Origin of the sequence: Tibeticola sediminis, from assembly GCF_003843835.1 — a bacterium.
GTDB lineage: Bacteria > Pseudomonadota > Gammaproteobacteria > Burkholderiales > Burkholderiaceae_C > Tibeticola > Tibeticola sediminis.
Genome location: NZ_RKQL01000006.1, coordinates 1 through 56,292, shown reverse-complemented (window position 1 = coordinate 56,292; position 56,292 = coordinate 1). Strand labels below are relative to the sequence as shown.

At 64.9% G+C, this 56,292-nt stretch carries 53 protein-coding genes, 2 tRNA genes and 1 other annotated feature (1 of these 56 only partly in view); of the genes, 24 read left to right on the top strand and 31 right to left on the bottom strand.

The features are described 5' to 3' along the window. The 4 genes from yaaA to EDC62_RS11475 all read right to left on the bottom strand — a co-directional run. On the bottom strand, positions 1-700 hold the 5' portion of the coding sequence (gene yaaA / locus EDC62_RS11490; protein ID WP_124223903.1) for a peroxide stress protein YaaA. 77 nt of this gene lie to the left of the window's left edge; 700 of the gene's 777 nt are visible here — the first part of the coding sequence; its start codon is at positions 698-700; its stop codon lies beyond the left edge, outside the window. A gap of 99 nt (positions 701-799) precedes the next feature. Further along, entirely contained in the window at positions 800-1,399 is a 600-nt protein-coding gene (locus tag EDC62_RS11485) for a DUF3501 family protein (protein WP_124223901.1), read from the bottom strand. A 35-nt stretch (positions 1,400-1,434) separates the two neighbouring features. Next, complete coding sequence (locus EDC62_RS11480; protein WP_124223899.1) at positions 1,435-2,784, bottom strand: heterodisulfide reductase-related iron-sulfur binding cluster; 1,350 nt, start codon at positions 2,782-2,784, stop codon at positions 1,435-1,437. Between the two features lie 113 nt (positions 2,785-2,897). Then, positions 2,898-3,320 carry a rubrerythrin family protein gene (locus EDC62_RS11475; RefSeq protein ID WP_124223897.1) on the bottom strand — a complete coding sequence of 141 codons (423 nt, stop codon included), beginning with the start codon at positions 3,318-3,320 and terminating at the stop codon, positions 2,898-2,900. A 368-nt stretch (positions 3,321-3,688) separates the two neighbouring features. Between EDC62_RS11475 and EDC62_RS11470 the strand changes: the two genes are divergently transcribed. Beyond that, the gene (locus EDC62_RS11470) at positions 3,689-6,592 is read left to right on the top strand and encodes a valine--tRNA ligase (protein WP_124223895.1); all 2,904 of its coding nucleotides are present in this window, start codon (positions 3,689-3,691) and stop codon (positions 6,590-6,592) included. Positions 6,593-6,673: 81 nt separating this feature from the next. Here EDC62_RS11470 and aspS read toward each other — a convergent pair whose 3' ends face one another. The 10 genes from aspS to EDC62_RS11420 form a co-directional block, all read right to left on the bottom strand. Further along, entirely contained in the window at positions 6,674-8,470 is a 1,797-nt protein-coding gene (gene aspS, locus EDC62_RS11465; RefSeq protein WP_124223893.1) for an aspartate--tRNA ligase, read from the bottom strand. Positions 8,471-8,528: 58 nt separating this feature from the next. Beyond that, the gene (locus tag EDC62_RS11460; protein WP_124223891.1) at positions 8,529-9,176 is read right to left on the bottom strand and encodes a DUF502 domain-containing protein; all 648 of its coding nucleotides are present in this window, start codon (positions 9,174-9,176) and stop codon (positions 8,529-8,531) included. A gap of 35 nt (positions 9,177-9,211) precedes the next feature. Next, complete coding sequence (locus EDC62_RS11455; protein ID WP_124223889.1) at positions 9,212-9,520, bottom strand: FmdB family zinc ribbon protein; 309 nt, start codon at positions 9,518-9,520, stop codon at positions 9,212-9,214. Between the two features lie 58 nt (positions 9,521-9,578). Continuing rightward, on the bottom strand, positions 9,579-11,045 hold the full coding sequence (locus EDC62_RS11450) for a high affinity choline transporter 1 (RefSeq protein WP_124223887.1): 1,467 nt from the start codon (positions 11,043-11,045) through the stop codon (positions 9,579-9,581). 87 nt (positions 11,046-11,132) lie between these two features. Beyond that, positions 11,133-12,707: a ubiquinone biosynthesis regulatory protein kinase UbiB gene (gene ubiB / locus EDC62_RS11445; protein WP_124223885.1), complete on the bottom strand. Its 1,575-nt coding sequence runs from the start codon at positions 12,705-12,707 to the stop codon at positions 11,133-11,135. A 31-nt stretch (positions 12,708-12,738) separates the two neighbouring features. Continuing rightward, a complete protein-coding gene (locus EDC62_RS11440; RefSeq protein ID WP_124223883.1) occupies positions 12,739-13,284 on the bottom strand; it encodes a hypothetical protein in 546 nt (181 codons plus the stop codon). 94 nt (positions 13,285-13,378) lie between these two features. Then, positions 13,379-14,350 carry a Tim44 domain-containing protein gene (locus tag EDC62_RS11435; RefSeq protein WP_124223881.1) on the bottom strand — a complete coding sequence of 324 codons (972 nt, stop codon included), beginning with the start codon at positions 14,348-14,350 and terminating at the stop codon, positions 13,379-13,381. A gap of 231 nt (positions 14,351-14,581) precedes the next feature. Beyond that, complete coding sequence (gene ubiE / locus EDC62_RS11430) at positions 14,582-15,313, bottom strand: bifunctional demethylmenaquinone methyltransferase/2-methoxy-6-polyprenyl-1,4-benzoquinol methylase UbiE (protein ID WP_124223879.1); 732 nt, start codon at positions 15,311-15,313, stop codon at positions 14,582-14,584. An 85-nt stretch (positions 15,314-15,398) separates the two neighbouring features. Further along, positions 15,399-15,812 (bottom strand): gamma-butyrobetaine hydroxylase family protein, encoded by a 414-nt coding sequence (locus EDC62_RS11425; protein WP_124223876.1) that lies wholly within the window; start codon positions 15,810-15,812, stop codon positions 15,399-15,401. Between the two features lie 32 nt (positions 15,813-15,844). After that, entirely contained in the window at positions 15,845-19,732 is a 3,888-nt protein-coding gene (locus EDC62_RS11420; RefSeq protein ID WP_124223873.1) for a DUF3683 domain-containing protein, read from the bottom strand. 225 nt (positions 19,733-19,957) lie between these two features. Here EDC62_RS11420 and ugpB point away from each other — a divergent pair, with 225 nt between their 5' ends. The 5 genes from ugpB to ugpQ all read left to right on the top strand — a co-directional run bounded on the left by ugpB (position 19,958) and on the right by ugpQ (position 24,969). Beyond that, complete coding sequence (gene ugpB / locus EDC62_RS11415; protein WP_124223871.1) at positions 19,958-21,262, top strand: sn-glycerol-3-phosphate ABC transporter substrate-binding protein UgpB; 1,305 nt, start codon at positions 19,958-19,960, stop codon at positions 21,260-21,262. A 63-nt stretch (positions 21,263-21,325) separates the two neighbouring features. Next, positions 21,326-22,213: a sn-glycerol-3-phosphate ABC transporter permease UgpA gene (ugpA, locus tag EDC62_RS11410; protein WP_124223869.1), complete on the top strand. Its 888-nt coding sequence runs from the start codon at positions 21,326-21,328 to the stop codon at positions 22,211-22,213. 18 nt (positions 22,214-22,231) lie between these two features. Then, positions 22,232-23,083, top strand: a complete 852-nt coding sequence (ugpE, locus tag EDC62_RS11405; RefSeq protein WP_124223867.1) for a sn-glycerol-3-phosphate ABC transporter permease UgpE — start codon at positions 22,232-22,234, stop codon at positions 23,081-23,083. 32 nt (positions 23,084-23,115) lie between these two features. Then, positions 23,116-24,141: a sn-glycerol-3-phosphate ABC transporter ATP-binding protein UgpC gene (gene ugpC / locus EDC62_RS11400; RefSeq protein ID WP_124223865.1), complete on the top strand. Its 1,026-nt coding sequence runs from the start codon at positions 23,116-23,118 to the stop codon at positions 24,139-24,141. Between the two features lie 48 nt (positions 24,142-24,189). Continuing rightward, positions 24,190-24,969, top strand: a complete 780-nt coding sequence (ugpQ, locus tag EDC62_RS11395; RefSeq protein WP_124223863.1) for a glycerophosphodiester phosphodiesterase — start codon at positions 24,190-24,192, stop codon at positions 24,967-24,969. A 5-nt stretch (positions 24,970-24,974) separates the two neighbouring features. On the opposite strand, the gene EDC62_RS11390 is transcribed toward ugpQ, so the two are convergent. Beyond that, a complete protein-coding gene (locus EDC62_RS11390) occupies positions 24,975-25,244 on the bottom strand; it encodes a hypothetical protein (RefSeq protein WP_124223861.1) in 270 nt (89 codons plus the stop codon). A gap of 104 nt (positions 25,245-25,348) precedes the next feature. On the opposite strand from EDC62_RS11390, the gene hemA reads away from it, so the two are divergent. The 4 genes from hemA (at position 25,349) to grxD (ending at position 29,158) form a co-directional block, all read left to right on the top strand. Continuing rightward, positions 25,349-26,629 carry a glutamyl-tRNA reductase gene (hemA, locus tag EDC62_RS11385; RefSeq protein WP_124223859.1) on the top strand — a complete coding sequence of 427 codons (1,281 nt, stop codon included), beginning with the start codon at positions 25,349-25,351 and terminating at the stop codon, positions 26,627-26,629. A 97-nt stretch (positions 26,630-26,726) separates the two neighbouring features. Next, on the top strand, positions 26,727-27,824 hold the full coding sequence (gene prfA, locus EDC62_RS11380; RefSeq protein ID WP_124223857.1) for a peptide chain release factor 1: 1,098 nt from the start codon (positions 26,727-26,729) through the stop codon (positions 27,822-27,824). Between the two features lie 88 nt (positions 27,825-27,912). Continuing rightward, on the top strand, positions 27,913-28,836 hold the full coding sequence (gene prmC / locus EDC62_RS11375) for a peptide chain release factor N(5)-glutamine methyltransferase (RefSeq protein WP_124223855.1): 924 nt from the start codon (positions 27,913-27,915) through the stop codon (positions 28,834-28,836). Continuing rightward, positions 28,829-29,158: a Grx4 family monothiol glutaredoxin gene (gene grxD / locus EDC62_RS11370; protein ID WP_124223853.1), complete on the top strand. Its 330-nt coding sequence runs from the start codon at positions 28,829-28,831 to the stop codon at positions 29,156-29,158. Before prmC ends, grxD begins: the two co-directional genes overlap by 8 nt. 94 nt (positions 29,159-29,252) lie before the next feature. Here the strand turns inward: grxD and EDC62_RS11365 are convergent, their stop codons facing one another. Continuing rightward, on the bottom strand, positions 29,253-29,873 hold the full coding sequence (locus EDC62_RS11365; protein WP_124223851.1) for a lytic transglycosylase domain-containing protein: 621 nt from the start codon (positions 29,871-29,873) through the stop codon (positions 29,253-29,255). A gap of 55 nt (positions 29,874-29,928) precedes the next feature. Then, positions 29,929-31,695, bottom strand: a complete 1,767-nt coding sequence (locus tag EDC62_RS11360; RefSeq protein ID WP_124223849.1) for a proline--tRNA ligase — start codon at positions 31,693-31,695, stop codon at positions 29,929-29,931. 155 nt (positions 31,696-31,850) lie between these two features. On the opposite strand from EDC62_RS11360, the gene EDC62_RS11355 reads away from it, so the two are divergent. Both EDC62_RS11355 and EDC62_RS11350 read left to right on the top strand, forming a co-directional pair. After that, positions 31,851-32,534, top strand: coding sequence for an RNA pyrophosphohydrolase (locus EDC62_RS11355; RefSeq protein WP_124223847.1), 684 nt, complete (start codon positions 31,851-31,853; stop codon positions 32,532-32,534). Then, entirely contained in the window at positions 32,521-33,081 is a 561-nt protein-coding gene (locus EDC62_RS11350) for a CNP1-like family protein (RefSeq protein WP_170159066.1), read from the top strand. Before EDC62_RS11355 ends, EDC62_RS11350 begins: the two co-directional genes overlap by 14 nt. A 61-nt stretch (positions 33,082-33,142) precedes the next feature. Here the strand turns inward: EDC62_RS11350 and proB are convergent, their stop codons facing one another. From proB to rplU, 4 genes are all read right to left on the bottom strand, one after another. Next, entirely contained in the window at positions 33,143-34,285 is a 1,143-nt protein-coding gene (gene proB, locus EDC62_RS11345; RefSeq protein ID WP_124223843.1) for a glutamate 5-kinase, read from the bottom strand. Positions 34,286-34,315: 30 nt separating this feature from the next. Further along, a complete protein-coding gene (cgtA, locus tag EDC62_RS11340; RefSeq protein WP_124223841.1) occupies positions 34,316-35,434 on the bottom strand; it encodes an Obg family GTPase CgtA in 1,119 nt (372 codons plus the stop codon). 230 nt (positions 35,435-35,664) lie between these two features. Continuing rightward, the gene (rpmA, locus tag EDC62_RS11335) at positions 35,665-35,922 is read right to left on the bottom strand and encodes a 50S ribosomal protein L27 (protein ID WP_124223839.1); all 258 of its coding nucleotides are present in this window, start codon (positions 35,920-35,922) and stop codon (positions 35,665-35,667) included. 12 nt (positions 35,923-35,934) lie between these two features. Then, on the bottom strand, positions 35,935-36,246 hold the full coding sequence (gene rplU / locus EDC62_RS11330; RefSeq protein ID WP_124223836.1) for a 50S ribosomal protein L21: 312 nt from the start codon (positions 36,244-36,246) through the stop codon (positions 35,935-35,937). A gap of 153 nt (positions 36,247-36,399) precedes the next feature. Here rplU and EDC62_RS11325 point away from each other — a divergent pair, with 153 nt between their 5' ends. The 3 genes from EDC62_RS11325 (at position 36,400) to EDC62_RS11315 (ending at position 39,092) form a co-directional block, all read left to right on the top strand. Further along, the gene (locus EDC62_RS11325; protein WP_245968856.1) at positions 36,400-37,377 is read left to right on the top strand and encodes a polyprenyl synthetase family protein; all 978 of its coding nucleotides are present in this window, start codon (positions 36,400-36,402) and stop codon (positions 37,375-37,377) included. A gap of 53 nt (positions 37,378-37,430) precedes the next feature. Beyond that, positions 37,431-37,507 (top strand) — tRNA-Pro (locus EDC62_RS11320). Positions 37,508-37,824: 317 nt separating this feature from the next. Further along, positions 37,825-39,092 (top strand): IS3 family transposase gene (locus tag EDC62_RS11315; protein ID WP_124223834.1). Its coding sequence is split into 2 segments (ribosomal slippage): positions 37,825-38,107 and positions 38,107-39,092, totalling 1,269 coding nucleotides; the frame shifts between segments, so codons are not numbered across the junction. Continuing rightward, positions 38,103-38,219 (top strand) — a sequence feature (AL1L pseudoknot). It overlaps the preceding gene by 117 nt. Positions 39,093-39,286: 194 nt before the next feature. Here EDC62_RS11315 and EDC62_RS11310 read toward each other — a convergent pair. Beyond that, positions 39,287-39,661 (bottom strand): helix-turn-helix domain-containing protein, encoded by a 375-nt coding sequence (locus tag EDC62_RS11310; RefSeq protein WP_211331002.1) that lies wholly within the window; start codon positions 39,659-39,661, stop codon positions 39,287-39,289. 160 nt (positions 39,662-39,821) lie between these two features. Continuing rightward, positions 39,822-40,670: an OST-HTH/LOTUS domain-containing protein gene (locus EDC62_RS11305; RefSeq protein WP_124223831.1), complete on the bottom strand. Its 849-nt coding sequence runs from the start codon at positions 40,668-40,670 to the stop codon at positions 39,822-39,824. Between the two features lie 226 nt (positions 40,671-40,896). Here EDC62_RS11305 and EDC62_RS11300 point away from each other — a divergent pair, with 226 nt between their 5' ends. The 8 genes from EDC62_RS11300 to EDC62_RS11265 all read left to right on the top strand — a co-directional run bounded on the left by EDC62_RS11300 (position 40,897) and on the right by EDC62_RS11265 (position 48,636). Further along, entirely contained in the window at positions 40,897-41,220 is a 324-nt protein-coding gene (locus tag EDC62_RS11300; protein WP_124223829.1) for a helix-turn-helix domain-containing protein, read from the top strand. A 10-nt stretch (positions 41,221-41,230) separates the two neighbouring features. Beyond that, positions 41,231-42,592 (top strand): HipA domain-containing protein, encoded by a 1,362-nt coding sequence (locus tag EDC62_RS11295; RefSeq protein WP_124223826.1) that lies wholly within the window; start codon positions 41,231-41,233, stop codon positions 42,590-42,592. A 529-nt stretch (positions 42,593-43,121) separates the two neighbouring features. Then, entirely contained in the window at positions 43,122-44,855 is a 1,734-nt protein-coding gene (gene pilB, locus EDC62_RS11290; RefSeq protein ID WP_124223823.1) for a type IV-A pilus assembly ATPase PilB, read from the top strand. A 38-nt stretch (positions 44,856-44,893) separates the two neighbouring features. Then, entirely contained in the window at positions 44,894-46,108 is a 1,215-nt protein-coding gene (locus EDC62_RS11285; protein WP_124223820.1) for a type II secretion system F family protein, read from the top strand. Beyond that, complete coding sequence (locus EDC62_RS11280; protein WP_124223818.1) at positions 46,108-46,950, top strand: prepilin peptidase; 843 nt, start codon at positions 46,108-46,110, stop codon at positions 46,948-46,950. The genes EDC62_RS11285 and EDC62_RS11280 overlap by 1 nt, the downstream gene beginning before the upstream one ends. 9 nt (positions 46,951-46,959) lie before the next feature. Continuing rightward, complete coding sequence (gene coaE / locus EDC62_RS11275; RefSeq protein ID WP_124223815.1) at positions 46,960-47,574, top strand: dephospho-CoA kinase; 615 nt, start codon at positions 46,960-46,962, stop codon at positions 47,572-47,574. 55 nt (positions 47,575-47,629) lie between these two features. Continuing rightward, complete coding sequence (gene zapD / locus EDC62_RS11270; protein ID WP_124223813.1) at positions 47,630-48,385, top strand: cell division protein ZapD; 756 nt, start codon at positions 47,630-47,632, stop codon at positions 48,383-48,385. 17 nt (positions 48,386-48,402) lie between these two features. Beyond that, complete coding sequence (locus EDC62_RS11265) at positions 48,403-48,636, top strand: DNA gyrase inhibitor YacG (protein ID WP_124223811.1); 234 nt, start codon at positions 48,403-48,405, stop codon at positions 48,634-48,636. Positions 48,637-48,671: 35 nt separating this feature from the next. Here EDC62_RS11265 and EDC62_RS11260 read toward each other — a convergent pair whose 3' ends face one another. The 4 genes from EDC62_RS11260 to secA all read right to left on the bottom strand — a co-directional run bounded on the left by EDC62_RS11260 (position 48,672) and on the right by secA (position 54,276). After that, the gene (locus EDC62_RS11260; RefSeq protein ID WP_124223808.1) at positions 48,672-49,145 is read right to left on the bottom strand and encodes an NUDIX domain-containing protein; all 474 of its coding nucleotides are present in this window, start codon (positions 49,143-49,145) and stop codon (positions 48,672-48,674) included. Further along, positions 49,142-50,020 (bottom strand): ATP-binding protein, encoded by an 879-nt coding sequence (locus tag EDC62_RS11255; protein WP_124223805.1) that lies wholly within the window; start codon positions 50,018-50,020, stop codon positions 49,142-49,144. The genes EDC62_RS11260 and EDC62_RS11255 overlap by 4 nt, the downstream gene beginning before the upstream one ends. A 31-nt stretch (positions 50,021-50,051) precedes the next feature. Further along, the gene (argJ, locus tag EDC62_RS11250; RefSeq protein ID WP_124223803.1) at positions 50,052-51,281 is read right to left on the bottom strand and encodes a bifunctional glutamate N-acetyltransferase/amino-acid acetyltransferase ArgJ; all 1,230 of its coding nucleotides are present in this window, start codon (positions 51,279-51,281) and stop codon (positions 50,052-50,054) included. Positions 51,282-51,504: 223 nt separating this feature from the next. After that, positions 51,505-54,276 carry a preprotein translocase subunit SecA gene (gene secA, locus EDC62_RS11245; protein ID WP_124223801.1) on the bottom strand — a complete coding sequence of 924 codons (2,772 nt, stop codon included), beginning with the start codon at positions 54,274-54,276 and terminating at the stop codon, positions 51,505-51,507. Between the two features lie 233 nt (positions 54,277-54,509). On the opposite strand from secA, the gene EDC62_RS11240 reads away from it, so the two are divergent. Then, a complete protein-coding gene (locus tag EDC62_RS11240) occupies positions 54,510-54,824 on the top strand; it encodes a DciA family protein (protein ID WP_124223798.1) in 315 nt (104 codons plus the stop codon). A 65-nt stretch (positions 54,825-54,889) separates the two neighbouring features. On the opposite strand, the gene EDC62_RS11235 is transcribed toward EDC62_RS11240, so the two are convergent. The 4 genes from EDC62_RS11235 to EDC62_RS13100 form a co-directional block, all read right to left on the bottom strand. Continuing rightward, positions 54,890-54,965: transfer RNA gene (locus EDC62_RS11235), tRNA-Thr, on the bottom strand. A 37-nt stretch (positions 54,966-55,002) separates the two neighbouring features. After that, complete coding sequence (locus EDC62_RS11230) at positions 55,003-55,494, bottom strand: ClpXP protease specificity-enhancing factor (RefSeq protein WP_425469996.1); 492 nt, start codon at positions 55,492-55,494, stop codon at positions 55,003-55,005. A gap of 25 nt (positions 55,495-55,519) precedes the next feature. Beyond that, positions 55,520-56,131 carry a glutathione S-transferase N-terminal domain-containing protein gene (locus EDC62_RS11225; RefSeq protein WP_124223792.1) on the bottom strand — a complete coding sequence of 204 codons (612 nt, stop codon included), beginning with the start codon at positions 56,129-56,131 and terminating at the stop codon, positions 55,520-55,522. Further along, positions 56,049-56,292, bottom strand: a 244-nt coding sequence (locus EDC62_RS13100; protein ID WP_211331009.1) for a hypothetical protein, incomplete at its 5' end; no start/stop codon positions are given. The genes EDC62_RS11225 and EDC62_RS13100, both read right to left, overlap by 83 nt.

The following is a 56,292-nucleotide window of genomic DNA, read 5'->3' as shown; positions in this document are numbered from 1 at the left end:
CGAAGCCCTCGAGCTGCCGCGGCAGCGTGACGCGGTGCGTGATGGCCCAGCGGCACATCAGGCCGCGCGCGCGCTTGGCGAAGAAGCTGATGATCTTGTACTGACCCGACTTCCAGTCCTCGAACACGCACTCGACCACCCGCGCCTTGAGCGCCTTGGCGTCCACCGCCTTGAAGTATTCCTGCGAAGCGAGGTTGACCACCACGGGCGTGGTGTCTGCCGCAAGCCGCTCGTTGAGGTAAGCCGCGATGCGATCGCGCCAAAAATCGTAGAGATCCTTGCCGCGCGGGTTGGGCAGCTTCGTGCCCATCTCCAGCCGGTAGGGCTGCATCAGGTCCAGTGGGCGCAGCACGCCGTAAAGCCCGCTCAAGATGCACACATGCTCCTGCGCCCATTGCAAGTCTTCGAGCGCAAGCGTGCGCGCCGCCAGTCCCTCGTAAACATCACCGTTGAACGCAAGCACCGCCGGCCGCGCGTTCTCCGGCGTGGCCTCGGGCGACCAGGCCTCATAGCGCGCGACATTGAGCGCGGCGAGTTTGTCGGAGAGATCCATCAATTCGGCCACCTCCTGCGGTGAACGCTGGCGCAGCAGGGCAATGAGCTCGGCCGCGTCCTCGGTGAACCGTGGCAGCGTGGCCGCAACGGGCGGGAGCGGAGACTCGAAGTCGAGCGATTTGGCCGGAGAGAGCAAAAACAACATGGCAGGAAGCAAAAAACCGGACGTCGGCGACGCCGCGCGGTGAATTCTGCCTCAGGGCGGGTCGGGCGAGCTCTGCGCTCAGCCTCTCAGGTCTCGATCTCAAGCCTCGACCGTCAAATCGCCGGCCAGCGACGCCAGAGTTTCCGGCGCGATCTGCGCATGGGCCGGATAGTTCGTGTGGTCGCAGCCCACACGCACCGCGGCACCCGCCTTGACCGCCGCGCGCAGGGCAGGGGGCAGCTCGAAACGCAGGAAGTGCACCGCGCTGGTCTTGTCGGGCGTTTCGCGGTCGAGATCCTCGTCGGCAATGGCATACACGCGCGGGTAACCCTCGACCTCGACGAACACCCGATCCTCGATGCCGATGAGCCGCGCGAGTTCACGCCGCCGCTCGTGGATGTCGGGATACTCGAGCATCATCGTCGCCTTCCAGTTGGTGCCATCAGGCACCAGCGGCGCGTAGGCCTCGATTTCCTGCGCAATGCCCTCTTCCTCGAAGATTTTTTCGATGCGCAGCATTTCCTGAATTTGGTAGCGCATCGAAAGCTCACTCTCGAACTGCAGCGTCAGATGCTCGCCCAGATGCACGGTGCGCAGCTTGCGGTGGGCCATGATCTCGGGCTTGTGCGTCTTGCGCCACTTGCTGTAGGCCTCGAGCGTCATGAGGCTCTCGGGGGTGATTTTTCCGGTCGTTTGCATGGGGTTGCCTCCGAAGGCGCTGGCGTACGGCGCGCTCAGTCCAGCCCGTAGGCCTGGCGCACGAGCGTCAGCGGGTGCTTGAGCTCGGGCGTGCCGAGCTGGTTGACTTCGAATCCTTGCGCGATGTGGTGCCCGCCCAGCGGGCAGTCGGAGCTGATGTAGTCCGGCGGGCTGCCATCCTTCATCTGCGCCATGGCCTTGAAGACGGGCTTGCCGATTTTCATGGCTGTCTGGTGCGTGGCCTTCTTGACGCCATAGGTGCCCGCGTGCCCCGAGCAGCGCTCGACCGTGTGGATGTCGGTGCCCGGAATCATCTTGAGCATCTCTTCGGTCTTGCGGCCGATGTTCTGCACCCGGCCGTGGCAGGGAATCTGGTAGCTCACCTTGCCCAGCGGGCGCGGAAATTCGGTCTTGAGCAGCCCGTCGCGTTTACGCGCCATCAAATACTCGAACGGATCCCACATGTGTTGCTTGACCAGCTGCACCTCGGCGTCTTCGGGGTACATCAAGGGAATCTCCTGCTTGAACATCAAGGCACAGCTCGGCACGGCAGCGAGGATCGCATAGCCCTCGCGCGCATACCGTGCCAGCACCGGGATGTTCGCGCGCTTGGCGGCATCGACCGATTCGAGGTCGCCCAGTTCGAGTTTGGGCATGCCGCAGCAGCGCTCTTTCTCGACGATCACATAGGGCACTTCGTTGTGGTCGAGGATCTTGAGCAGGTCCAGACCGATGCCGGGCTCGTTGTAGTTGATGTAGCAGGTGGAGAAGATCGCCACCTTGCCCGGCGTCTTCTCACCATCGACCACACGGCCCGCCTTGGCTTTGGGCGCCGCCCAGCGAAAACGTTGCGTGGCGAGGTCCGGCAGCCAGGCGTCCCGGTCGACGCCCGCGACCGACTCCAACACCGAGCGCGCCGCTTTCGTATGCGTGACCGCATTGGCTACCTGCACCACGATCGGGATGCCCGCGAACTGCCCGTGCACGTCGGTCGAAGCCAGGAATCGCTCCGCAGCATGCACCTCGCCCTTCTTGAACTTGATCGCCTTGGCGCGCAGCATGGTGTGCGGAAAGTCCAGGTTCCACGGGTGCGGCGGCGTGTACGGACACTTGGTCATGTAGCACAGGTCGCACATGTAACACTGGTTCACGACCTTCCAATAGTCCTTCTTGTCGACCCCGTCGACCTCGCCCGTCGGCCCCTCGTCGACGAGGTCGAACAGGGTCGGGAACGCCGCGCACAGACTCACGCACCGACGGCAGCCGTGGCAGATGTCGAAGATGCGCTCGAGTTCCTTGAAGCACGAAGCCTCGTCGTAGAACTCGGGGCTCTTCCAGTCCAGCGGATGCCGGGTCGGTGCTTGCAGATTGCCTTCGGTGGCCATGCGTTCCTCCGGTATGTCGAGACGGCAGCCGCTGCACGCAGGCGGCTTTGCCGGGCTTGTAGCGCTTCGTGCATTGGGCGCCGGCCTGCACCGGTGCCCAACACACGAAACACTCAGTCGACGAGTTCGTTCAGCGCCTTGGTGTAACGGTTGGCGTGCGAGCGTTCGGCCTTGGCCAGCGTCTCGAACCAGTCGGCGATCTCGTCGAATCCTTCCTCACGCGCCGTCTTGGCCATGCCCGGGTACATGTCGGTGTACTCGTGCGTTTCACCCGCCACGGCCGAGGCGAGGTTCTGCCGCGTGGTGCCGATCGGCATCCCCGTGGCGGGGTCGCCCGACTGCTCGAGGAACTCGAGGTGACCGTGCGCATGGCCGGTTTCCCCTTCCGCGGTCGAGCGGAAGAGCGCAGCGACGTCGTTTTGACCTTCGACGTCGGCCTTGTTGGCGAAATAGAGATAGCGGCGGTTGGCCATCGACTCGCCGGCAAAGGCGTCCTTGAGGCATTGCTCGGTTCGCGAACCTTTCAATGTAGGCATGGTGTGCTCCTGAGGGTGAAATGGGTATTGGCAGGTCCGTCTCGCCCAGCCCACCCTGCGGGCGCGCCACGCACCGCAGAGTGGCCGAACGCGGACGTCTTCACGTTAGCCCCATCATCGGCGCAAATCCAGTTGAGTTTTTCTATCGAGTCGATTACCACAACCTAACGCGGCACCGTCGCGGCCCCTGGCGAACACGAGCATGCCGCAGGCCGCCCGCAGTCGGTACAGGATCCCGGCGTCGGCACTCAGCAAGCTGCTGCGCGCGCGAGGGGCTTGTTGAGCGTTGCCTAGAATCAGGGGTTTGCGCGCCGCGGCTTGCGCAGCCGCTTGCGCCCGTCTTTCAGCCCCCGTACCCCAACGCCTCCATGACCGATCAGCCCATCCAGAGCGGCCTTGCCAGCCTTGCCAAGTCTTTCGAACCCGCCCCCATCGAGCAACGCTGGGGGCCCGAGTGGGAGCGCCGCGGTTATGGCCGCGCGGGCTATCGGGGCACGGGCGCCCCGAAGGCCGGGGCACCTGCGTTCGCGATCCAGTTGCCGCCGCCCAACGTGACCGGCACGCTGCACATGGGCCATGCGTTCAACCAGACCATCATGGACAGCCTGACGCGCTACCACCGCATGCGCGGCTTCAACACGGTCTGGATCCCAGGCACCGACCATGCCGGCATCGCCACCCAGATCGTCGTGGAGCGGCAGTTGCAGGCTCAAGGCGTCAGCCGCTACGACATGGGCCCTACCCCGGAAGAAGCACGCAAGAATTTCGTCGCCAAGGTCTGGGAGTGGAAGGAGCAGTCGGGCAACACCATCACGCGCCAGATGCGACGCCTGGGCGACTCGGTCGACTGGAGCCGCGAATACTTCACGATGGACGAGAAGCTCTCGCGCGTGGTCACCGAAACCTTCGTTCGGCTCTACGAGCAGGGCTTGATCTACCGCGGCAAGCGCTTGGTGCACTGGGACCCCGTGCTCAAAACCGCCGTCTCCGATCTCGAGGTGGAGAGCGAGGAAGAAGACGGCTTCCTCTGGCACATTGCCTATCCCTTGGTCAACGGCTCGGGCCACCTGACCGTCGCCACCACCCGCCCCGAAACGCTGCTGGGCGACGTGGCCGTGATGGTCCACCCGGAAGACGAGCGCTATCGGCACCTGGTCGGCCAGTTCGTGAAGCTGCCGCTGTGCGACCGGGAAATCCCCGTCATCGCCGACGCATACGTCGACCGGGAATTCGGCACCGGCGTGGTCAAAGTCACGCCGGCGCACGACGCCAACGACTACGCGGTTGGGCAGCGGCACGGCCTACCCATCATCGGTGTGCTCAACCCTGACGCCACCATCAACGAGCACGCCCCCAGCGCCTACCGGGGCCTCGACCGCTTCGAGGCGCGCAAACGCATCGTCGCCGACCTCGAAGCCGCGGGACTGCTGGTCGAGGTGAAGAAGCACCGGCTCATGGTGCCGCGCTGCACCCGCACCGGACAGGTGATCGAGCCCATGCTGACCGACCAGTGGTTCGTCGCCATGACCAGCAAGGGCAACGAGAAGAACACCAGCGGCACCTCGATCGCTGAGAAAGCCATCCACGCCGTGGCCTCGGGCCAGGTGCGTTTCGTGCCCGAGAACTGGGTCAACACCTACAACCAGTGGATGAATAACATCCAGGACTGGTGCATCAGCCGTCAGCTCTGGTGGGGTCACCAGATTCCCGCCTGGTACGACGAAGACGGCCAGGTCTATGTCGCCCGGACCGAGGCCGAAGCGCAGGCTCAAGCCGGCGCCGGCAAGCGGCTCACGCGCGACCCCGACGTGCTCGACACCTGGTATTCGAGCGCGCTCGTGCCGTTTTCGACCATGGGCTGGCCCGAAAGCGTCGACGACCCCAATCCGCTCAAGGACTACGACCTCTATCTGCCCAGTTCGGTGCTGGTCACTGGCTACGACATCATTTTCTTCTGGGTCGCCCGGATGATCATGATGACCACGCACTTCACCGGCCGCGTGCCCTTCCGCGACGTCTACATCCACGGCCTGATCCGCGACGCCCAGGGTAAGAAGATGAGCAAGTCCGAGGGCAACGTGCTCGACCCGGTCGACCTGATCGACGGCATCGACCTGCCGACCCTGCTGGAGAAGCGCACCACCGGCCTGCGCCGACCCGAAACCGCGCCCCAGGTCCGCAAGGCGACCGAGCGTGAGTTTCCGAGCGGCATCCCGGCCTACGGCGCCGACGCGCTGCGCTTGACCTTCGCGGCGCTCGCCTCTTTGGGCCGCAGCATCAACTTCGACACCAAGCGCTGCGAGGGCTACCGCAACTTCTGCAACAAGCTCTGGAACGCCACGCGCTTCGTGCTGATGAACTGCGAGGGTCAGGACTGCGGGCTCGCAGACCATGGCGCCGAAGCCTGCACGCCCGGCGGCTATCTCGACTTCAGCCAGGCCGATCGCTGGATCGTCTCGGCGCTGCAGCGCGTCGAGGCCGAAGTCGCGCAAGGCTTCGCGGACTACCGGCTCGACAACGTCGCCAACGCGATTTATGACTTCGTCTGGAACGAGTTCTGCGACTGGTACCTCGAAATCGCCAAAGTGCAGATCCAAACCGGCCGGCTCGAGCAGCAGCGTGCGACCCGCCGCACCCTGATCCGCACGCTCGAGACCGTGTTGCGCCTCGCCCACCCAATCATTCCCTTCATCACCGAAGAACTCTGGCAAAAGGTCGCGCCGGTGGCCGGCCGCCCCGGCGAGTCGGTCAGCATCGCGCCCTACCCCGAGGCTCAACCCGAGCGCATCGACCCCGCCGCCGAGGCCGAGGTCGCGCACCTCAAAAGCATCGTCGAGGCCTGCCGCACGCTGCGCGGCGAACTCGGCGTCTCGCCCGCCACGCGGCTGCCGCTCTACGCGGTCGGCGATGCAGCCTTCCTGCGTGCCCACGCGGCCGTGCTGCAGTCGCTCGCCAAGCTCAGTGAAGTCCGCGTGTTCGACGACGAAGCCTCATGGGCCGCGGCGGCACAGACCGCGCCGGTCGCCGTGGTGGGCGACGCGCGGCTCTGCCTTTTCATGGAAATCGACATTGCCGCCGAGCAAGCCCGCTTGAGCAAAGAGGCCGCCCGCCTGCGCGGCGAGATCGCCAAGGCCGAAGGCAAGCTCGGCAACGAAGCCTTCGTCGCCAAAGCACCGCCGGCCGTGATCGCGCAAGAGCGCCAGCGTGTGACCGACTTCCGCGCCCAGCTCGAAAAAATCGAAGCCCAGTTGCAGCGCCTCTCGGCGCGGTGAATCGGGCGCAAAGAAAAACCCGGCGTCTGCCGGGTTTTCTTTGCATTTCAAAGACCCGCCGCTCGATCGGCGGGTCTCTACTCAGCTTGCCGCTGCCGGCGTGCGCAGGCGAATGTGCAGTTCGCGCAGCTGCTTTTCATCGACCGGGCTCGGCGCGTGTGTGAGCAGACATTGCGCGCGCTGGGTCTTCGGAAAGGCAATCACGTCACGGATCGACTCGGCGCCGGTCATCAGCGTGATGAGGCGGTCCAAACCGAAGGCCAGGCCACCGTGCGGCGGCGCGCCGTACTGCAGTGCATCGAGCAGGAAGCCAAACTTGGCCTGGGCGTCTTCGGGCGAAATTTTGAGGGCGGCAAACACCTTGCTCTGGACGTCGGCACGGTGGATCCGAATCGAGCCGCCGCCGAGTTCCCAGCCGTTGAGCACCATGTCGTACGCTTTGGCCAAGCAGCGGCCGGGGTCGGACTCCATGTAGTCTTCGTGGCCGTCCTTGGGTGCGGTAAACGGGTGGTGCACCGCGTTCCAGCGGTTTTCCTCTTCGTCGAACTCGAACATGGGGAAATCGACCACCCACAGCGGCGCCCAGCGGTCTTCGAACAGGCCGTTCTTCTTCGCCAGTTCGCTGTGGCCGATCTTCAGGCGCAGCGCGCCGATGGCGTCGTTGACGATCTTCGCTTTGTCCGCACCGAAGAAGATGATGTCACCGTCGCGCGCGCCGGTGCGCGTGAGGATGGCCTCGATGGCGCGGTCGTGCAGGTTCTTGACGATCGGGCTCTGCAGGCCGTCTCGGCCCTTGGCGAGCTCGTTGACCTTGATCCAGGCCAAGCCCTTGGCGCCGTAAATCTTGACGAACTCGGTCAGCGCATCGATCTCGCTGCGCGGCATTTCCGCGCCGCCGCGCACGCACAGGGCGACCACGCGACCACCAGGCGTTTGCGCGGGGCCAGAGAAGACCTTGAAGTCCACATCGGCCATGACGTCGGTGAGTTCGGTGAACTCCAGCTTCACCCGCAGGTCGGGCTTGTCCGAGCCGTAGCGGTGCATCGCTTCGCTATAGGGCATGACCGGGAAGGTGCCCAGGTCTACGCCCAGCACTTCCTGGAACACGCCGCTGATCATGCCCTGGAACAGGTCACGGATTTCCTGCTCGGTGAGGAAGGAGGTCTCGATATCGATCTGCGTGAACTCGGGCTGACGGTCGGCGCGCAGGTCTTCGTCGCGGAAGCACTTGGTGATCTGGTAATAGCGGTCGTAGCCCGCCACCATCAGCAACTGCTTGAACAACTGAGGCGACTGCGGCAGTGCGAAAAACATGCCGGGATGGACGCGGCTCGGCACGAGGTAGTCGCGCGCACCTTCGGGGGTCGACTTGGTGAGCATCGGCGTCTCGATGTCGATAAAGCCATGCGCGTCAAGAAACTTGCGCACCGCCATCGCCACACGGTAGCGCAACATGAGGTTGCGCTGCATGTAGGGGCGACGCAGATCGAGCACGCGGTGCGTCAGCCGCGTGGTTTCCGAGAGGTTCTCGTCGTCGAGTTGGAACGGCGGCGTGACCGAGGGGTTGAGCACGACGATCTCGTGACACAGAACCTCGACCTTGCCGCTCTTGAGCTGCTCATTGACCGTGCCCTCGGGGCGAGCCCGCACGACCCCACGAACCTGAATGCAGAACTCGTTGCGTAGCCCCTCGGCGACCTGGAACATCTCGGGGCGGTCGGGGTCGCAGACCACCTGCACATAGCCTTCCCGGTCGCGCAAATCGACAAAGATCACGCCGCCGTGGTCGCGCCGGCGATTGACCCAGCCGCAAAGACTGACGTTTTGACCGATGAGGGATTCGGTCACCAGACCGCAATAGTGAGTTCGCATGGACATGGGAGACTTTCAGCGCAGTGAGATGCCTCTGCAACCAGAAACACCGGGGGGCACATCTTCAGGAGTGGGCGGGCCGATTGGCCGCGGCATCCGGAGCCACGACACCCATCGAGATGATGTATTTCAAAGCCGCGTCGACGCTCATCTCGAGCTCAATGACGTCCGAACGCGGAACCATGAGAAAAAAACCGGAAGTGGGGTTGGGCGTGGTCGGCACGTAAACGCTCACGTGCTCGCCAACCAGATGGGCCGCCACCTCGCCCCCGGGCTTGCCGGTGAGAAAGGCGATCGTCCACGAACCTGGCCGCGGATACTGGATCAACAAGGCCTTGGAAAACGCATGGCCCGAGCCTGAAAACAGCGTGTCCGCAACCTGCTTGACGCTGTTGTAGATGCTGCGGACCACGGGAATCCGCGTCATCAGTCGGTGCCACTGGCGCAGCCACCACTGGCCAAACATGTTGGCAACGAAAAGGCCGGTCAGCAAAATTCCGGACGCAACCAGGATGACCCCGAGCCCCGGAATATGACGCAGCGGCTCGGTGATGACGGCCAGGCCCGGGACGACCGCCGTGACGGCCCCGAGCATGGCGAGGAAGATGCCGTCGAGCAGGCCGACCAGCCAGGTCAGCACCCAGATCGTGACGCCCATGGGCAGCCACACCAGCAGGCCGGTAATGAAATACTGCTGGAAGCGGCGCTTCATGGGCGGTGCGGGCGAATGCGCTTAAAGAGACGGCTTCAGTGGCATGCGCAGGCCGCGCCGCATGCGCCGGACTCGCCAGCGGAGGCTGTGGCAGTCGACTCGCTCTTGGATTCGGTCGCCGCAGCGGACGATGCCGTCGCGGTGGCGGCGGCGCCTGAGGAACCGCCGCGGAAGTCCGTCACGTACCAGCCCGAGCCCTTGAGCTGGAACCCGGCCGCCGTGACCTGCTTTCGAAAGGTCTCCGCCCCGCAGGCAGGACACTTCGTGAGCGGAGCATCCGACATTTTTTGCAAAACGTCCTTGGCATGACCACAGGACTCACAACGGTAAGCGTAGATTGGCATGGCTTCAAAGGACAGTGTGAAAGGCAAAGCCTTGAATTATAGGCACCCAAGCCTCTCTTCAAGCCCCACGACCGATCGGCTCGGCCGACGCCTCGAAGTGGTGGACATGCCCGGTGTGGTTCCGTATCCACTGCGGCCCGAGCGAGCCCCCCGCCATGCCAAGAAACGCGGCCAGCAGCCCCGCGAGTTGCTGCGGGAACGCTTGCCCCAGCGCCGGCGTCAACATGAAAACCAGCCAAACCAGCAAGCCCGCCGCCACCGACAGGACCGCCCCCTGAGTCGTCGAGCGCTCCCAATACAAGCCTGCGACCAGCGGCACGAAAGCGCCAACCAGCGGCACCTGGTAGGCACTGGATACCAGTTCATATATCGACGTGCCCTGCATCGCGACCGCATAACTCAGCACGCAGGCGGTAAAGATCAGCACCGTCAAGCGCATGGCCCGCAAGGTTTGCTGGTCGCTCATGCCCGGCCGAAGGTTGCGCAAGATGTTCTCGACGAAGGTCGTGCTCGGAGCCAGCAGCGTCGCCGAGGCGGTGGACATGATGGCCGAGAGCAGTGCGCCGAAGAACGCCACCTGCAGAACGGGCGGCATATGGTTCAAGACCAGCGTGGGCAGCACTTTTTGCGGATCTTCCTGGAGCAGACCCGTGGCCTCGGGCATCACCAGCACGGCGGCGGTGACGACGAACATCGGAATGAAGGCAAAGCCGAGATACAGCAGGCCGCCCACGATGGGGCCGCGGCGGGCGATCTGGACGTTCCGCGAGGACATGACGCGCTGAAACACATCCTGCTGCGGAATCGAGCCCAGCATCATCGTGATCGCAGCCCCGATGAAGAACAACCAGTCGTGCATGCCGCCCTTGGGGAAAAACCGCAGCTTGTCCGCCTGCGCGGCGTAGGTGTACACCCGAGCCGCCCCGCCCGCCAGGTCGGCCGCAAACCAGGCGATCGCCAGCAAGCCGGCCGCGATGACGATCATCTGCACGAAGTCGGTCAGTGCCACCGACCACATTCCGCCGTAGAGCGTGTAGACGAGCACGACCAGCGTCCCTAGAACCATACCCCCGGCGACGCTCACATGGTCGGGCGCCAGCATCGAAAACACGAGGCCAAGCGCCGTGATCTGCGCGGCGACCCAGCCGAGGTAACTCAACAGAATGATGAGCGAGCAGGTGACCTCGACCGCACGGCCGTAGCGTTGACGGTAATAGTCGCCCAGCGTGATGAGTTTTCGCGGGTAGAGCTTGCCCGCGAAGAACAGGCCGACGAGAACCAGGCACATCGAGGCACCAAACGGATCTTCGACCACCGCGCCCAGGCCACCATCCACGAAGCGGGCAGATACACCCAGCACCGTCTCAGAGCCGAACCAGGTCGCAAACGTCGTCGCGACCACGACGGCCATCGGCAGGCTGCGGCCCGCCACCGCGTAGTCGGCGGTGTTGTGCACCCGACGCGCCGCGAGCAAGCCTATGGCCACCGAGGCGAGCAGATAGAAGACGATGAAACCGATCAACATGGAGGATCTCCGCAAAAAATCTCCAGGCGATGCGGAATCCGTGCCCGCGTTGGCGTGCGAGAGACGGGTTCAGCGTTGCCTCAAACTTCACAGGACACCGGACAAGCGCATGCGCAGGACGAGTTGCATCACGATCAAACCCAGGACGAAGCCCAGCCCGCCGTACAACAGTGCCTGCAGCAGCCGGTTGGTGCGGCGCTGTTCTCGCAGCAGTTCGAGCGTTTCGCGCTCGAGCCGCGCCCGATCCGACTTCAGATAGTCGTGCAGCAGCCGTGGCAGCTGCGGCAGGATCTTGGCGTACTGCGGCCCCTGGGCGCGCATTTCCTCCCACAGGCGCTGCGGGCCAACCTGCTCCATCATCCAGCGCTCCAGGAACGGCTTGGCCGTGCTCCACAAATCCAGTTCGGGGTCGAGCTCACGGCCCAGGCCCTCGATGTTGAGCAGCGTCTTTTGCAGCAACACCAGCTGCGGCTGAATTTCGACGTTGAAACGCCGCGAGGTCTGGAACAGCCGCAGCAGCACCATGCCGAGCGAAATCTCGGCCAGCGGCCGATCGAAATAAGGTTCACAGACCGAGCGAATCGCCGACTCGAGCGCGTCGACGCGCGTCTCGGGGGGCACCCAGCCTGACTCGATGTGCAGTTCGGCCACGCGCTTGTAGTCGCGGCGGAAAAAAGCGGTGAAGTTCTGCGCGAGATACTCTTTGTCGAACTCGGTCAGCGTGCCCACGATGCCGAAATCGAGCGAGATGTAGCGACCAAACGTGGCCCGCTCCAGGCTGACCATGATGTTGCCCGGGTGCATGTCGGCGTGGAAGAACCCATCGCGAAAGACCTGGGTAAAGAAGATCGTGACGCCATCGCGCGCGAGCTTCTTGAGGTCGACCCCAGCCGCCCGCAGGCGCTCGACCTGACTGATCGGCACTCCCGTCATGCGCTGCATCACGATGACCTCGCTGGTGCAGTAATCCCAATACATCTCGGGAATGAGCACCAGGTCGAGCCCCTCCATGTTGCGCCGCAACTGCGCGGCGTTGGCCGCTTCGCGCACGAGGTCGAGCTCGTCATGCAAATAGGTGTCGAACTCGGCGACCACCTCGCGGGGTTTGAGGCGTCGCCCATCGGCGCTGAGCCGCTCGACCCAGCCGGCCATCATGCGCATGAGCGCAAGGTCTTTTTCGATGACCGGCTGCATGCCGGGGCGTAAAACCTTGACGGCCACGTCGCGCTCGATCCCGTCGCGGCCCTTGAGACGCGCGAAATGCACCTGTGCGATGGAGGCGCTGGCGACCGGCTCGCGCTCGAAGCGGGTGAAGATTTCGCCGACCGGGCGACCAAACGCGCGCTCGATGATGGCCACGGCCACGGCCGAATCGAACGGGGGCACGCGGTCCTGCAGCCGCGCGAGCTCATCGGCGATGTCGGGCGGCAGCAGGTCGCGGCGCGTGGACAGCACCTGACCGAACTTGACGAAGATCGGCCCCAAGGCTTCGAGCGCCTCGCGCAGCCGCTGACCGCGGGGCGCGCTCAGGTCGCGTCCGAGGCGCGTGGCCCGCGCGAGCGCCCGCAACCCCCGATGCGAAAAGGCGTTGAGGACGAGTTCGTCGAGACCAAAGCGCACCGCCACCCAAAGGATGAAGGCGCCACGCCATAGCTGCCTCATCGCCGCCCCCGTTGATCGACGGGCACCTGGTTCATGCGGACTCGACCGGCCGCTCGGCGCGGCCTGCGACGAAACGCCGCACGGCCGCAAGCAGCGTGCGGCCCGCCTCGGCCAACGCATGCGCCGGCGCATCTCCGAGGATGCGTGCGAGGTCCTCTTCGACGTCCCAGCGCACATGGTCGGCCAGCCACTGGACCTCGGCGGCCAGTTGCACATCACCTTCGATGCGCACCGGAGGCTTCTCGCCCTTGAGCAGCATCTGAGCCACCGCCCAGGGCGAAGGTTCGCTGACGGTCAGCACCAGATCGGGCGCGACCTCACCGGCTTCGACCGACTCGAACAAGCCGGCCGGGGTGATCTGCAACAGGATGTCCCATTGCTGCCAGGCCACCTGAATCTGCCGGCCGTGCAGGCGCTGGAGCCGCTGCATCGCCGCCGGCTCCTGCATCAGCACATGATTGAGCAGCAGCACCAGCCGCTGCTGCAGCTCATGGATCAGCCAGGGCGGAGGCTTGAGGCCAGCAGGCAAGGCTTGCGGGAGAGCCTCGAGTACGGAGAACGGGAAGGGCGTCGTCATGGGGTGCGATTATTCCCTGAAAGCGACTCGCCCCACCCCGAGCGGGGTTCGCAAACAGCCGAGGCCGCGTACCCCGGCTGTGTGACCATCGGGATTACTGCAGGGCTTGCACGCCAGCAACCAGCCAGCCGCTGAGGCCCTGCTTGGGCTTGGAGAGATTCCAGACTTCGCGGAACGGTGTCGGCGCCGCCCCCGGTTCCTCCCGGATGACGCCATTGAACTCCACACTGGCCAGATAGGCGTCGCCGAGATCCTCGATGCCGAGCAAGCGAGCGTCGAGCATCACGACCTCGGTGTGGTTCGGCACGCCCGAGCCGTGGCGTTCGCGTTCAGCGAGCTGCGCTTGAATTTCAGCGACCATGGCGTCGGTCATCATCGAGCGCAGCGTCGCCATGTCGGCGCGGTCCCAAGCCGCCTGGAGGGTCACGAAATTGCGCTTGGCCGCGTCGAGAAAACCCGCCACGTCGAAGCCCGCCGGAATGCCCCAGCCCTGAGGGCCGTCCAGGGCGCCCGCCTGAGACGGCGTACCGAGCGCCGAGCCGATCATCGATCCACCGGCGGGCGTGAGGTCACGCTCCCACGGCCGGGCCGACGCATCGTTGCCCACCTTGTCCGGGCTGTAGCTGCGCAGCGCGCCTGGAGCGCCCGCCGCGCCCGCCAGGGCCGGCTGCGGCGCAGCGCGGCGGCGCATCAAAGCCGCGACGACCGCCACGACGACGAAGCCGAGCAACACCAGCAACAACACCGACCCAAACGCCCCACCCAAACCGAGCGAGTGGGCCAGCCATGCCAAGCCCAGACCCGCGGCCAGCCCGCCGAGCATCGCGCCCCAAGGGCGCTTCGGTGCCGGAGCCGCAGCCGCCGGCGCTTTCGGCGCTTGGGCTGGCGCCGCGCTCTGAGCAGGCGCGCCCGGTGCGGCGGGCGGATTCGGATTCGCCGAGCGCTGCGTCACCTGGCTCGACTGCTGACCGATCGACTTTCCGCCACCCAGCCGCCGCGCCGCTTCGGCATCGAGACTGCCAAGGGCCAGGGCCAGGACCAGGGCGACAGACCAAAGTTGTTTCATGAGTGCTCCCAAGGTTGATTCGGTGTGGAGGCAACGCTCAGTCCAAAGCCTGAAGTTCAGCGTTGCCTGGGGCAACCCTGAATCAGTTCCCGCGATGGTGCGCGCCCGGCCGCGGGATGGGATGCGAGGCGCAAACCGCAGCCATAGCCGCAGCTATGGCGAGGATTTGCAACGACGCAGACCGCCCGCGGCCGGGATGCGCAGCGCGCGAGGGACTGGCTCAGGGTTGCCCTAGCACTTGATTCCAACATGAAGCGCGACGATGCCACCGGTGAGGTTGTGGTAATCCACATGACCAAAGCCGGTTTGTTTCATGAGGGCTTTGAGCGCTTCTTGGTCCGGGTGCATGCGTATGGACTCGGCGAGGTAGCGGTAACTGGCGTCGTCGCCCGCCACCCATCGGCCCAAGGTCGGCAGTACCTTGAACGAATACCAGTCGTAGGCCTTTTCGAGTGGCTTGGCCACTTTCGAGAACTCGAGCACGAGCAGCTTGCCACCGGGCTTGAGCACGCGATTCATCTCGCGCAGCGCCACGTCCTTGTGGGTCATGTTGCGCAGGCCGAAGGCGACGCTGACCCGGTCGAAGCGCGCATCGGGAAATGGCAATTGTTCGGCGTCGCAAACCACGGTGGGCAACACGACGCCGGCATCGAGCAGCCGGTCGCGCCCGACACGCAACATGGATTCGTTGATGTCGGTGTGCACGACGCAGCCACGCGTGCCGACCTTACGGGCGAAAGCCAGCGCGAGGTCGCCCGTTCCGCCAGCGATGTCGAGCACCTGGTGGCCCTCGCGGACGTCGGCCACCATGACCGTGTACGCCTTCCAAAGACGATGCAGCCCTGCCGACATCAGGTCGTTCATCAGGTCGTACTTGGGCGCGACGCTGTCGAACACGCGCCGCACGCGTTGGGCCTTCTCTTGCTCGTCGACCGTCTCGAATCCGAAATGCGTGGTGCTCATGGGTCAGGGGGCCTTGCGGCCAAAAAATCAAACAAATCCGCCGTTTGCCAGCAAAAAACGGCCCTTCATTGCTCTCATTTTGAGATCAATGGGAGTGGCACCCGCCCCCCGATTTTTCCGGCATGGGGGCGTCGCGGTCCAGCCCGGTCGCAGCCAGGCGCGACGCGTACTCCGCCCAGAGCGCCTGCTCGTTGGCGCCGAGGAAGTAGAGATATTCCCAGGTAAAGATGCCGCTGTCGTGGCCGTCGGAGAAGGTCGGTTGCACCGCGTAGTTGCCCACGGGCTCGAGCGCAACGATGTCGACCTCGCGCTTGCCGGTTTGCAGCACCTCCTGCCCGGGCCCATGGCCCTGCACCTCGGCCGAGGGCGAGTAGATGCGCATGAGCTCGAACGGAATGCGAAAGCGCGCGCCGTCCGAGAACGCGATTTCGAGCACGCGCGAGGCGCCGTGCACCGTGAGATCCACCGGTGTCGGGGTGTCGGTCTTGAGGCCGGCCATGGAAGTCTCCTGCGTTGGGTGGGTTCAGCCTCTCAAACCAGCACGCGCTCGATGCCGCCGGCGTTGGCCGCAGCGACGTATCGCGGCAGCCAGTCCTCGCCGAGAATCTGACGCGCCATCTCGACGACGATGTAGTCGGCTTCGAGCAGGCCGTTTTGCAAGTCGTCCTCGTAGCGTTTGAGGCCTTGCAGGCAGCTCGGGCAGCTGGTGAGGATCTTGACGTTCGCGCCTGGCGCGACTGCACCGCTGGAACGCAGCGCCGCCTCGCCGCGGCGGATCGACTCTTCTTTGCTGAAGCGGACCTGGGTCGCGATGTCGGGCCGGGTGACGCCCAACGTGCCCGACTCGCCGCAGCAGCGCTCGCTCTTGAGCACCTGGTCGCCGACCAGCGCCTGGACGGTCTTCATCGAGTCGCCGAGTTTCATCGGGTTGTGGCAGGGCTCGTGGTAGAGGAAGCCACCCTGCCCCGCCGGCAGCGTGATGCCTTTTTCCAGCAGGAACTCGTGGATGTCGATGATGCGGCAGCCGGGGAAAATATCTTCGAAGCGGTAGCCCTGAAGCTGGTCGTAGCAGGTGCCGCAGCTCACCACCACGGTGCGGATGTCGAGATAGTTGAGCGTGTTGGCGACCCGGTGGAACAGCACGCGGTTGTCGGTGATGATTTTGTCGGCCTTGTCGAACTCGCCCGAGCCGCGTTGCGGATAGCCGCAGCACAGATACCCCGGCGGCAGCACGGTCTGCACCCCCGCATGCCAGAGCATGGCTTGGGTGGCCAGCCCCACCTGGCTGAACAGCCGCTCGGAACCGCAGCCGGGGAAGTAGAACACCGCTTCGGATTCGGGCGTGGTGGCTACCGGGTTGCGGATGATGGGAACGTAGTCCTTGTCCTCGATGTCGAGCAGCGCGCGCGCCGTCTTCTTCGGCAGCCCGCCCGGCATCTTTTTGTTGATGAAATGGATCACCTGCTCGCGCACTGGCGCTGGGCCGTGCGTCGCCGGCGGGCGCGCGGTCTGGCGGCGCGCCGCGACCTTGAGCACGCGGTTGGCCAGGCGCTGCGCCTTGAAACCCACGTCCACCATCGCGCTGCGCATGAGCTTGATGGTTTCGGGATGGGTGGCGTTGAGGAACAGCATCGCCGCCGCGTTGCCGGGTCGGAAGGACTTCTTGCCCATCTTGCGCAGCAGGTTGCGCATGGCCATGGTCACATCGCCAAAATCGATGTTCACCGGGCAGGGCGTGAGGCATTTGTGGCACACCGTGCAATGGTCGGCCACGTCCTCGAACTCCTGCCAATGCTTGATCGAGACGCCCCGGCGGGTCTGTTCTTCGTACAGGAAAGCCTCGATCAACAGCGAGGTCGCCAGGATCTTGTTGCGCGGTGAATAGAGCAGGTTCGCACGCGGCACATGGGTCGCGCACACCGGCTTGCACTTGCCGCAGCGCAGGCAGTCTTTGACGCTGTCGGCGATCGCGCCGATGTCGCTCTGCTGCATGATGAGCGACTCGTGCCCCATGAGGCCAAAGCTCGGGGTGTAGGCGTGTTCGAGGTCGCTCGCGTACACCGGCGCGCCGGGCTCACCGGTCGGCCGCCCGGCACCCCGCAGCAGCTTGCCGCGGTTGAACCGACCCTCGGGGTCGACGCGGCGCTTGTATTCGGCGAAGGGCCGCAGTTCCTCGTCGCTGAGGAATTCGAGCTTGGTGATGCCGATGCCGTGCTCACCCGAAATCACACCGTCGAGCGAACGCGCCAGCGCCATGATGCGTCGCACGGCTTCGTGCGCGGTCTGCAGCATCTCGTAGTCGTCGCTGTTGACCGGAATGTTGGTGTGCACATTGCCGTCACCCGCGTGCATGTGCAGCGCCACCCAGACCCGGCCTTTGAGCACGCGCTGGTGGATCGCGTTGCATTCTTCGAGGATGGGCGCGAACGCCCCGCCGGTGAAGATCGCGCGCAAGGGCGCGCGTAGCTGGGTCTTCCAACTCGCACGCAGCTCGTGGTTTTGCAGCTGCGGAAACAAGGCATCGACCTGATCGAGCCAGCCCTGCCACTGCGCACGAACTTCGCGCACCAGCGTCAGCGCCTGCGCCACACGCTCGTCGAGCAGTTCCGCCGGGGGCACCTCGCCGCCCTCGCCTTGGGGAGCCAGCGGCAGGCTGCCACCCGAGAGAAAGGCCTCAAGCTCGTCGCACAGGCGCAGCTTGTTGCGCAGCGACAGCTCGATGTTGATGCGCTCGATGCCGTCGGTGTATTCGGCCATGCGCGGCAGCGGGATCACCACGTCTTCGTTGATCTTGAAGGCGTTGGTGTGGCGGCTGATCGCCGCCGTGCGCTTGCGATCGAGCCAGAATTTCTTGCGCGCTTCGGGGCTGACAGCGATGAAGCCCTCGCCCCCGCGCGCATTGGCCAGACGCACCACCTCACTCGTCGCGCGCGCGACGGCGTCCGGGTCGTCCCCCGCAATGTCGCCAAACAACACCATCTTGGGCAGACCACCGCGCTTGCTCTTGGTGGCGTAACCGACCGCCTTCAGATAGCGGTCATCGAGGTGCTCCAGACCGGCCAGCACCACGCCGGAGCGCTTGGCCTCGGCGAACAGAAAGTCCTTGATCTCGACGATGCTCGGCACCGCGTCGCGCGCGTGGCCGAAAAACTCCAGACACACCGTGCGCGTGTGCGCCGGCATGCGGTGCAACACCCAGCGCGCGCTGGTGATGAGGCCATCGCACCCCTCCTTCTGCACCCCCGGCAGGCCGGCAAGAAACTTGTCGGTGACGTCCTTGCCCAGGCCTTCCTTGCGAAAGACGGCACCGGGAATTTCGAGGATTTCGCTGCGCACGCGGGTTTTGCCGTCGGCCTCGAAATACTGCAGTTCGAAGCGGGCGACCTCCGCATCATGGATCTTGCCGAGGTTGTGGTCGAGCCGCGTGACCTCGAGCCACTGCGCGTCGGGCGTGACCATGCGCCAGCTCGCGAGGTTGTCGAGCGCCGTGCCCCACAGCACCGCCTTCTTGCCGCCGGCGTTCATCGCAATGTTGCCGCCGATGCACGACGCATCGGCCGAGGTGGGATCGACCGCAAACACAAAGCCCGCGCGCTCGGCGGCATCGGCGACGCGTTGCGTGACCACGCCGGCCTCGGTCCAGATCGTGGGCACGTCCCGATCCACCCCCGGCAGCCGCCGCATCTCGACCGCGCCCATGCCTTCGAGCTTCTCGGTGTTGATGACCGCGCTCTTCCAGGTCAGCGGCACGGCGCCGCCGGTGTAGCCGGTGCCGCCGCCCCGCGGGATGATGGTCAGGCCCAGTTCGATGCACGCGCGCACCAGCGCGGCCATCTCGGCCTCGGAGTCGGGCGTGAGCACGACGAAAGGCACCTCCACGCGCCAGTCGGTCGCGTCGGTCACATGCGAGACGCGCGAGAGGCCGTCGAACTTGATGTTGTCGCGCGCGGTGCAGCGGCCCAAAGCCCGCAGCGCCTGGCGCCGCAAGGCCGCGACCTCGCGCAGGCCCGCATCGAAGCCCTCGACCGCCTGCCGGGCCATGCCGAGCAGTTCGGCCACCAGCGCGTCGCGGCCGGCATCGGCCTCGGGCGTGCGTCGCTTGTCGATCTCGGCGAGGCGATGGTGCAGCGCCTCGACCAGCATCTGCCGGCGCCTGGGGTTGTCGAGCAGGTCGTCTTGCAAATAGGGGTTGCGCTGCACCACCCAGATGTCGCCCAGCACCTCGTACAGCATGCGCGCCGAGCGGCCGGTGTGGCGCTCTTCGCGCAGCTGCTCGAGCAGCGTCCAGGCGCGCGCGCCCAGCAGCCGAATCACGATCTCGCGGTCCGAGAACGAGGTGTAGTTGTAGGGGATCTCGCGTAGGCGCGGCTGATCGTCGCCGTGGGCCAGGAGGTGATGCAAAGGTGTGGGAGCGTTCATCGCGAAAGACCATCCGGCACGAACCGCCACCCGGATGGGGCGACCCGACGGAGGCCAGAATGTTACCGCAGCGCAACATTCACACGGCGGGGGTGGGGCCAAGCCGGCTCGGTCCACAAGAGCGGACAAACCCTCATGCGCCCGGGCCGTCACCGGATTTACATTGAATCGTCACAAACCGGCGCCACAATCGCCCCCGTTCCGACCCCGTTCACAGGAGATCCCATGAAACGAAGCTTCATCGCCGCTGCTTTCGCGGCCGCCTTTGCCCTGCCCGCTGCGGCCCAAACCGAGATTCAATGGTGGCACTCCATGACGGGCGGCCTCAACGACTGGGTAACCGATCTTGCCAACGAATTCAATGCCAGCCAGAAGGACTACAAGATCGTCCCGGTCTACAAGGGCCAGTACGACGAGTCGATGACCGCAGCGATCGCGGCCTTCCGCGCCGGAAACGCGCCGCACATCCTGCAGGTGTTCGAAGTCGGCACCGCCACCATGATGGCCAGCAAGGGCGCCATCGTGCCGGTGGGCAAGGTGCTCACCGATGCGGGCTACAAGTTCGATCCCAAGGCGTACATCCCCGCCGTCGTGGGCTACTACACCGCGCCCAACGGCCAGATGCTGAGCTACCCGTTCAACAGCTCGACCACCATCCTCAATTACAACAAGGACGCGTTCAAGGCCGCTGGCCTGGACCCCGAGAAAGCACCTGCCACCTGGCCCGAACTCGTCGCTGCCGCCGCCAAGCTCAAGGCCAGCGGCCACAAATGCCCGTTCACCACGAGCTGGCAGGGCTGGACCCAGCTCGAGAGCTTCTCGACCTGGCACAACACCTTGTTTGCGTCAAAGAACAACGGCTTCGACGGCCTGGACGCGCGGCTGCTGGTCAACAGCCCGCTGCATGTGCGCCATATCGAGAACCTCGCCAACATGGCCAAGCAAGGCCTGTTCGTCTACAAAGGCCGCAACAACCTGGGCGACGCGCCGTTCTACTCGGGTGAGTGCGCCATGCAGACCGGCTCCTCGTCGACCTATGCCAACATTAAAAAGAACGCGAAGTTCAACTTTGGCATCGCGCCGCTGCCGTATTACCCCGACGTACCCGGCGCGCCGCAAAACACCATCATCGGCGGCGCTTCGCTTTGGGTGATGGCGGGTAAGCCAGCGAAGGATTACAAGGGTGTAGCCGCCTTCTTCAACTACCTCAGCAAACCCGAAGTTCAGGCCAAGAGCCACCAGCGCACGGGTTACCTCCCGATCACGCTGGCCGCGCTCGAACTCACGGAAAAGTCGGGCTTTTACAAGCAAAACCCCGGCACCGATACCGCCGTCAACCAGATGATCCGCAAGACCACCGACAAGTCGCGCGGTATCCGTTTGGGTAATTTCGTGCAAATCCGTGCCATCGAGGATGAAGAACTCGAGCAGGTTTGGGCCGGCAAGAAAGCGGCCAAGGAAGCCCTCGACAGCATCGTCAAGCGCGGCAACGAGCAGCTCGAGCGCTTCGAGAAGGCCAACAAGTCCTGACCCTCACGCGCGAAGTGCATCCCAGGTGCCGCCCGTGAGGGTGGCACCGTTTCCATTTCTTTCATGGCTGTCGAAAAACGCGTCCGCTTCCAAAGTGCCTGGCTGCCCTGGGTGCTGCTGGCCCCGCAGGTGATCGTCGTCGCCGTGTTCTTTTTCTGGCCGGCGGGCCAGGCACTGGTGCAGTCGCTGCAGCAGCAAGACGCGTTTGGCATGAGCGTCGAATGGGTGGGGCTGGACAACTTCCGCCGCTTGTTTGCCGATGAGACCTACCTCGCCTCCTTCCAGACGACGGCGTTGTTCTCCGCGCTGGTGGCGTTTCTGGGTTTGTCGATCGCGCTCACGCTCGCCGTGTTCGCCGACCGGGTGGTGCGGGGCGCGAGCCTCTACAAGACGCTGCTGATCTGGCCTTACGCGGTCGCGCCAGCGGTTGCCGGGGTGCTGTGGCTGTTCATGTTTGCGCCGAGCATCGGCATCGTCACCTATGCGCTCGGCCGCATCGGCATCGAATGGAACAGCTTGCTCAACAGTCGCCATGCGATGGCGCTGATCGTGATGGCCGCCGTGTGGAAGCAAATTTCTTACAACTTCCTGTTCTTTCTCGCGGGCCTGCAAAGCATCCCGAAGTCGCTGATCGAAGCGGCTGCCATCGACGGCGCGGGGCCGTGGCGGCGTTTTTGGACCATCATCTTCCCGCTGCTCTCGCCCACCACCTTCTTTTTGCTGGTGATCAACGTGGTGTATGCCTTCTTCGACACGTTCGCCATCGTCGACGCGGCCACGCAGGGTGGCCCCGGCAAGGACACCGCGATTCTGGTCTACAAGGTGTATTACGACGGCTTCAAAGCCATGGACCTCGGCGGCTCGGCGGCGCAGTCGGTGGTGTTGATGGCGATCGTGATTGCGCTCACGGTGGTGCAGTTCCGCTTCGTCGAGAAGAAAGTCACTTACTGAGCGCGCAGCGCTTGCCTCATGGTCGAACGTCATCCCTTTCTGGATTTCCTCTCGCACTTGGTGCTATTGCTGGGTGTGGCGGTGGTTGCGTTTCCGCTCTACATCACCTTCGTCGCGGCCACCCAGACCGCCGACGCCATCGTGCAAGTGCCCATGCCGATGAGCCCCGGGTCGCACCTGCTGGAGAACCTGGCGCAGGCTTGGCGCGGCGGCGGTGATGGCGCGGGGTCGACGGCGCCGGTCGCCCGCATGATGACGGTCAGCCTGATTTCGGCGCTCATCATCACGGTGGGCAAGATCGCGATCTCACTGCTGTCGGCATTCGCGATCGTCTACTTTCGGTTTCCGTTTCGGCAGTTCTTCTTCTGGGCGATCTTCGTCACACTGATGCTGCCGGTGGAGGTTCGCATCGGGCCGACTTACAAGGTGGTGGCCGACCTGGGCTTGCTCAACAGCTACGCGGGCCTCACGGTGCCGCTGATCGCCTCGGCGACCGCGACCTTTTTGTTTCGCCAGTTCTTCCTGACCGTGCCCGACGAACTCGTGGAGGCTGCGCGCATGGACGGAGCGGGGCCGCTGCGCTTCTTCAAGGACGTGTTGCTGCCCTTGTCGGCCACCTCGATCGCGGCGCTCTTCGTCATCCAGTTCATTTACGGCTGGAACCAATATCTGTGGCCGCTGCTGGTGACGACCAACGAGGACATGTACCCGGTGGTCGTGGGCATCAAGCGCATGATTTCGGGCGGCGACGCGGCCAACGAATGGAACGTCGTGATGGCCACCGCGCTGCTCGCCATGATTCCGCCGGCGCTCGTCGTCATCCTCATGCAAAAGTGGTTCGTCAAGGGCCTGGTCGACACCGAAAAATAGCCGCCCCTTGCCGCTGAACCCCAACACGATCCATGGCTTCCATCGAACTCCAGCAGGTCATCAAACGCTACGGCCGCGGCAAACACGCGGTCGAGGTGCTCCACGGCGTGGACGCACGCATCGAAGACGGTGAATTCGTCGTCGTCGTCGGCCCTTCGGGCTGCGGCAAATCCACCTTGCTGCGCATGGTGGCGGGCCTCGAGGAAATCACCGAGGGACAAATCCGCATCGGCGAGCGCGTAGTCAACGACCTCGAGCCCGCCCGGCGCGACATCGCCATGGTGTTCCAGAACTATGCGCTCTATCCGCACATGAGCGTGTTCGACAACATGGCCTATGGCCTCAAGATCGCGGGCGTGCCCAAGGACGAGATCCAACGCCGCGTGGACAAGGCGGCCGGCATCCTGGAGCTCGGCGCCTTGCTCAAGCGTAAACCGCGTGAACTCTCGGGCGGCCAACGTCAGCGGGTGGCGATGGGCCGCGCCATCGTGCGCGAGCCGCAGGCATTTTTGTTCGACGAGCCGCTCTCGAACCTCGACGCCAAGCTGCGCGCGCAGACGCGGCTGGAAATCCGCAAGCTGCACCGGGAGCTGGGCATCACCTCGCTGTTCGTGACCCACGACCAGGTCGAAGCGATGACGCTCGCGCAGCGCATGATCGTCATGAACGCCGGGCGCATGGAGCAGTTCGACACACCCGAGACGGTCTACAACCGCCCGGCCAGCACCTTCGTCGCGAGCTTCATCGGCTCGCCACCGATGAACCTGCTGCAGCACGCGCCCCAAGCGGGCCTCGGCGGGCCGGCGAACGCCATCCTCGGCGTGCGGCCCGAGCACCTGGTGCTCTCTGACAGCGGCTGGCCGCTGCAGGTGGACACGGTGGAACTCCTCGGCGCCGAGCGGCTCATCCACGCTCGGCTGGGCGACGAATTGCTGACCGTGCGCACCGAAGAGGCCGTGCCCGCGCCGGCGCTGGGCAGCACCATCCATGTGCAGCCCGTGCCCGGTAAGCTGCACTGGTTCGACCGCACCACGGGCCGGCGCATCGAAATCGACTGAAAGGCTGCCCCCGCGCACGCGCGGCCTGCCGAGCGGAGCCCACCGACCATGTCCCCACCCGATCTGCCTCGCTGGCCTTACCCGCGTTGGATCGCGCACCGCGGCGCGGGGCGGCTGGCGCCTGAGAACACGCTGGCGGCGTTTCGATACGGCGCGGCCTTGGGCTACCGCATGGCCGAGTGCGACGTGAAGCTCAGTGCCGATGGCGTACCGTTTTTGCTGCACGATGCGACGCTCACCCGCACCACGCGCGGGCTCTCGGACCTTGCCGGCCCCGCGGCCAGCCCGGTCGCGGGCGACCACGGCTGGGCCACGCTCGCGCAGCTCGACGCCGGGAGCTGGCATTCGCGCGCCTACGCGGGCGAGCCGCTGCCGACGCTGGCCAATCTGGCGCGCTACCTGCAGGCCAATGGGCTCCTGCTCAACATCGAGATCAAACCCACACCCGGCACCGAGGCGCGCACCGGGGCCGTCGTCGCCGAAACCGCCGCGCGCCTGTGGGCGCAGGCCCAAACGCCACCGCTGCTGAGCTCGTTCCAAGTCGAGGCGCTGGCCGCCGCAGCCGCCGCCGCGCCGGCGCTGCCACGCGCGCTGTTGCTCGACACGCTGTGGGATGGCTGCCTCGAGCGCGCTGCGGCGCTCGGCTGCGTGGCGCTGGTGTGCAACCACGCGCTGTGGGATGCCGCACTGGTCGCACGAGCCCGCAGCCTCGGCCTGCGCGCCTTGAGCTACACGGTCAACGACGCCTGGGCGGCCCAACGCCTGCTGGCACTTGGAACCGACGGCATCATCACCGACCGCGTCGACCTCTTCGTGCCCGAGGGGTGAAAAACTCAGCGGCGGGTTTGGAAGGCGAGGACCGAACCGACGACGAGGACGAGTGCGGCATAGGTCAGCATGCGCCCGTCGCGGCCCAGCAGCAGGAGGCCCGCGACGAGAACGCCTGCGCCGAGCGCAAAATTCAGCGCGATCCGCCAGCCGATCGCCGCCGCGCCCAGCCGCTGGCCCGACATCCAGGCCAGCAGGCACCCGCCGTAGACGGCCAGCGCCGCCGCCGGAGCGAAGAAATTGAGCAAATGCCAAAAAGCGGCGACGGGGCCCATGGGGTTAGAGCGTCGTGGAGATCTGCCGCTCCTCGAGCGGCGGGCGGTGAGAATGTCGGAGCCGTCGGGGGAGCGTAGGCCGGGCTCAATTTTATAATCCGGGAATGTCTGTCTGGGCCTTGGGCATCAACCACACGACCGCGCCACTCGATCTGCGCGGTCGTTTCGCTTTCGCGCTCGAACAAATCAAGCCCAAGCTGGCCTCGCTGCGCGCCGCGGTTCCGACCCACCCCGAGGCCGCGATCCTCTCGACCTGCAACCGCACCGAGATTTACGGCGCGAGCGAGCAAGCGCCGATCGACCACGCCCTGGGCTGGCTGGCCAACGTGGGCGGCGTCGACGCCGCGGTCTTGCGACCGCATGTCTATGCGCTCGAAGATGCCGAGGCGGCGCGACATGCGTTCCGGGTGGCCAGCGGGCTCGACTCGATGGTGCTGGGCGAGCCGCAGATTCTGGGCCAGATGAAATCCGCGGTGCGGGTCGCCGAGGAAGCCGGCGCGCTCGGAACCACGCTCAACCAGCTGTTTCAGCGCAGCTTTTCCGTCGCCAAAGAGGTGCGCAGCACGACCGAAATCGGGGCGCATTCGATCAGCATGGCGGCAGCGGCGGTGCGGCTGGCGGCTCAGTTGTTCGAAGACCTCAGCCAGGTTCGAGTGTTGTTCGTCGGCGCGGGGGAGATGATCGAACTCGCCGCGACGCATTTCGCGGCCAAGAGCCCCAAGAGCATGGCGATTGCCAACCGCACGCTCGACCGCGGGGAGCGGCTCGCGGCGCGCTTCGGCGCCGAGGTCATGCGCTTGGCCGACCTGCCCGAGCGCTTGCATGAATTCGACGCGGTGGTGAGTTGCACGGCCAGCACCTTGCCGATCATCGGGCTCGGGGCGGTGGAAAGCGCGCTCAAGCAGCGCAAGCGCCGGCCGATGTTCATGGTGGATCTGGCGGTGCCGCGCGACATCGAGCCTGAGGTTCAGAAGCTCGAAGACGTCTACCTCTACACCGTCGACGACCTCTCAAACGTCGTCCAAACCGGCCAGGCCAATCGGCAAGCGGCGGTCGAACAGGCCGAGGCGATCATCGATGCGGGCGTGCAGAGCTTCATGCACTGGTTGCTGCTGCGCGATCCCAAACGCGGCGTCGTGCCGGTCATTCGGCGCCTCCAGGCGCAGGCCGATCAATGGCAGGGCGTCGAAATCGCCCGCGCGCGGCGGCTGCTCGCCCGCGGCGCCACGGTCGACGAGGCGCTCGAAGCGCTGGCCCGCGGCTTGACGCAAAAGATGCTGCATGGCGCGCTGGCGGAACTCCAGGGCGCCGACCCGGATCAACGCGAGGCCGTCATGCGCACCGTCGAGCGCTTGTTCCTGCGCTCGAGCCCGCGCGAGCGCTAGCGCGCGCGCTCCAACCGCCCGCCGCGCCCCGGCGTGACGGGCCCCAGTGTCCCCCGTGGCCGTCCGCACCGGCCCTTTGCCTTTTCTGATCCCACTGATGCATCCGCTCCTCGAACGACAGATCGACACGCACATCCAGCGTCTGGGTGAACTCGACTACCTGCTGGGCCAGCCTGACGTCGCGTCGGACATGGAGGCGTTTTTGCGCCTGTCCCGCGAGCGCGCCGAGGTCGCCGCGGTTGCTGAGCGCGCCGAGCGCTGGCGACAGCGGCGGGCCGACCTGGAGCACGCGCAAGCCCTGCTCGAAGCGTCACGGGACGATCCGGACATGCAGGCGCTCGCGCAGGCCGAAGTCGAGGCGGCTCAGGCCGAGATCGAGTCGCTCGATGCCGCGCTGCAGCGCCTGCTGCTGCCGCGCGACCCTGAAGACGCGCGCCATGCCTACGTGGAAATTCGCGCCGGCACCGGGGGCGACGAATCGGCGCTGTTCGCCGCCGATCTGCTGCGCATGTACACACGCTACGCGGAACGGCGCGGCTGGCGCAGCGAGCTCATCCACGCCTCCCACACCGAGCTTGGCGGGCTTCGCGAGGCCGTGCTGCGCATCGAGGGCGAGGGGGCCTACGGCGCCTTGCGCTTCGAATCGGGCGGCCACCGGGTGCAGCGGGTGCCGGCGACCGAAGCCCAGGGCCGCATCCACACGAGCGCTTGCACGGTCGCGGTGCTGCCCGAGGCCGACCCGAGCGAGGCGGTGCGGCTCAACCCGGCCGAGCTGCGCATTGACACCTTCCGCGCCAGCGGCGCCGGGGGCCAGCACATCAACAAGACCGATTCGGCGGTTCGCGTCACCCATCTGCCCACGGGCATCACGGCCGAATGCCAGGATGGGCGATCGCAGCACAGCAACAAGGCCCGCGCGCTCCAAGTGCTGGCCTCGCGTTTGCAGGAAAAGGAGCGCCGCGAACGCGCCGAGCGCGAAGCTGCCACGCGCAAGAGCCTCATCGGCAGTGGCGACCGCAGTGACCGCATCCGCACCTACAACTTCCCACAAGGCCGCGTGACGGACCACCGGATCAACCTGACGCTCTACCAGCTGGGGGCCGTGATGGACGGCGAGCTCGAGCCGCTGATCGAGGCGCTCGACGCGGCGCGCGCCGCAGAGCAAATGGCCACGCTCCAGGAGACTGCGCCGTGATCGCCAGGCGCTTTCCCGCGACTTTTCGGACCAAAAAACGCCGATTGCGGGCATGAATTGCTGCTTTTTTGCTATTGAAACAAGAGTAATGGCTACACCCACAGCACCGCTCGGAGGCGGTCCGACCGTCGCTTCGCTGCTCGCCGCAGCGTCGGCGCAGGTGGACGCGATCGACGCGCAAGCCCTGCTGCTGACCGCACTGGGCCGCGCCGCACACGACCGCGCCTGGCTCTTTGCCCACGGGGAAGACCCGCTCACGCCCGAGGCGGTGGCGCACTACCGCTCGCTGGTCGAGCGTCGCCGTCACGGCGAGCCGCTGGCCTACATTCTGGGTGAGCGCGAATTCTTTGGGCTACGGCTGCAGGTGGACGCCCGCGTGCTCGACCCGCGCGCGGATACCGAAACCCTCGTCGATTGGGCGCTCGAGTGCCTGGCTACTTGTGCCGAGTCGTCTCCGCGCGTGCTCGACCTCGGCACCGGCAGCGGCGCGATTGCGCTGGCGATCGCGCACACGGCCCCAAGTACTTCGGTGACGGCCGTCGACGCGAGCCGCGAGGCCTTGGCGCTCGCGCAGGCCAACGCGCTGCGTCTGGGCCTGAAGCTGCGGTTTGCCCACGGTTCCTGGTTCGATCCGGTCGCCGGCGAGGAGTTTGACCTCGTGGTGTCGAACCCGCCCTACATCGCCGAGGATGACCCCCATCTCGCCGCCCTCCGCCACGAGCCGCGCGAGGCGCTGGTCTCGGGCGCCGATGGGCTCGACGACCTGCGCCGCATCATCGCCACCGCGCCCGCGCATCTGGCCCCCGGGGGCTGGCTGCTGCTCGAGCACGGCTGGAATCAGGCCGAAGCCGTGCGGGCACTGCTCACCGAGGCCGGCTTCGAATCCGTCCAAAGCCGACACGACCTTGCGGGCATTGCCCGCTGCAGCGGCGGGCGTTGGCGCACCTCTTCGGCCAAACTGCGACAATTCGGGTTTTCCCTTCCACCCCAAGAGGCCAAGGACCATGAGTGATACCGAAACCCAAAAGCGCATCGACGATCTGGTCAAGAACAACGACATCGTGCTGTTCATGAAAGGCACGGCGAGCTTCCCCATGTGCGGCTTTTCGGGCCGCGCGATCCAGATCCTCAAGGCTTGCGGCGTCGATCCGAAGGCGGTCACCACCGTCAACGTACTCGAAGACGAAGCCATCCGCCAGGGCATCAAGGAATACAGCAACTGGCCAACGATTCCGCAGCTCTACATCAAGGGGGAGTTCATCGGCGGCTCGGACATCATGATGGAGATGTACGAAAACGGCGAGCTGCAACAACTGCTCGGCGCCAAAGTCTGAGCAGCGTCCCATTGCGGCTGATCGCGGAGATCGGCCACGGGGCCGGGATGCGCGACGCGCGAGGGACTTGTTCAGCGTTGCCTGTGGCCCGGCCTCAAACGCCGTCGTAGCGCCAGTTGCGCTGTGCGGCGAACACCGCGTTCGGGTATTCGGGCCGCCCCCGGCTGCCGTTGTAGCGGCCCAGCGCCAGAAACAGGTCGCCGCGCTCACGGTCGAGGTAGTGCCGCAGGATCACGCAGCCAAAGCGCAGGTTGGTCTGCATGTGGAAGAGCTTGCTCGCATCGCCGTCCCCGATGAGCCGCGCCCAAAACGGCATCACCTGCATGTAGCCGCGCGCCCCCACTGGGCTGACCGCGTATTTGCGAAAGCCGCTCTCGACCTCGATCAGCCCCAGCACCAAGGACACATCGAGTCCGGCGCGGCGGCTTTCGTACCAGACGGTCTGCAGAAATTCGCGCCGGGTGTCGAAGTCGGGCTTGCGCTTGCGCAGCCGGAAAATCATCGCGCCCATCCAGCGCAGGTAGCGCAGCCGCGCCTCCGTGGTCGCAAACTCGGGCACCGGCGGCGCGCTGTTCGCAATGGCAGCGCTCAACGCGCTGCGCACCGCGTCGGCCAGCGGCTCCTCGATCTGCCCGCCCGCCCAAGATTGCTCCGGAAAAGAGAGCGCGAGAGGACCGATCCACGCTGGGATCAGCAGTTTTCTTCTTGAAATCATCACGCAAACAGGGGCCTGGCGCAGCACGGTTCCGCGCGAACGCCCCTCGTCTCGTTCATGGCGCGACCGGCAGAACCCCCAGGCCGAGGCGAGCAGCCAGGAAGGCGTGCAGCTCGCTCAAGGCCACGCCGGTGGCTTCGGTGTCGCGCCGGTGTTGGTACTCCACCCGGCCGTCTTTGAGGCCGCGCTCGGAGATGACCACCCGGTGCGGCACGCCGATGAGTTCCCAGTCCGCGAACATCGCGCCGGGACGCTCGCCGCGGTCGTCGAGGATCACGTCCACGCCGGCTTGGGCGAGCGCGTCATGCAGCGACTCGGCGGCACTGCGCACCGCCTCGCTGCGGTCCATGCCGATGGGGCAAATCACCAACGTGAACGGCGCGATGGCGTCGGGCCAGATGATGCCGCGCTCGTCGTGGTTTTGTTCGATCGCCGCCGCCGGCAACCGCGTGATGCCAATGCCGTAGCAGCCCATTTCGAAGAAAGCGGGTTTGCCGTCCTCGCCGAGGAAGCTTGCGTTCATCGCCCGGCTGTACTTGGTGCCGAGATAGAACACATGGCCGACCTCGATGCCGCGCTCGATCGCGAGCACACCCTTGCCGTCGGGCGAGCGGTCGCCGGCGACCACGTTGCGCAGGTCGGCGACCAGCGCGGGCTCAGGCAGGTCTCGGCCCCAGTTCACGCCGGTGAGGTGCACGTCTTCTTCGTTGCCGCCGCAGATCCAGTCGGCCATGAGCGCCACTTCGCGGTCGGCCACGACGGTCACCGGCTGCTGGAGGCCCAACGGCCCCAGATAGCCGGGCCGGCAGCCAAAGTGCGCTTCGACCTCGGCTTGGGTCGCGAAGCGATAGCCGCCCTCCATGCCGGGCAGCTTGCCGACCTTGACCTCGTTCATGTCGTGGTCGCCGCGCAGCAACAGCAACCAGATGCGGGTCGCGGTGATGTCCCCCGCCTCGTTGCGCGTGTCGGTGGCCAACACCAGCGACTTGACCGTGCGCTGCAGCGGCACACCCAGCAGTTCAGCCACCTCGGCGCAGGTGCTCTTGCCCGGCGTCGGTACGCGCTGCAGCGGCTCGGTCGGCGCCGGCCGCGGCCCTTCGGGCGCCAGCGCCTCGGCCTTCTCCATGTTGGCGGCATAGTCGCTCGTCGGGCAGTAGACGATGGCGTCTTCGCCGGTGGCAGCGATCACCTGGAACTCTTCGGACAGGTCGCCGCCGATGGCGCCGCTGTCGGCCGCAACCGCCCGGTAGCGCAGGCCAAACCGGTCAAAAATGCGCCGATACGCCTGCGCCATGACCTGATAGCTCGCCTGGGCACCCGCGGCATCGCGGTCGAAGCTGTAGGCGTCCTTCATGATGAATTCGCGCCCACGCATCAGGCCAAAGCGCGGCCGGCGCTCGTCGCGGAACTTGGTCTGGATCTGGTAGAAATTTTTGGGCAGCTGCTTGTAGCTGCGCAGATCCTGGCGCGCAATGTCCGTGATCACTTCCTCGCTGGTCGGCTGCACGACGAAGTCACGGCCGTGCCGATCCTTGATGCGCAGCAGCTCCGGCCCCATTTTGTCGAAGCGCCCCGTCTCCTGCCAGAGCTCGGCGGGTTGCACGATCGGCATGAGCAGCTCGACGGCGCCGGCGCGGTTCATTTCCTCACGCACGATGGCCTCGACCTTGCGGATCACCCGCAGACCCAGCGGCATGTAGTTGTAAATGCCCGCGCCGAGGCGTTTGATCATGCCGGCGCGCATCATCAGGCGGTGGCTGATGACTTCGGCGTCGGCCGGGGCTTCGCGCAGGGTGGCAATGTGGAATTGGGTGGCTTTCATGAACTCGCGTATGGAAATGAGCGTTGAACGGGGCGGCAACTGGGCGGCGCGCCGCCGCCGGATGCGGCCCGGGCCAGCACCGCGGGTAGACACGCATTGGAAGCGCTTGCCCCGGCAGGCATAATGGCCACAGTCTTCAGAATTGGGGTTTGATTATGCTTGACCGTGAAGGCTTTCGGCCCAACGTCGGCATCATCCTGCTCAACCAGAAAAACCAGGTGTTCTGGGGTAAGCGCATCCGCACCCACAGCTGGCAGTTTCCCCAGGGCGGTATCGACCGGGGCGAAACACCCGAGCAGGCCATGTACCGCGAATTGCACGAGGAAATCGGGCTGCGGCCCGAACACGTGCGCATCATTGCCCGCACCCGCGACTGGCTGCGCTACGAGGTGCCAGACCGCTACATCCGCCGCGATTCCCGCGGTCATTACAAGGGTCAGAAGCAAATCTGGTATTTGTTGCAGCTCACGGCCCAGGACTGGAACCTGAACCTGCGCGCCACAGACCATCCGGAATTTGACGCTTGGCGCTGGAACGACTACTGGGTGCCGCTCGACGCCGTGGTCGAATTCAAGCGGGGCGTCTACGAAATGGCGCTCACCGAACTGGCGCGCTACCTGCCGCGGCGCGAAGGCAGCAATCGCTTCCTGCGCGGCAGCATGCGTGGGCGCGACGAGGCCTCCGCGCGTCCCCGGCCCTGCATGCTCAGGCCGCCGATCGAATTGCCGCCCGGCGCGAGCTTCGACCCCGATCCTTCACGGGGCGGCGCGCAACCCCAAGCCGGCGCGGGAGACCCGCTCGAGCCCGATGCCGCGCAGGCCCGACATGCAAGTCCATGAGCGATCCACGCGCCCGCTGCGCAAGATGGCGGGTGCGCACAGGCGGGTGCTCGTGGGGCACCTGCTGGCTGCATGGAGCATCGCCACCGCGCTCGGCGCAGCCCATGCCCAGAGCGGCGACGCGCCGAACGCGCCACCGCCCTGGCCTGCCCCCAGCTCACCCTCAACGTGGATCGGTCTGCCCCAAACCCGTGGATCGACCTTGAACGTCGCCCTCGACCCCGCCGGTGTCGAGGTCACGCCAGACGGCGTCGTGCATTTCGTCCTCGTCATGAGGACGACCGCCGAGGGCAGCGCGCCGAGCGCCTTGCGGGCCAGCCTGCGCTGCCAAACCGCCGAATACCGGATTGAGGCGCGCTATCAGGCCGACACCGGCTGGGTCATGGCGCCCCAGGACCTGACTTGGCAGCCCATGGCAGAAACCCCGCTTGGACGGCTCAGCTGGATGATCGCCCGCAACGGTGCCTGCGAAGGCCGCACGGTGGCGGCCTCGGCCTCTGAGATCGTGCGGCGCCTGCGGACCGGGCGCGTCACCGGCTACGAATGAGTGAACGCGACGCTGACCCTTCCGCCGTCGGAACTGATTCAGCCTTACCCTGAAGCTTGGCTCACCGAGCCGCGGTGACGACCAGGTTGTCCCGGTGCACCATCTCCGGCTCAGCAACGTAACCAAGCAGAGTTTCGATTTCGCTCGACGGCTTGCGGCACAGCAGTCGGGCCTCGCCGCTCGAGTAATTGGCCAGGCCGCGGGCGATTTCTGCGCCTTGCGGATTTCGAATGGCGATGACGTCGCCGCGAACGAATTCACCCTCGACGCCCACCATGCCGATGGGCAGCAGGCTTTTGCCCTCGCAAAGCAGCTTTTCGACGGCCCCGGCATCCACCTCGACCGCCCCGCGCAGCTGCAAATGGTCGGCCATCCACTGCTTGCGCGCCTGCTTCTTCGCGGTTTGCGCGACGAGCAAGGTGCCGATGGGCTCGCCCTCGAACAAGCGCCGGAGCACCTCGGGCTCCCGACCCCAGGCGATGACCGTCGACGCACCGGAGCCCGCCGCCCGTCGAGCCGCCAGGATCTTCGTCAGCATGCCGCCGCGCCCGATGCTCGAGCCGGCGCCGCCGGCCATCGCCTCCAGCACCGGATCACCCGCGCGTGCCTCGCGCACGAGCTCGGCCGCGGGATCCTTGCGGGGGTCGGCGGTGTAGAGCCCTTTTTGGTCCGTGAGAATGACGAGCACGTCGGCCTCGATCAAGTTCGCGACCAAGGCGCCGAGGGTGTCGTTGTCGCCAAACTTGATTTCGTCCGTGACCACCGTGTCGTTTTCATTGATGACCGGCAGCACTTTCAAGCGCAGCAAGGTCAGCAGCGTCGAGCGGGCATTGAGGTAACGCTCCCGATCGGCGAGATCGGCATGCGTCAGCAGCACCTGGGCGCTGCCCAGGCCATGCGCGCGCAATTTCGACTCGTACATTTGCGCCAGGCCCATTTGGCCCACGGCCGCCGCCGCCTGAAGCTCGTGCAATTCCTTGGGCCGCTGCGACCAGCCGAGCCGCTTCATCCCTTCGGCAATCGCACCGCTCGAGACCATCACGACCTCACGCCCCTGCGCGACCAGGGCCGACAACTGCCGCGCCCACTCCCCGATCGCGTGCTCATCGAGACCGCGCCCCTCATCGGTGACCAGACTCGAGCCGACCTTGACGACGATCCGCTGCGCCCCGCGCAGGATCTGATTGACCTTTTTTTCCGTCATTTAGGCACCACGCGGGCGTAAATTCGAGCCTCAATGCTCACTTTTTTGAACCGATGTCGCGCCTGGCTCCGTTGCGCTCGCGTCCATCTCCGGCGTGCTGAATCGGGGATCCACCACCTCGGGCACCTGCTCCCGGACGCGCTGCGCCTCCAGATGCTGGTACACCGCGCGGATGAGTGTGTCGCAACCCTCGTGCGTCAACGCCGAAATTTCGAACACCGGCCCTTTGTACCGCAGCCGCTTGACGATGTCCTTGATCCGGGCCGCACGCAGCTCGGGGTCGAGCATGTCGCACTTGTTGAGCACCAGCCAGCGTGGCTTTTCAAACAGTTGCTGATCGTACTTCTTGAGCTCGGCCGCGATCGCACGCGCCTGCGCCACCACGTCCACCGTTTCGTCGAACGGCGCCACATCGACCACATGCAGCAGCAGCCGGGTGCGCTGCAGGTGCCGTAGGAATTGATGACCGAGACCCGCGCCTTCGGCGGCGCCCTCGATCAAACCCGGCACATCGGCCACCACGAAGCTCTGCTCCGGGCCGACGCGCACCACACCGAGGTTGGGGTGCAAGGTCGTGAAGGGATAGTCGGCAATCTTCGGCCGCGCGTTCGAAATCGCCGCAATCAACGTGGACTTACCCGCATTGGGCATCCCGAGCAGCCCCACATCGGCGAGCACCTTCAGTTCGAGCTTGAGGCTTTTACGCTCACCCGGCCAACCCGGTGTCTTCTGTCGCGGCGCACGGTTGATCGCGCTCTTGAAGCGCATGTTGCCGAACCCCCCGTCGCCGCCCTTGGCGATCAGGATGCGCTCGCCCGGTTTGAGCAGTTCGTAGAGCACCTCGCCGGTTTCGGCATCGCTGATGACCGTACCCACGGGCAACTTCAGCGTGATGTCATCGCCCGCTGCCCCGAACATGTCTGAGCCCATGCCATGCTGGCCGCGTTTGGCTTCGAATCGCCGCGTGTAGCGGAAATCCACCAGCGTATTCAGACTGGCATCGGCGACCGCCCAGACATGGCCCCCGCGGCCACCATCGCCGCCGTTGGGCCCGCCAAATTCCTTGTACTTCTCGTGTCGAAACGAGACGCACCCGTTCCCGCCATCGCCCGCGATGACCTCCACGTATGCTTCATCGACGAACTTCATGGTCGGCTCCGTTCTACACCCTCAAAAATCCAAACCCTCACCCACGGCGGCCAGGAGATGCCTGGTCTCGCGCCCAATCCCTACAGATGGGGACCCATCCGCACCGTCCAAGCCCTGAGGCAACGCTGAACAAGTCCCTCGCGCGCCGCGCATCCTCTTCCGAGCAAGGGCAAGCCCTGCAACGAAAAAGCCCCGACCAGGCGGGGCTTTGACGATGCAGGGCAAGACGCTCAGAGCGGCGTCACGCTCACCGTGTGCCGGTTCAGAGGCCCTTTGACCGCGAAGGTCACTTGACCGTCGACCAGCGAGAACAGCGTGTGATCCTTGCCGATACCCACGTTCACGCCGGGGTGGAAACGCGTTCCCCGTTGCCGCACGATGATTGCGCCGGCCGAGACACGCTCTCCACCGAACGCCTTGACACCGAGCATCTTCGGCTTGGAATCGCGTCCGTTGCGCGTAGAGCCGCCGCCTTTTTTCTGTGCCATGACTGATGCTCCTTAAGCCGTGATCGCCCCGATTTGCAGTTCGGTGAACTGCTGGCGATGCCCTTGATGCTTCTGATAGTGCTTGCGACGGCGCAGTTTGAAAATGCGCACCTTGTCGTGCTTGCCATGGGCCACGACCGTGGCCTTGACCGTCGCACCGGACACCAGGGGCGTACCCACCTTGATCTCGGCGCCGTTTCCGACGGCCAGAACCTGGTCGATCACGATTTCCTGGCCTACGTCCGCAGCAATCTGTTCTACTTTGATTTTGTCGCCGGCTGCAACCCGATATTGCTTGCCACCGGTTTTTATGACCGCGTACATGTAAACCTCTTCTGTGAGTATCTGCAGACGGATTTCCGCAGAGCCCGCGAGTATAACAAAACTCCGACCCGCGCTGCCCACGGCCCGGCTGGCAACACGCCCTTCGAAACGGCGCTTTCTATAATCAGAACAGCTTCGCCCCTGGGATACGCCTTGACTTCAGCCCCTGCCCTCAGTTTTCAAGAACTCGTCCATGACGATCTCGCCGCAGTCGATCGCGTCATCGCAGAGCGCCTGGAATCGAGCGTCCCGCTGGTGGGCGAAGTCGCTCGCTACATCATCGGCGCCGGCGGCAAGCGCCTGCGCCCGGTGCTGCTGCTCTTGACGGCGCAAGCCCTCGGTTGCCGGCGACGCGAGCGCCACACGCTCGCTGCGGTGGTCGAATTCATCCACACGGCGACCCTGCTGCACGACGACGTGGTCGACGAATCGACCCTGCGCCGCGGCCGCGCAACGGCCAATGAGACCTTCGGCAATGCCGCAAGCGTCCTGGTCGGCGACTTCCTCTACTCACGCGCCTTCCAGATGATGGTCGATGTCGGCGACATGCGCATCATGCGCATCCTGGCCGACGCGACCAACGTGATCGCTGAAGGCGAGGTGCTGCAGCTGATGAACATGCACGACGCATCGCTCAGCGAAGAAAGCTACCTCCAGGTCATACGCTCCAAAACCGCCAAGCTCTTCGAAGCCAGTGCGCGCATTGGCGCCGTACTGGCGGGCGCCGACGACGAGACCGAGCGCCGCTGCGCCACCTACGGACAAGCGCTGGGCACCGCCTTTCAAGTGGTCGACGACGTGCTCGACTACACCGGTGCACCGCAAGAGCTGGGCAAAAACCTCGGCGATGATTTGCGCGAAGGCAAGGCGACGCTGCCTTTGATCTTTGCCATGCGCCGCGCAAGCGCCGAACACGCTGCACTGGTCCGCAGCGCCATCGAAACCGGCGGCTGCGACCAACTCGACGCCATCGTTCAGATCGTGCAGCGAACCGGTGCCATCGAAGCCAGTATGGAGGCGGCACGCGCCGAAGCCCTGCGGGCAGCCGAAGCGGCGGGCGGCCTGCCCGAAAATGCCTACAGCCAGGGTTTGCTACAATTGGCGACTCAGCTTCTGGAGCGACGTCACTGACAGGAGTGATGCCGCGTTGATCGCGAATTCGATCGGTCGCAACAGAAGCTTTTCGGGGTGTAGCTTAGCCTGGTAGAGCGCTACGTTCGGGACGTAGAGGCCGGAGGTTCGAATCCTCTCACCCCGACCAGGAATTCTTCAGAAGAATCAAGCACTTAGGTCAGCCCGCGCAACGCGGATACCGCGCAAAATAGCGCAAAACGGCCTAGCTGCTCCAAGTCTGCTCCAAAGTCGGTCGCGTGAGGGTCTTCGTGCCCTCGCGCGCCTTTGCGTTTCGCTGCACGTTTTTGCACGGCAGGCGACTCCTCAGCCCCCTGCCCTACATCGACGATGCGCTCGCGTGTGCACACGTACAGCGACCTCCCAAGCATGCCCGCGCGCATGCCTAAAGCGGTGAACCGCCCCGGTTTTTGAGGAGGCTCCTTCGATTGAGAGAATGGAGCCATCATGAGGAAGTCCCCGAAGTTTTCCCCCGAGGTTCAGGAGCGTGCGGTGCGCATGGTCTTCGACGCCAAGGACCAGTACCCGTCGCAGTGGGCAGCGATCGAGTCGATCGCCGGCAAGATCGGCTGCACGGCCGAGACGCTGCGCAAGTGGGTGCGCCAAGGCGAGCGCGACAGCGGCGTACGACCTGGCACCACGACGGCCGAGCAGCAGCGCATCAAGGAACTGGAGCGCGAGGTGCGCGAACTGCGCAAGACCAACGAGATCCTGAAGTTGGCCAGCGCATATTTCGCCCAGGCGGAGCTCGACCGCCATCACAAGAAGTGAACGCCTTCATCGACGCGCACCGCGCGCGTTGCGGGGTCGAGCCGATCTGCAATGCCTTGCAGGTCGCCCCGTCAGCGTACCGGCGCCACGCGGCGCGCCAGCGCAACCCGGCGCTGTTGCCGGCTCGTACGCGGCGTGATGCGAGCCTGTTACCGCAAGTGCGGCGCGTGTACGAACAGAACCTGCGCATCTACGGTGCCGACAAGGTGTGGCGCCAGCTCAGGCGCGAAGGCACGTTGGTGGCGCGCTGCACGGTGGAGCGGCTGATGCGGCTTGGCGGGCTGCAAGGCGTGCGCAGAGGCAAGGCGGTGCGCACCACCGTGCCCGATACCAAGGCGCCGTGTCCGCTGGACCGCGTCAATCGGCAGTTCAAAGCCCAGCGGCCGAACCAGCTGTGGGTGGCCGACTTCACCTACGTCTCGACCTGGCAGGGCTTCGTGTATGTCGCCTTCATCATCGACGTGTTCGCGCGTTACATCGTGGGCTGGCGGGTCAGCAGTTCGATGCAGACCGACTTCGTGCTCGATGCGCTGGAGCAGGCGCTGTACGCGCGCCAGCCTTGGCGCCATGGCACCCTCACGCACCACAGCGACCGCGGTTCGCAGTACGTCTCGATCCGCTACAGCGAGCGGCTCGCCGAGGCCGACATCGAGCCCTCGGTGGGCAGCACCGGCGACAGCTACGACAACGCATTGGCCGAGACCATCAACGGGCTGTACAAGGCCGAGATCATCCACCGGCGCGGGCCGTGGAAGACACGCGAGGCGGTCGAACTGGCCACGCTAGAATGGGTGTCGTGGTTCAACAACCACCGGCTGCTCGAGCCCATCGGCTACATCCCGCCGGCCGAGGCCGAGGCGAACTATTGGCAGCAGCACGCAAAGGCGGTTTCATCCACGACGACGCCGGAGCACGTCGCAGCGCAACAGGAGGTTGAACCATGAGGACATGGCCCAACCGGGGGGGGCCTCCGGCGGCCCCTGCGGGGGGCTTGAACCAAGAGATAGATAATCCAGACACCCAAGTAGTCAACTTGACCATCAGACCCACCGGGTCTGACTCAAGCCAGTAAGCCTCCTCGAAACCCGGTGCGGTTCACCCTGGTCAGTTTTGAAGCGGCACTCCGGCCTTCAGATGGTCAGTTTTCGGTCGGCGTCAACAGCCCATGGGTCTCTGTCACGGGCAGACCAGGCGGCTGTGCCGCCTCCAGGGACTGCTTACACAGCTCTTGGGCTTGAGGCTGCAGCAGCTTTTCAAGCTGATGGGGCAGCCAGTACCGCTTACGGCCAATGCACAGAGGCTCTGGCAAGCGTCCCTGCTCGACCCAGTATTGGGTCGTGCGCACGGAGATACCGAGCAAGCCACAAACGTCTTTTCTGGACAGCGGCTTCTGGACCATGCTGGCTGGCGTCGTGTTTGCGCTCGAAGCGTTCCGCGGCAGGTCGTGAGCGCTCGGTGGGACTTCGTCGGTCAGATGGTCATCAGTCGATTGGCGACTCTTGGTGGTGGTCATATGGGTCTCCAGTGAGTTGATGGAGACCCGTGTAGGCAACCTGCGCCCGGCTCTAAATTCAGCGACGAGGCTGCGCTCTGTCGACTTTAGAAGCCGTGCTTCTTTGAGCCGTCGGACTGCTTGCGCGAGTGCAGTCCAAACCGCTCGAGAGCAGGCGCAGCTAAATGGCCAATCGCTCGCGGAACCAGCCCACCCTCTTCCCGTCATCCCCGACCTTGTAGACCAGCTCGAACAGCTTGGACTCGCTGAGAACCTGCGGCCAGGTGCGGCAGCCGTACTTGCTCGGGGTCTGGTCCGGATGGTGGGCGGCTATCCAGTCGCGAGCTCGGTCCAGTCTGGTCAAGCCCCCCTCGGAGAGCGCCTCGGAGGCCTCGCGCAGCACTCGAACGATGCCGGTGTGCGTCCAATCAAAGGTTCCGTCAGGCGCGATGCCGTTCACCACCATGTCGTGAAAGACGTCGGTCTCGGCGAATGCCGCCATGTGGGCCCGTGCCTCGTCCATGGTCTTGACCCACCCGACCAGTTCGTTGTGGTGGTCGATACGCTGGTAGCAGTGCTCGAGGTGGCGCAAGGCAGCCTCGCAGCCCGGGTCGCTCCAGAGGTCAAATCGCTCAATGAAGTGGTGCACCAGCTCGTTGCGCATCACGACCAGTTCCTCAATCTGGGCTCTGACCTCGGCGAGCCGCTCCGGAGCCATGGTCATGCGGTAGCTGATGGCCATGGAGATGCGGTCGGTCGGGACCTTGTCCTCCGGGAGCAACTCGCGCTCGAATCCGTCCGGCACCGCGTAGCTCTCGAAGAGGGACTTGACCAGCGTACCCAGGGTCTTTTCCGACACCTTCTCCAAGTTCGCGGCCCGCTGGGCCTCCAGCCTGTCGGCAGGCCCCGCGAGCTCGTGGTGGGCCAGCAGCAACTTCATCAGCCGCTCGTACTGCTGCAACCGCAGCATGCACCGCCCCAGCCAACGCTGGACGTCGAGTTGGCCTTGGGGCATGGGTTGGTCGGTCATCGCGTCAGTGTTCCATGGCGGAAGTACGGGGCCGGGCGGACCTCTGCAACCTCAGCCAAAGTTTCGGAAAATCAGAAATACCACCTGACACCGCATCGAGAGCTCTTCTGTTTCTGATTTACCGAAATTCTAGTTGATGAGCCCACCAGAACCGCCTATGATTTCGGAATAACAGAAACTTCCTTCTTGAAGCGCGCCCCAGAAGCCCTGCAACTGAAATTCCGAAATGACCGACTCTGCTAGCCGCCGACCGACCCTGCTCCAGTCAGCCCCTGACCTGGGCCCGGTCGTGCGCGAGCGCCGCAAGTCGCAGTCGCTGCGCATTGACGATGCGGCAGGCCTGCTCGGCGTTTCGGTTGACCTCATGTCAAGGCTGGAGAACGGCCAAGGCTCGGTGCGCCTGGACAAAGCCTTGGCCGTGCTCGATGGCCTGGGTCTGACGCTCATGGTGCTGCCCAAGGAGCACCCGTGGGCACGAGAGGCGGCCTCATCAAGCGGCTCGGGCAGCTCTGGCAGCCCGACGGTTCCTCCAGCCGTCCCGAAGCCATGAGGCGGTCAGCATGACCCACGCACTGCACGTCTGGGCCGACGGAGCTCAGGTCGCCACCATCGAGCACGAAGGGCGCGACGACCGCTGGGGCCTGAACTATGCCGAACCCTGGGTCGCCGACGCCAAGTCTTACCCACTGTCTCCGGCGCTGCCCCTGGTTCGCCCAGCGGCCAACTACGCGTCCGCCTCCATCAAGCGCTTCATCGAGCACCTTCTGCCCGAGGGGCGTGCGCTGGACGTGGCCGTGGCCTACAACGGCCTGGCCAAGACCAACGTCTTCGGTCTCATCTGGGCGCTTGGTGCCGAAACCGCGGGTGCCCTGCGCTTCACTGGGGATGCAAGCCCGGCACCACCCACCGCCGAACCCATCCTGCGAGAAATCCCCCTCCAGGAACTCGACCAGCGCATCGCCGAGCGCGAGCACGTGCCGCTGACGGTGTGGGACGGCAAGGTGCGCATGTCAGTGGCCGGCCTGCAAGACAAGCTGCTGCTCTATCTCGACCGGCCACTGCTGGAGGGCGGGCGGCTGTTCCTTGTTGAAGGGCAGCGACTGGCCTCCACCCACATCCTCAAGCCCGACACCGGCAACCCGCAGACGCCGCACCTGGCGGTCAACGAGCACTTCTGCATGTCGCTGGCCCGCCGCATGAAACTGCCGGCCGCTGAGGTGCGCCTGTTGCGCACACCCCGCCCGGTACTGGTTGTGCGGCGCTTCGACCGCGAAGTCGAGAACGTCGGCGGCCAGCCGCGGGTTCACCGCCAGCACATCATCGACGCCTGCCAGGCGTGCGACCTGCCCGTGGCCTACAAGTACGAGCGCAACCTGGGCAGTGCCGAGGCGGTGCGCCACATCCGCGACGGCGTGAGCTTCGAACGATTGTTCGGCTGCGCCGACCTCACAGCCAACAAGGCGGCCACCCGGCTAGCCATGCTGCGCTGGGCGCTCTTCCAGTTCTTGATTGGCAACAGCGATGCCCACGGCAAAAACTTCTCGTTCTTCGTGCGCCCGGGCGGCCTGCTGGAGCCCACCACACCCTGGTACGACCTCGTCAGCGTGCTGCAGTACGACGGCTTAGACACCGAGCTGGCCATGGCCTACGGCGACGTCTTCAGCCACGCCGAGGTCTCGGCCTTCGCACTGGCCGACTTTGCCGCACGCTGCGGCGTTGACCGCAAGCTGATGCGCCGGGAAGGCCAACGGCTGGCGAAGCTGGCCGCAGCAGAGGCCGCCGCACAAGCCCAGGCTGCCGATTACGAGGGCGAAGCCGAGCGGGCCTTCGTGCAAGGCATTGCCGACTTCGTGGCCAAGCAGGCCGAGCGGCTGACCCAGCTCGTGGCAGATGCGGCGCGCTGGAAGGACAAGTACCTCTGACCGCTTGGCTGGGCGCTGCCGAAAGGGGCTCCGAGAGCCGCTGCTGACGGGTCCAGACAGGTAGCGGCGGACCAATCTGGCCAACCGTATAAGCCGGTTCCTATACGACCCAGCTGGCTACGGTGTTCTGGAGCAGACCGTAGTGCCGCTGCTCCAAAACTGCTCCAACAACCCCTCATGCAACGTCGCGCAACGCCATGCAAAAACATGCTAAGATGTTGATTCTTCGTTCAGAAGAGGCCCGAAAAGGCGTCCGGATGGAATTCGGGACGTAGAGGCCGGAGGTTCGAATCCTCTCACCCCGACCAGATTTCAGCAGTTGCGCCCTGCGCCAGATCAGCCCCGCTTTCGCGGGGCTTTTTGTTGGCACGGGTCGAGGCAACGCGGACCAGCGGCCTGCGACGCTGTCGCTTCGAGGCGACTGGCTGCCAACTTCGGCACGTTGCGCCCCTGCGCGAGGTTTACAGCCAGACACCAATCAGCGAAGATCGCTCGATCTCATTGTGTTGTGACAGAACCACTGCGCTGAATGGCCATCAACGAATCCCCGATCACCAGCCCCAGCGGCGTCGCCCTTCCCGGGCTGGCCCGTGCGCTGGTGATGGCTGGCAAGCTCAGTCAGAAGCTGGCTGAAGACCTCTATCGGAAAGCCCAGTCTGGCAAGACCAATTTCATCGTCGAGTTGACGAGTTCGGGCGCCGTCTCGGCCGCCGACCTCGCGCACACCATCGCGACCGCTTTTGCGGTGCCGCTGATCGATCTCGAGGCGGTCGATGTCGATCGGCTGCCCAAGGGCTTGCTCGATGCGAAATTTTGCGCTGAACACCGCGTGCTTCCGCTGAGCAAGCGCGGTAACCAACTGATCGTGGCGACGGCCGACCCGTCGGACACCAAGGTCGCCGAACAGATCAAGTTCCGCACCCAGCTCGGGGTGGACTGGATCATCGCCGAATACGACAAGCTGACCCGTCTCGTCGAACAGGTCACCAAATCGGCCAGCGAATCGCTGGAACAAGTCATCGGGGCGGACTTCGATTTCGATGTCGAGACCGCGGAGGAAGGCAACAACGACACCGACGCGGTCAGCTCGGAAGTCGATGACGCCCCGGTGGTCCGCTTCCTGCAGAAAATGTTGGTCGACGCGGTCAACATGGGCGCGTCGGACCTGCATTTCGAGCCCTACGAGTTCAACTACCGCGTACGCTTTCGGATCGACGGCGTGCTGCGGGAAATCACCTCGCCGCCGGTCGCCATCAAGGAAAAGCTCGCCTCGCGGATCAAGGTCATCTCCAAGATGGACATCTCGGAGAAGCGCGTGCCGCAGGATGGACGCATGAAACTCAAGGTGGGGCCGAACCGAACCATCGATTTCCGGGTGAGTTCGCTGCCCACGCTGTTCGGCGAGAAGATCGTCATCCGGATTCTCGACCCGAGCAGCGCCAAACTCGGTATCGATGCCCTGGGCTACGAGCCCGAAGAAAAGCAGCGCCTGCTGCAGGCGATTGAACGCCCCTACGGCATGATTCTGGTCACCGGGCCGACGGGCTCGGGCAAGACGGTCTCGCTCTACACCTGCCTGAACCTGCTCAACAAGCCGGGGGTCAACATCTCGACCGCGGAAGACCCGTCGGAAATCAACCTCCCCGGCGTCAACCAGGTCAACGTCAACGAAAAGGCCGGCCTGACGTTCGCTTCGGCACTCAAAGCCTTCCTCCGGCAGGATCCCGACATCATCATGGTCGGCGAAATCCGCGATCTCGAAACCGCCGACATCGCCATCAAGGCTGCCCAGACCGGCCACCTCGTCCTGTCGACCCTGCACACCAACGACGCACCGGCGACGCTCACGCGGCTGCGCAACATGGGCATCGCGCCCTTCAACATCGCCTCGAGCGTCATCCTCATCACGGCGCAGCGCCTGGCGCGCCGCCTATGTCCCAAGTGCAAAACGCCCGTCGACCTGCCACGCGAAGCGCTGCTCGACGCGGGTTTCCGGGAGGAGGAGCTCGATGGGAGCTGGGTACCTTATCGGGCGGTCGGCTGCGCCAGTTGCAACGAAGGCTACAAAGGTCGCGTCGGCATCTATCAGGTCATGCCGATCAGCGAGGAGATTCAGCGCATCATCCTGCGCGACGGCAGCGCGATGGAAATTGCCGAGCAGGCCGAACGCGAGGGCGTCCGCTCGCTGCGCCAGTCGGGCTTGCTCAAGGTGCGCCAGGGTCTGACGACGCTCGAAGAGGTGCTGGCGGTGACCAATGTCTGAACGAGTGAACAGTCGCATGGAATTCAAGGGAGAACGGCATGGCCACAGCCGCTAAGAGCGCACAGGAACTCGTGTTCGAGTGGGAAGGCAAAGACCGCAGCGGGAAAACCGTCCGCGGCGAAACCCGGGCGGCTGGCGAGAACCAGGTCCAGGCCATGCTTCGTCGGCAAGGCATCCTGCCGACGAAGATCAAGAAGCGGCGGATGCGTGGCGGCAAGCGCATCAAGCCCAAGGACATTGCGCTCTTCACGCGGCAGCTCGCCACGATGATGAAGGCCGGCGTTCCGCTGTTGCAGTCGTTCGACATCGTGGCGCGGGGCAACCCGAACCCGAGCGTGACCAAGCTGCTCAACGACATCCGTGCCGACGTCGAGACCGGCACCTCGCTGAGCGCCGCGTTCCGCAAGTACCCGATGTACTTCGACAGCCTTTATTGCAACCTCGTCGAGGCGGGCGAGGCGGCCGGTATTCTCGAAGCCCTGCTCGACCGGTTGGCGACCTACATGGAGAAGACCGAGGCAATCAAGTCGAAGATCCGCTCGGCGCTGATGTACCCGATCTCCGTGATCGTCGTCGCCTTCGTGGTCGTGACCGTCATCATGATTTTCGTCATTCCCGCGTTCAAGCAGGTGTTCACCTCGTTCGGCGCAGACCTGCCGGCACCGACGCTCTTCGTGATTGCGATGAGCGAATTCTTCGTGAAGTACTGGTGGTTGATTTTTGGCGGCCTGGGCGCGGCGTTTTACTTCTTCATGCAAGCCTGGAAGCGCAGCGAGAAGGTGCAAATGTTCATGGACCGGCTGCTGTTGAAAATCCCCATCTTTGGCCCTTTGATCGAAAAAGCCGTCGTCGCGCGCTGGACCCGAACGCTGTCGACGATGTTTGCCGCCGGCGTCCCTCTGGTCGAGGCGCTCGACTCGGTGGGCGGCGCCTCGGGCAATTTGGTCTACGCGCAAGCCACCCGCAAAATCCAGCAAGAGGTGAGCACCGGCAGCAGCCTCACGGCGGCCATGGGGAACGCCAACCTGTTCCCGAGCATGGTGCTGCAGATGACGGCGATCGGCGAGGAATCGGGTGCACTCGACCACATGCTGGGCAAGGCGGCCGACTTCTACGAGGCCGAGGTCGACGAGATGGTCGCGGGTCTCTCGAGCCTGATGGAGCCCATCATCATCGTGTTCCTCGGCGTCATCATCGGGGGCATCGTGGTCTCGATGTACCTGCCGATCTTCAAACTGGGGCAGGTCGTCTGATGGCGATGGACACCGGTATCGCGGCGGCATTGGCCGCCGTTTTGGGTCTGCTCGTGGGCAGTTTTTTGAATGTCGTCATCTACCGGCTGCCCAAGATGATGGAGCGCGCCTGGGCCACCGAGTGCGCCCAGCTCACCGGCGCGCCAGCGCCCTCCGCCGAGCCCTTCAATCTGGCCGTCCCTCGCTCGGCCTGCCCGCACTGCGGGCATGTCATCCGTTGGTACGAAAACATTCCGGTCCTGAGCTACCTTGCGCTCCGCGGACGGTGCTCGCAGTGCCACACCCGCATCAGCCTGCGCTATCCCTTGGTCGAGCTGGCCGTCTCGGCGGTGTTTGCGGGCTGCCTCTGGCGTTGGGGCTTGACGCCGACGGCGGCTGCCTGGATCTTCTTCGCCACCGTGTTGCTCGCAGCGGCGTTGATCGATTGGGACACCACCTTCCTCCCGGACTCGTTGACCTTGCCGCTGCTCTGGGCCGGCCTGATCGCGAGCGACCTGGGCTGGATCGATCTGACCCTGCACGACGCCGTCTGGGGCGCTGCCGCCGGCTATGCTTCGCTGTGGCTGGTTTACTGGAGCTTCAAGCTGGTCACGGGCAAAGAAGGCATGGGTTTTGGAGACTTCAAGCTCTTCGCAGCGCTCGGGGCCTGGTTTGGCTGGCAGGCTTTGGTGCCGATGATCCTCATGGCATCCATCATCGGCGCGCTCGTGGGCATCGCGCTCAAACTCAACAGCGGCTTGCGGGAAGGAGGCTATGTTCCCTTCGGCCCCTTCCTCGCTGGCGCCGGGTTGACGGCGATGGTGTTTGGCCCGCAGAGCATCCTGCGGGCACTGGGCCTCTGAGGAGCGGCTTTGGAAGCGGCGGCAAGCTGGCATGTCGGCCTGACCGGAGGCATCGGCAGCGGCAAAAGCACGGTCGCCGCGATGCTGCAGGCACTCGGTGCCGCGATCATCGATGCCGACGCCGTCGCGCACCGGGTCACGGCGGCCGGTGGTGCTGCCATCGCCGACATCACCCGACGCTTTGGGCCTGAGCTGATCACGCCCGAAGGGGCTGTGGACCGCGCGCGTATGCGCAGCCTGGTTTTCTCCGATGCCCAAGCCAAGGCCGATCTCGAAGCCATCGTCCACCCGCTGGTGGCACGGGAAATTGCGCAGGAAGTCGCGCGCCAGGAAGCTGCGGGCGCGCGCTGCATCGTGTTGGACATTCCGCTGCTGGTCGAGTCGCGCCGGTGGCGACCGCGGCTGGATCGCATCATCGTCGTCGATTGCCGCACCGAAACGCAAATCGCACGGGTCTGCGCCCGCAATGGGCTGCGTGCCGACGAGGTTCAACGCATCATCGATGTACAGGCCAGCCGGCAGGAGCGATTGGCCGCCGCCGACGCCGTCGTCTTCAACGAAGGCGTGAGCCTCGACGAACTGCGTCGTTCGGTTGCGCAGCTCGCTGCTTGCATCGGGCTATGATGTTCAGCGATTCCGACCTTCTCACTGAAACAGCGCCTTCGGCGAAAGCACCCGCGTGATTCTGTACGAATACCCTTTCAACGAACGCATCCGGACCTATCTTCGGCTGCAGCATCTGCTGGACCGGCTCGATGTCCTGATTCCGCGTGTTTCGCCCATCGACCACCATTTCGCCTTGGTCACGCTGTTCGAAATCATGGACGTCGCGACCCGGGCCGACCTGAAGTCCGAGGTGCTCAAGGACCTGGAGCGGCAAAAGCAGGTGCTCAACGGCTACCGCGGCAACCCCGCCATCTCGGAGCGGGCGCTCGACGAGGTCATCGCGGGGCTCGACCATTGCTTTGCCGATCTCGCAGCGCTGTCTGGAAAGACCGGTCACACCCTGACGGAAAATGACTGGCTCATGAGCGTGCGCAGCCGCGCGGCCATTCCGGGTGGAACCTTCGAATTCGATCTGCCGTCCTATCACGCCTGGCAACACCTCGACGCCGAAGACCGCCAACGCGACTTGCAGGCGTGGACGGCGTGTTTGCAACCTCTGGCGCGCTCGGTACGGATGCTGTTGCGCATGCTGCGCGAGTCGGGCATGCCGCAGCGGGTCGTTGCGACGGCCGGGCAATTTCAGCAGACGCTTCCACAGGGCAAAACGTTTCAGCTCCTGCGGCTGCGGCTGGCGCCGGAACTGGGGTTGGTTCCCGAAATCAGTGGCAATCGGCTGCTCGTCTCGGTTCGGCTGTTGCGCATGGGGCCTGAAAACCGCCTCGTCGCTACGCACGACGACGTCAGCTTCGACCTCACCCTCTGCGCCTGAACGCCGGAGCCAACACCGTGTGTGCGCCCGAGCCCGTCGAACCCCCAGCCCGACCCCGGATCGTCCGCTGCCCCGCGTGTGGGGGGCCGGCGGTGTACGGCCCTGAAAATCCGTACCGCCCGTTTTGCAGCGCCCGCTGCCGCCAGATCGACTTGGGCGCCTGGGCCAGCGAGCAATTCCGGCTGCCCAGCCGCGAGGACGCGCCGGCCGAGGCTGAACCGCCCGAATCCGGGAAAAATTCAGGTTTTTGACGCCGTTGCCGGCATCAATCGGTCACTTCTTGCTCTTATTTTGAGATCGATTCGACCGGGGCCTCGGCGAGCCAACGCAGCACCGGCAGCGAGCCGGGGAGAATCGGGGCGAGCTGCACGGGCAGGGTTTCCCACGAGGCCTGCTGGCCTTCGAGCATTTGCAGACTTCCCGTCCATCGCTGCACCCGACAAAAGTGCAAACGCACCAGTGCATGGGGGTAGTCCACCACCTCCTCACGCCAGACCGTGCAGGCTTCAACCGAGATGCCCAGTTCCTCGCGCAGTTCCCGCGCCAGCGCCGCTTCGACGCTTTCGCCGGGCTCGACCTTGCCGCCCGGAAACTCCCAGTACCTTGCATAGGGCTTGCCAGGGGGGCGACTGGTCATGAGAAAACGCCCGGCCGGATCGACCAAGATGCCCACCGCGACATCCGTGATCGGACGCTCGCCGTCCGCCACGTCCCGGGGGCGCTCAGGGTCGACACGGAGCACCGGCGAAGAAGACCTCATGCCGAGACGCCGCGCTTTCCCATGAAATCCCGCGCGAACTGATACGCAACCCGTCCGCTGCGCGACCCTCGCTCGAGCGCCCAAACCAGCGCCTGCGGCCGCGCCGCCGCGATCTCTGCGTCCGTGGCGCCCAGCGCCGCGAGCCACTGACCCACGATCGCGAGATACTCTTCCTGCCCGAACGGGTAAAAACTCACCCAAAGGCCAAAGCGCTCGGACAGCGAGATCTTTTCCTCCACGACCTCGCCCGGGTGCAGCTCGCCACCGGGGCCCCGCGTCGCTTCCAGGTTGTCACGCATGTATTCGGGTAAGAGGTGCCTGCGGTTGCTGGTCGCATAAATCAGCACGTTGTGCGAAGCCGCCGCGACCGACCCATCGAGCACCGACTTGAGGGCCTTGTAGCCACTCTCACCCTCCTCGAAACTCAGGTCGTCGCAGAAGATGATGAAACGCTCGGGCCGCGAAGCCACCAGGTCGATGATGTCGGGCAGATCGGTCAGGTCGGCCTTGTCGACTTCGATCAGCCGCAGCCCCTGATCGGCGAACGCATTCAAACACGCCTTGATCAGCGAGGACTTGCCCGTACCCCGCGCACCGGTGAGCAGCACGTTGTTCGCCGGTAGACCTCGGACGAACTGCCGCGTGTTCGCGACCACGCGCTCTTTTTGCTCGTCGACCGCGCGAAGATCCTCGAGCCGCAGCGGCGCGAGGTGCCGCACCGGCTCGAGCGCGCCATGGCCCGACGCCCGCTTACGGTAACGCCAGGCGATCGCTTCGCTCCAATTGGGTGGAGACAGGGGCTGCGGCAGGATCGCCTCGAGGCGATCGAACATCTGTTCCGCACGACGCAGCAAATGTTCCCAACGCGGATCCATCGATCGTTTCCCTTCGGCTTACGCCTGCGCTTCAAGAACGGTAATCCGCGTTGATCGAAACGTAGTCGTGACTCAGGTCGCAGGTCCAGATCGTCTCGGCATGAGTCCCCCGTCCCAGACCGACCCGCACCTGAATTTCGGCCTGCTTCATCACGCGCTGCCCGTCCGCTTCCGAATAGTCCGGGTGACGCCCGCCGCCGGTCACGACATGCACGTCGTCGAGGTACAGATCGATCCGGGTCTGATCCAAATCACCGATGCCGGCATAGCCCACCGCCGCCAGGATCCGGCCCAGGTTCGGGTCGCTCGCGTAGAACGCCGTCTTCACGAGCGGCGAGTGGGCGATCGCATATGCGACCTTCCGGCACTCTTCGGCGCTCGCGCCGCCTTCGACACGGACGGTGATGAATTTGGTCGCGCCCTCGCCATCGCGGACGATCGCCTGCGCCAAGGTTTGCGCCACTTCCAGCAAAGCCGCCCTCAAGCGGCGACCGTCCTCGCTGGCTGCGTCCCGAATCGGTGTATGCATGGCCTGTTGCGTGGCGACGAGCAGGAAGGAATCGTTGGTCGAGGTATCGCCATCGATCGTGATGCGGTTGAAGGAGGCATCTGCCAGCTCCATAACGAGCGTTTGCATCATCGCCGGGTCGATGCACGCGTCGGTGGCGATGAAGCCCAGCATCGTCGCCATGTTGGGCCTAATCATGCCGGCACCCTTGGCGATGCCCGTGATCGTCACCTCCCCGCCCGACAGCCGCACCCGGCGGCTGGCCGCCTTGGGCACCGTGTCTGTCGTCATGATGCCCTCGGCCGCACGCAGCCAGTGATCGGCGGCGGCGTTGGCCACCGCGGCGGGGAGCCCCGCCTCGATGCGATCGAACGGCAGCGGCTCCATGATGACGCCGGTGGAGAACGGCAGCACCTGCTCCGGCGCCAGCTGGAGCAGTCGCGCCAAGGCCACGCAAGTCGCACGCGCATGGACCAGCCCGCTTTGGCCCGTCCCGGCATTGGCGTTGCCGGTATTGATCACCAAGGCCCGGATCCCCGCGCCGCGTGCGAGATGATCCCGGCAAACCTGCACCGGCGCCGCGCAGAACCGGTTTTGCGTGAAGACGCCAGCGACCGCGGCCCCATCGTCGAGCAGGAACACCGTCAAGTCCTTGCGCCCAGGCTTACGGATGCCCGCCTCGGTCACACCAATTCGAACCCCAGGGACCGGAAACAGCGCCTCGGCGCGGGGCGGAAACAGGGACACGGCCATCGTTGATACCTCTTCGGTGAAAGTCGCGATCGGGATGGAAAGGCGCGCCGCGCTCAGAGGCTGAGAGGGAATTGGGCGTGCCCGAAGGGGCGCCCCAAAACGCGCCCGAGTAGGCGCAAAGCACAGCCGTAGCTCGGGCTACGGCGCGCATTTGCAACGCCCTCTGGCGTGTTTTGGGACGTCAAAGCGGGCATGACCAATTCCCTCTCAGCCTCTCAGCCTCTCAGGCCAGCTTGCCGTGACAATGCTTGTATTTCTTGCCGCTGCCGCAAGGACACGGGTCGTTGCGCCCCACGCGCTGCTGGGCGGCCAAGCCGGCTTGGCCTGCGCGCGGCGGGGTCGCGGTCGTGGCATCGACGACGGTTTCGACCTCGCCGGTTTCGGTCGGCGCTGTATAGGTCACGTTGCTCACGCGTTCAGCCTGTTGCTCCAGCGCCTCGGCGGCCTGTTCGACCTGCTCGCCGGATTCGACTCGGACCGTCATCAAAACCTTGGTCACATCGTTCTTGATGGCATCGAGCATCTGGCCGAAAAGCTCGAAAGCCTCGCGCTTGTATTCCTGCTTGGGCTGCTTCTGCGCATAGCCGCGCAGGTGGATTCCCTGACGTAGGTAATCGAGCGCGCTCAAATGTTCACGCCAATGCGTGTCGATGCTCTGAAGCAGCACGATCCGCTCGAACTGGGTGAAGTTCTCCCGCCCGATGCGCTCGACCTTGGCTTCAAACGCTTCGCGCGCCGCCGTCAGCACCCGCTCGAGGATGTCCTCATCGGTGACGGCCTCGGCCGATTGCACCCAGGATTGAAGCGGCACCTCCAGTTGCCACTCTTCGGCCAAGACCCGCTCCAGGCCGGCCAGATCCCACTGCTCTTCGACCGAATCCGCCGGAACGTACTGGCGCACGAGGTCGGTGAAGCAGCCATCGCGCAAGGCCGCAATCTGCGCCGACAGATCGGTGGCGTCGAGAATGTCGTTGCGCTGCTGATAAATCACCTTGCGCTGGTCGTTCGCAACGTCGTCGTACTCCAGCAACTGCTTGCGGATGTCGAAGTTGCGCCCCTCGACCTTGCGCTGGGCGCTCTCGATCGATCGGGTGACGATCCCTGCCTCGATCGCCTCGCCTTCGGGCATGTTGAGGCGATCCATGATCGCCCGCACGCGGTCGCCGGCAAAGATGCGCATCAGCGGGTCGTCGAGGCTCAGATAGAACCGCGACGAACCCGGGTCGCCCTGCCGACCGGAACGTCCGCGCAGTTGGTTGTCGATACGACGTGACTCGTGACGCTCGGTCGCAATGATCCGCAGACCCCCGAGCGCCTTCACGCGCTCATGATCCTGCTGCCATTGCGCCCGCAGAGCCTCGATGCGCGCTTTCTTCCCCGCTTCGTCGAGCGCCGGATCGGCCTCGACCGCCTCGATCAGCTTTTCCACATTGCCGCCGAGCACGATGTCGGTACCGCGCCCCGCCATGTTGGTGGCGATGGTGATCATGCCGGGACGGCCGGCTTGAGCCACGATTTCCGCCTCGCGCGCATGCTGCTTGGCGTTGAGCACCTGGTGCGGCAAGCCTTCTTTCTGCAGCAAGTTCGAGATGATCTCCGAATTCTCGATCGAGGTCGTGCCGACCAGCACGGGCTGCCCCCGCTCGTGACACTCCCGGATGTCGGCGATCGCGGCCCGATACTTCTCCTCGGCGGTCTTGTAAACCCGGTCGAGCTGGTCGACCCGCTGGCTCGGACGGTTTGGGGGAATCACGACCGTTTCGAGGCCGTAAATCTCCTGGAACTCGTACGCCTCGGTGTCGGCCGTTCCCGTCATGCCCGCGAGCTTTTCGTACAGGCGGAAATAGTTCTGGAATGTGATCGAGGCCAGGGTTTGGTTTTCGGCCTGGATCGGCACCCCTTCCTTGGCTTCGACCGCCTGATGCAAGCCATCGCTCCAGCGACGTCCCGTCATCAAACGGCCCGTGAATTCGTCGACGATCACAACCTCGCCGTTTTGCACGACGTAATGCTGATCGCGGTGGTAGAGATGGTGCGCCCGCAACGCCGCATACAAGTGGTGCATCAGCGTGATGTTGGCCGGGTCATAGAGGCTCGCGCCTTCGGGAATCAGGCCCCGCTCGGCCAACAGCCGCTCAGCCGTCTCGTGCCCGCGCTCGGTGAGGTAGACCTGGCGGGATTTCTCGTCGACCGTGAAATCGCCCGGCTTGATCACGCCTTCGCCCGTTCTGGGGTCGGCCTCGCCCTCCTGCCGCTCCAGCAGCGGGGCGATCGCGTTCATCGCCAGGTAGAGATCCGTGTGGTCCTCGGCCTGACCGCTGATGATGAGGGGCGTTCGGGCCTCGTCGATCAAGATCGAGTCCACCTCGTCCACGATCGCATAATGCAGCGGCCGCTGCACCCGGTCACGCGCCTCGTAGACCATGTTGTCGCGCAGGTAGTCGAAGCCGTACTCGTTGTTCGTACCGTAGGTGATGTCGGCGTTGTAGGCCGCCTGCTTTTCCTCGCGCGACAGATGCGGCAAATTGATGCCCACACTGAGCCCAAGAAAGTTGTACAGGCGCCCCATCCACTGAGCGTCCCGCTGCGCCAAATAGTCGTTGACGGTGACCACGTGCACCCCACGCCCGGTCAGCGCGTTCAGATAAACGGGCAAGGTGGCGGTCAAGGTTTTCCCTTCACCGGTGCGCATTTCGGCAATCTTGCCTTGATGCAGGGCGATACCGCCCATCAGCTGCACGTCGAAGTGACGCATCTTCATGACGCGCTTGGACGCCTCGCGCACGACTGCGAAGGCTTCGGGCAACAGAGCGTCGAGCGTCTCGCCCTGCTGCAGCCGCTGCTTGAACGCTTCCGTCTTGGCCTGGAGCGCATCGTCGTCCAGCCGCGCCAGCTCCGGCTCCAGCGCATTGATGCGCTCGACGGTCTTGCGATACTGCTTCAACAGTCGCTCATTGCGGCTGCCAAAAATTTTGGTCAGGAGGTTGAGGGCCATGCATACTCGACCCTGAACACCCCATCTCGGGGCTGGGCCGATCCTGTTTTGGTGAATCGTCGAAGAGGGATTGCCGGACACCGCGATGGAGCCGAGCGGCCCCGGCGGCGCCTGGGTAACGTTTCATTTTACTTCGCACCCGACGCGCATCGGCCGAGCGCATGTCGAAAGGCCAAAGGGTGCCCGGGGACGCCGGTGCGCTTGTTCAGCTTGACACGAAGAATCCAACCCATATGAGCGAATCTGTTCGTCGACACGAACCCATCCCGCTGTGGCAGGCCGCGAAAGATGAGCCCAGCCTGGCGAGCCTCGCCGCACGGGCTCAGGAATCGGGTGAACGCCTCAAAGCCATACGGGCGCTCCTTCCCGCGCCGCTGCGGTCACAAATCCAGCCCGGGCCCATTGAGGAAGAAGAGTGGTGCCTGCTCGTCGCCAGCCCGGCTGCCGCGGCCAAGCTTCGCCAGCTCAGTCCAGCCCTGCTCGCGCACCTCCGTAGCCATGGCTGGTCCGTGCAGACGCTTCGAATCAAGATCATCCGGCCACGCTGAATTCGTGGCCATCGTGGCCAGACCAACCGCACCAATTCGACCGATGCGCCTGGCGGCCCGGGAATTGGTGCCGAGTGTCCGACTCGAACGGACGACCTACCGCTTACAAGGCGGTTGCTCTACCAGCTGAGCTAACCCGGCTGTTGGGGCGAAAGTATAGCCAGCGCCCCATCCCCTGCTACTTGATGCGCCGCAGGGCCGGTCGAGGACCCGCCGGGGGCGGCGGGCCCTTTTCATCGCCCTCGTCTGAAGCCTGCCCTGGAATCAGTTGCATCGCGGGCGGAGCGGCTGCGTCCGAGGCCGCTCGCCCGGCTGGCGCGTTCGTTTCGTCTCCCGCCTCCGAATCGGCGTCATAGACGGCAAAACCCAATCCTTCTCCAGTCTCGCGGCTGAAGAAAGCCATCACCCGCGTCGGCGGGAATCGAATGTCGCGGGGCACGCCGCCAAAACGGGCCTTGAAACAGATCCAATCGTTCCCAAGACTCAGCCCGCTGGTCGCCTCTGGCCCTATATTGAGCACGATTTGGCCGTCCTGAACATACTCACGGGGAACCTGAACGCTCGCATCCACCGCAACGACGACATGCGGCGTGTGGCCCTGGTCCATCGCCCACTCATAAAGCGCGCGGAGAAGATAAGGCCGCGCACTCGGAGGGTCGAGCGTCGTCACGAGCGCCATGGGGCGATCCTCCCGATCATTTGCGCATGACCTTTTCCGACGGCGTCAGCGCCTCGATGTAGGCCGGCCGCGAAAAAATCCGCTCGGCATACTTGAGCAGCGGGGCCGCATTTTTGCTGAGCTCGATCCCGTAGTGATCCAGACGCCAGAGCAGCGGCGCAATGGCCACGTCAAGCATCGAAAAGTTCTCACCAAGCATATATTTGTTCTTGGTAAACACCGGAGCGAGCTGAGTGAGCCGCTCACGGATGTGCTGGCGCGCCTTCTCCAAGGCCTTCTCGTTGCCTTTGTTCGTGCGATTTTCGAGCGTGGAGACGTGCGTGAACAGCTCTTTTTCGAAGTTGAGGAGAAACAGGCGCACTCGGGCACGGTCGACAGGGTCGCCGGGCATCAGTTGGGGATGCGGGAAACGCTCGTCGATGTACTCGTTGATGATGTTGGATTCGTACAGAATCAAATCCCGCTCGACCAGGATCGGAACCTGTCCGTACGGGTTCATGACATTGATGTCCTCTGGCTTGTTGTAGAGATCGACGTCGCGAATCTCAAAGTCCATGCCTTTTTCGAACAGCACAAATCGGCAGCGATGAGAAAACGGACAGGTCGTCCCAGAGTACAAAACCATCATGATCAAAGATCTCCCAAAAAACTATGGCAACGCTGAATAAGTTCCCGCGATGGCGCGCACCCGGCGGCGGGATGGGATGCGAGGCGCAAACCGCAGCCATAGCCGAAGCTATGGCGAGGATTTGCAACGACGCAGACCGCCCGCAGCCGGGATGCGCGACG

Coding starts and splice junctions, on each gene's coding strand:
- EDC62_RS11485 (WP_124223901.1), bottom strand. CDS start 1,399: ATGCAAACGACCGGAAAAATCACCCCCGAGAGCCTCATGACGCTCGAG.
- EDC62_RS11480 (WP_124223899.1), bottom strand. CDS start 2,784: ATGGCCACCGAAGGCAATCTGCAAGCACCGACCCGGCATCCGCTGGAC.
- EDC62_RS11475 (WP_124223897.1), bottom strand. CDS start 3,320: ATGCCTACATTGAAAGGTTCGCGAACCGAGCAATGCCTCAAGGACGCC.
- EDC62_RS11470 (WP_124223895.1), top strand. CDS start 3,689: ATGACCGATCAGCCCATCCAGAGCGGCCTTGCCAGCCTTGCCAAGTCT.
- aspS (WP_124223893.1), bottom strand. CDS start 8,470: ATGTCCATGCGAACTCACTATTGCGGTCTGGTGACCGAATCCCTCATC.
- EDC62_RS11460 (WP_124223891.1), bottom strand. CDS start 9,176: ATGAAGCGCCGCTTCCAGCAGTATTTCATTACCGGCCTGCTGGTGTGG.
- EDC62_RS11455 (WP_124223889.1), bottom strand. CDS start 9,520: ATGCCAATCTACGCTTACCGTTGTGAGTCCTGTGGTCATGCCAAGGAC.
- EDC62_RS11450 (WP_124223887.1), bottom strand. CDS start 11,045: ATGTTGATCGGTTTCATCGTCTTCTATCTGCTCGCCTCGGTGGCCATA.
- ubiB (WP_124223885.1), bottom strand. CDS start 12,707: ATGAGGCAGCTATGGCGTGGCGCCTTCATCCTTTGGGTGGCGGTGCGC.
- EDC62_RS11440 (WP_124223883.1), bottom strand. CDS start 13,284: ATGACGACGCCCTTCCCGTTCTCCGTACTCGAGGCTCTCCCGCAAGCC.
- EDC62_RS11435 (WP_124223881.1), bottom strand. CDS start 14,350: ATGAAACAACTTTGGTCTGTCGCCCTGGTCCTGGCCCTGGCCCTTGGC.
- ubiE (WP_124223879.1), bottom strand. CDS start 15,313: ATGAGCACCACGCATTTCGGATTCGAGACGGTCGACGAGCAAGAGAAG.
- EDC62_RS11425 (WP_124223876.1), bottom strand. CDS start 15,812: ATGGCCGGCCTCAAGACCGACACCCCGACACCGGTGGATCTCACGGTG.
- EDC62_RS11420 (WP_124223873.1), bottom strand. CDS start 19,732: ATGAACGCTCCCACACCTTTGCATCACCTCCTGGCCCACGGCGACGAT.
- ugpB (WP_124223871.1), top strand. CDS start 19,958: ATGAAACGAAGCTTCATCGCCGCTGCTTTCGCGGCCGCCTTTGCCCTG.
- ugpA (WP_124223869.1), top strand. CDS start 21,326: ATGGCTGTCGAAAAACGCGTCCGCTTCCAAAGTGCCTGGCTGCCCTGG.
- ugpE (WP_124223867.1), top strand. CDS start 22,232: ATGGTCGAACGTCATCCCTTTCTGGATTTCCTCTCGCACTTGGTGCTA.
- ugpC (WP_124223865.1), top strand. CDS start 23,116: ATGGCTTCCATCGAACTCCAGCAGGTCATCAAACGCTACGGCCGCGGC.
- ugpQ (WP_124223863.1), top strand. CDS start 24,190: ATGTCCCCACCCGATCTGCCTCGCTGGCCTTACCCGCGTTGGATCGCG.
- EDC62_RS11390 (WP_124223861.1), bottom strand. CDS start 25,244: ATGGGCCCCGTCGCCGCTTTTTGGCATTTGCTCAATTTCTTCGCTCCG.
- hemA (WP_124223859.1), top strand. CDS start 25,349: ATGTCTGTCTGGGCCTTGGGCATCAACCACACGACCGCGCCACTCGAT.
- prfA (WP_124223857.1), top strand. CDS start 26,727: ATGCATCCGCTCCTCGAACGACAGATCGACACGCACATCCAGCGTCTG.
- prmC (WP_124223855.1), top strand. CDS start 27,913: ATGGCTACACCCACAGCACCGCTCGGAGGCGGTCCGACCGTCGCTTCG.
- grxD (WP_124223853.1), top strand. CDS start 28,829: ATGAGTGATACCGAAACCCAAAAGCGCATCGACGATCTGGTCAAGAAC.
- EDC62_RS11365 (WP_124223851.1), bottom strand. CDS start 29,873: ATGATTTCAAGAAGAAAACTGCTGATCCCAGCGTGGATCGGTCCTCTC.
- EDC62_RS11360 (WP_124223849.1), bottom strand. CDS start 31,695: ATGAAAGCCACCCAATTCCACATTGCCACCCTGCGCGAAGCCCCGGCC.
- EDC62_RS11355 (WP_124223847.1), top strand. CDS start 31,851: ATGCTTGACCGTGAAGGCTTTCGGCCCAACGTCGGCATCATCCTGCTC.
- EDC62_RS11350 (WP_170159066.1), top strand. CDS start 32,521: ATGCAAGTCCATGAGCGATCCACGCGCCCGCTGCGCAAGATGGCGGGT.
- proB (WP_124223843.1), bottom strand. CDS start 34,285: ATGACGGAAAAAAAGGTCAATCAGATCCTGCGCGGGGCGCAGCGGATC.
- cgtA (WP_124223841.1), bottom strand. CDS start 35,434: ATGAAGTTCGTCGATGAAGCATACGTGGAGGTCATCGCGGGCGATGGC.
- rpmA (WP_124223839.1), bottom strand. CDS start 35,922: ATGGCACAGAAAAAAGGCGGCGGCTCTACGCGCAACGGACGCGATTCC.
- rplU (WP_124223836.1), bottom strand. CDS start 36,246: ATGTACGCGGTCATAAAAACCGGTGGCAAGCAATATCGGGTTGCAGCC.
- EDC62_RS11310 (WP_211331002.1), bottom strand. CDS start 39,661: ATGACCACCACCAAGAGTCGCCAATCGACTGATGACCATCTGACCGAC.
- EDC62_RS11305 (WP_124223831.1), bottom strand. CDS start 40,670: ATGACCGACCAACCCATGCCCCAAGGCCAACTCGACGTCCAGCGTTGG.
- EDC62_RS11300 (WP_124223829.1), top strand. CDS start 40,897: ATGACCGACTCTGCTAGCCGCCGACCGACCCTGCTCCAGTCAGCCCCT.
- EDC62_RS11295 (WP_124223826.1), top strand. CDS start 41,231: ATGACCCACGCACTGCACGTCTGGGCCGACGGAGCTCAGGTCGCCACC.
- pilB (WP_124223823.1), top strand. CDS start 43,122: ATGGCCATCAACGAATCCCCGATCACCAGCCCCAGCGGCGTCGCCCTT.
- EDC62_RS11285 (WP_124223820.1), top strand. CDS start 44,894: ATGGCCACAGCCGCTAAGAGCGCACAGGAACTCGTGTTCGAGTGGGAA.
- EDC62_RS11280 (WP_124223818.1), top strand. CDS start 46,108: ATGGCGATGGACACCGGTATCGCGGCGGCATTGGCCGCCGTTTTGGGT.
- EDC62_RS11260 (WP_124223808.1), bottom strand. CDS start 49,145: ATGAGGTCTTCTTCGCCGGTGCTCCGTGTCGACCCTGAGCGCCCCCGG.
- EDC62_RS11255 (WP_124223805.1), bottom strand. CDS start 50,020: ATGGATCCGCGTTGGGAACATTTGCTGCGTCGTGCGGAACAGATGTTC.
- argJ (WP_124223803.1), bottom strand. CDS start 51,281: ATGGCCGTGTCCCTGTTTCCGCCCCGCGCCGAGGCGCTGTTTCCGGTC.
- secA (WP_124223801.1), bottom strand. CDS start 54,276: ATGGCCCTCAACCTCCTGACCAAAATTTTTGGCAGCCGCAATGAGCGA.
- EDC62_RS11240 (WP_124223798.1), top strand. CDS start 54,510: ATGAGCGAATCTGTTCGTCGACACGAACCCATCCCGCTGTGGCAGGCC.
- EDC62_RS11225 (WP_124223792.1), bottom strand. CDS start 56,131: ATGATGGTTTTGTACTCTGGGACGACCTGTCCGTTTTCTCATCGCTGC.